Here is a 57,671-nt window from a genome sequence, read left to right on the forward strand (position 1 = left end):
TTAAGAATTACATCTAAAGTTTCTTTTTGCATATTAACATCTACTGACTTAGAGGTTAATTGTTCATCACCTTTTACAGCATAATTATAATCTAAGCCACCTATCACTTTAGTTGCTGCTTCCACTTGGAAACGATGGTAAAAATATAATGGTACAAAAACATCTTCTAAAACCGAATAAGGTTCGTAACTCTTAATATTATCCTCAGAAAAATTAGATATGGCTTGTTGGCGTAATGCTAAAACTGCATTCAATTCCTCAGCAGGCGTCTTTCCATTATCCCATAAATGTGCTAAAGCATGGGCACCACCAGCAGCCCTAGCATCAGAATCGGTTATAAATCGTAAACCATCATCTTGTGCTTTCTTTAAAATTTTATTTAAAGCTTTTTGTTCGTCAGTCTTCTTATCAAATTCAGAATAGCTGTAGGCTACAGTGACTTTATCCCAATCTCCAATTCCTGTAGCGTATGCATTACTAAAATCAATGTATCCGTTGGTTACAGAAATTTGTGGATGCGGATAATCCATTACTGATGCTCTATCGTTAGTACTTGCGGCAAAATTGTGAGCAAAACCAATAGTATGACCAACCTCGTGCGCACTTAATTGTCTAATTCTGGCTAGAGCCATTTCTAACATAGGTTTGTAATTATCATCACGCTCAGCGAATGGTTCGTTCATTAAAGCCTGCGCAATCATAAAATCTTGTCTTATCCTTAAACTTCCCAAACTTACATGCCCTTTAATAATTTCACCTGTTCTTGGATCTACTACACTACCTCCATAACTCCAACCTCTAGTACTGCGATGCACCCATTGAATAACATTGTAACGACAATCCATTGGGTCTGCATTTTTAGGCAACATTTTTACTTGAAAAGCATCCTTATAACCAATGGCCTCATAAGCCTCATTCCACCATCTTGCTCCTTCTAATAAAGCGGAACGAACTGGTTCTGGCGTACCCGGATCTAAATAGTAAATAATTGGCTCTTTAGCTTCACTCGTTTTACGATTTGGATATTTCTTCTCTAAACGATGACGAATAATAAAACGCTTTTTAATGTCTTCTTGTATTGGTGTGGCATAATCTAAATAAGACATAGAAATTGCACCACTGCGTGTATCAAAAACTCGCGGTTTGTATTTGCTATCTGGTAATTTAATAAATGAATGATGTTGCACCACAGTTACCAAAGAAGCCGTTGGAGTTACACTGCGTAAGTTTCTACCTGTTGGTTGCCCTTTAAAAGTTAATAAAGCTTCAAACTCTACATTTTTAGGAAATGCTTTTGTACGCTCTAAAGCCAATGCACTTTTGGAAGCATCAATTTTATAAGTACCTTCTTTACCTCCTTTTAATCTATTGGCAACACCATGCGCATCTTGCATTAAAAAAGGCGTGAAATCGACAATATATTCTCCTTCTTTTTTAGACAAAATCTTAAAACCAAATAAAACGGATTTTGCAAAAGCTTGTTCTATACTCTTTTTCTCAAGTTCGTTATCTGTATTTGCTCTATACTTTAAGTTTGGCTGAATAAGTAACAACTTATTACCAGCTTTTTTGAAATAAACTAAGCGTTCATTACCTAGCTGCCCTCGATCTAAACCAATATCATTACTACCAACACCAGAGGCTAAAGAATTTACATATAGAAAATCCTTATTAAGATTTTTAACTTTTAGGTAGATTTTATCGGTACTTTCTTCATAATAAAAGTCAAAAAAACCTTCATAAGATTTAAGGTCTTTTTTATCTAAGACTTGCGCCTGAAGTTGAATACTAATGCATACAAAACAAAAAAGGTTAGCTAATTTTTTCATGGCTGATATATTGAATGATAAAACTACGGAATTTCTAAAAAACCATTTCAAAATTATGGCACTTTAAATCAGCAACCTATATTTGCAGAAATTACTATTATTTATGATAACATCAGATCAAATAAAAGATCTTAATTCCCGTCTAGACGCACTTAGACAGTATCTTTGACTTAGATGCTAAGCTTATAGAAATTGCCAACGAAGAAGAGCAAACATTCAACCCAAACTTTTGGAACGACTCTAAAGCTGCAGAGCTTGTAATGAAATCTATTAGAGAAAAGAAGAGTTGGGTTAATGATTTTAATGCCGCAAAAACATTATTTGAAGATTTAGAAGTTATTTACGAATTCTACAAAGAAGACGAAGCTACAATGGAAAATGTTGAGACTCGTTTTGAAGCAGCTGTGAATGCTATTGAAAAATTAGAGTTTAAAAATATGCTCTCTGAGGAAGGTGATAGTTTAGGTGCTATTTTAGAAATTAATTCTGGAGCTGGTGGAACAGAAGCAGACGATTGGGCAAATATGCTACTGCGTATGTATTTAATGTATGCCGAAAAGAATAACTTTAAAATAAAAGAATTAGATCGTCAAGATGGAACCGTTGCGGGTATAAAAAGTGTAACCTTAGAAATTGAAGGTGATTTTGCATTCGGCTGGCTCAAAGGTGAAAACGGAGTGCACCGTTTAGTGCGTATTTCCCCTTTTGATAGTAATGCCAAGCGACATACAAGTTTTGCTTCTGTTTATGTTTACCCGCTTGTCGATGATTCTATTGAGATAGAAATTAATCCAGCAGATATTGAAATTACTACAGCACGTTCTAGTGGTGCTGGTGGACAAAATGTAAATAAGGTTGAAACTAAAGTACAGCTCGTACACAAACCTACTGGTATACAAATTCAGTGTTCTGAAACGCGATCGCAACACGATAACAGAGCAAGAGCTATGTTGATGCTAAAATCGCAATTGTACGAAATAGAATTGCAGAAACAAATGGCACAACGTGAAGATATTGAAGCCGGTAAGATGAAAAATGAATGGGGAAGCCAAATTAGAAACTACGTAATGCATCCTTATAAATTGGTTAAGGATGTGCGCACAGCCCACGAAACTGGCAATGTAGATGCAGTAATGGATGGAGATATAGAGCCTTTCTTAAAAGCTTATTTAATGATGATGGGACAAAAAGAAGACTCTTCGGCATTATAATTGCAATCAATTAAAACGTACTGAACAAAATTCAGCATAAAATGATAAAGATTTACCACAATCCAAGATGCTCAAAATCTAGAGAAGGTTTAGCAATTTTAGAAGAATCTAAAAAGGATTTTGAAGTTATTAAATACTTAGAAAACACCTTTACAATTAAGGATTTAAAAGCTCTAATTTCTAAATTAGGGATAAAACCCATAAATTTGGTACGCAGAAACGAAGCAATTTGGAAATCTGAGTATAAGGATAAAACGCTTACAGATGAGCAAATTATCGAAGCTATGGTAGCTAATCCTAAGTTAATTGAACGACCAATTGTGGTTAACAATGATAAAGCAGTGATTGGAAGACCACCACAAAACATTATAAATATTATTTAAAAATGAAAAAGTCAATTTTAATTGTTTTCGCAATATTGTTAGGCTTAAATGTGTATAGTCAAATAGGAAGAAATATGAATGATCGTATTCCTAGAACCACTAGAGAGCCTACAGAAAAAGATATTGCTAAACGCGACAGAATGGTAAAAGAGCGTAAAGATAAATTTATAGCTAATTTTTTAACCACACTTGAAGCGGATGACTTTCAAAAAGAAATCATAAAACAATATTTAAACAGTTTTTCAGATGCCAAAATTGCCATTTTTAAAACAAAGTTTGAACATACTTTAGATAGAGAAGCAGCAATCAAAAAACTTGAAGAAACACATTTTGTTGAGTTGAAAGAATTAATTTCAGAAGGCGACATGGACAAAATAAAAGTAATGATTACTGGTGGGTTTGATGAAAAAGAAGTTGAAAAGGAAAACAAAAAGAAGAAAAAAAGAAAGAAGAAAAAGAAATCAAAAAAAGATGAAGGTTAATACTTTACAACCTTTAATATTCTGTACATATTATCTAAATTTTTCTTTAACATAAGATTAACTTTGACTGATTAAACTAAACATATTTTTACGGGTCTTAAATAAAACCATAAAAATATATACTATGCAATTAAAAATGCTCGCGCAATTTTTAGTCTTTTTTTCATTTTCATTAGTTATTGCCCAAAAAGAAATCAAAGTAGAAGGAACCGTTGTAGAAGATGGTACAAACATTCCTCTAGAATACGCAACAATCACCTTTAAATCTAAACCAGACAATAAAATCGTCACAGGAGGTATTACAGACTCTGAAGGTAAATTTAGTGTAGAAGTGCCAACCGGAACCTATACTATTTCTGTAGAATACATCTCTTACAAAACCAAAACTTATACAGACAAAACTATTTCTAAAGATATTAACCTAGGAACTGTAAGTTTAGCAGTTGATATGGAGTCTTTAGGTGAAGTTACCATTATTGCAGAGCGTACAACTGTAGAAATAAAGCTCGACAAAAAAATATATAATGTTGGTAAAGACCTAACCGTTAGAGGTGGAACAGTAAGCGATGTTTTAGACAATGTCCCTTCCGTTTCTGTAGATGTTGAAGGTAACGTTGCGCTTCGTGGAAACGATGATGTTAGAATTTTAATTAATGGTAAACCTTCTGGTTTAGTAGGATTAAACTCAACTGAGGCTTTACGTCAGTTACCTGCAGATGCGATTGAGCGTGTAGAAGTTATTACATCACCATCGGCACGATACGATGCCGAAGGAACAGCCGGAATATTAAATATAATTCTTAGACGAAGTAAGCTCGAAGGCATGAATGGTGCCATAACAGTAAATGCAGGTCATCCAACACAAGCAGGTATTTCTGGAAATATTAATTACAGAACTGGTGACGTTAATTTTTTCAATACTACTAGTTATAATTATAGAGAGATTCCTGGTAATTCTTATACTAATACAGAGTATCTAACAAGCAACAATTCTTTAATAGAAAATCGTGATTTTGATCGTATTAGAAAAGGCCTAACTACAAATTTTGGTGTAGAATGGTATATAAATGATTCTGCATCATTAACAACTTCTATTCAGTATAGAGATAGTGATAACGAACAAGAAACAACAAATATCTTAAGAGAGTTTGACACTAATAACACTTTATTAAACACTACAACACGTTTTGATCCTGAATTTGAGGAAGACAAAACGATACAATACTCTGTAAATTTTGATAAGCAATTTAATGGAGATTCTAATCATAAATTTACAGCTAACTTTCAATATGAAGATAGTTCAGAACTAGAACAATCTCTTATTAATCAAGATAATGTCGATGTAGAAGATGTAACAACCGACGAAACTCAAGAACGTATTTTTTTACAAGCAGATTACGTGAAACCTATTGGTGAAGTTAGCCAGTTAGAATTAGGTTACCAAGGTCGTTTTACTACTTTAGACACTGATTATGCTGTTGCTTTTAATGATGGAACAGGAAACTTTGACTTAGATGAAGATTTAAGTAACAACCTTGTATATAAAGAATATGTAAATGCATTTTACACACAATTTGGAAGCAAAATAAAAGAGAAATTTAGCTATCTTCTTGGTTTACGAATGGAAGAATCTCGTATAACTGTCGATCAAGTAACAAGTGGAGATTTTAATAAGAAAAACTATCTCGGCTTTTTCCCAACCATTAATCTTGCATACGAGTTAAATGAAGATGAAAACCTAACCTTAGGATATAACCGACGAATTAGAAGACCACGTTCACGTTTTATTAACCCCTTCCCTTCTCGTAGTTCTGCTACTAACCTATTTCAAGGAAATCCGGATATAGATCCTAGTTATTCTAATACGATAGATTTAGGCTATTATAATAAATTTGGAAAACTCTCTTTAAATACATCTCTATACGTAACAAATTCTACTGATGTTTTTGTTTTTATTACTGAAGACACTGGTGAAACTGCTATCGTTGGAGGAACTGAAGTGCCAGTAATCAGAAGAACTCCTATAAACCTTGCGTCTAACGATAGATATGGATTTGAATTTACATTAACTTATAGACCTACAAGAAAATGGAATATGAATGGTAATTTCAACTTATTCCGTTCTAAAACTGAAGGCTTTTATGAAGGTACAGACTTTGGTGCAGAAAACACGAGTTGGTTTATTCGATTCAATAATAAATACACTTTACCAGGAAACGTAGATTGGCAAACAAGAATGGATTATAGAGGTCCAAGTGAAGATGCTCAAAATAAAAACAAAGGAATCTTCTCTATGAATTTAGCATTCAGTAAAGACTTATTTAACGACAAAGCCTCTGTAGCACTCAATGTTAGTGATGTCTTTAATTCTAGAAAGCGAATTACGGAAACCACTACTCCAACTTTTAATTCGGAAAGCGAATTCCAATGGAGACAAAGAACTTTTAACTTATCGTTTACCTATAGATTTAACCAACAACCTAAACGCGAACGTTCTGGTGATCGTGGTGGTGACGGAAATGGTGGTGGTGACGACTTCGATTTTGAAGGATAGTTGACATTATAACTATGATTAATAAAAAAAGCAGCGTTTAAGCTGCTTTTTTTATTAATCATTTTCTTCATTATTATCGCATTCGGCTAGTTGTTTCATATAATCGGATGTCAATTCTTTAATAACATCAATAACTGTAATTTTTATATCATCTATAGATTTAGACTTTAGCTTTTCTTTTTCTATTGATGCTTTTAAAGTTTTTACACTACAATCACAAGCTTGCAATGCAGAATTAAAAGTTTTTACATTATCCGAAACTGTTAATTCCATTTTTAAAATTAGCCCCTCTTTTTTTAGGTCTAGCTCTTCTTGTTTCTTTTTCGCTATTTTTTCTTCTAATTCTGCTTGTTTTCGTTTTAATTCTAGCTGTTGCTGCTCTAATTGATTTTGTTCATCTTCAATAGACGATAATTCGTTCACTTCACTATTTGTAGCAGGTGTGTCTTCAATAATGCTTTCATCAACATTGGTTAAACTAGATGTACATACATCTAATTTTTCAATAGTAGATTCTGCTAGGAGTTTGCCTTTATTAGCATAATAATATGCATCGTCTAATTTTTCTGCGGTTTTAGATTTGGCTAGATAATTAATTGCATCGTATACTAAATCATCAACACCTTCACAATCACAATTTTGTAAGGATACTTGCACACGCTCAAAGGCTTCTTTTGATCTTTCTGCAAAATGTTTTGCATGGGTAACATTATTCGCCTCTAGAGCAGAATCTGCATGAGACAAAGCATATACGATGTTAGAATAAGCTTCAGAGCAGTTAGCTTGAGCAGATAAATTTAAATAGGAGACACAAAGAAATAGTAGAAAAATGTAGGCTTTTTTCATTTTGATTTGGGTTTAGTTTAACAAGTAGGTGTGCTAAAATTAATTAAATTTTTAAATTTTGCACTATTTTTTGAAACTTATTAGTTTTTAAAAAAATCCTTTTGCTTATTAAAAGTGATCTCATCAAAGCTCGAAACAACCATATTAGCCAGACTATAATCTTGGCCAGATGAGTGCTCACTTCTAAAAGCTGTGCAGAATATACCAGCGCCATTAGCGGCTTTAATACCATTTGTTGAATCTTCAATGACCATACATTCCGATTTTTCAAAACCAGTAGATTCAGCAGCTTTAATAAAGATTTCTGGATGTGGCTTAGATTTTTCTAAATCAGCTCCACTAAACTTAGCGCTGAAGTATTGATTGAGATCAAAGCGCTCAAAAATTTGGTTAATGCCATGCATTGACGCAGATGAAGCAACTACCAATGTGACTCCATTAGCATAATAGTCTTTGATTAAATCTAAAACACCATCAATTAAAGCTAGTTCATCATCATGCGTAAATAAATATTTATAGTGTTTACGCTTTAGACGCATTAAGTATTCTGGTGTTTCTCTCAATGTAAAGTGATCCACTAAACGTTTGCATATATTTATAGTTGATTGCCCTGTAAAGGATTCATATAAAGCTGCATCTACTTTTATATTAACATCATCAAACATTTGGTGGTAAGCTTTACGATGCAATGGTTCTGTATCTACAATAACACCATCCATGTCGAATAAAACAGCTTTGAGCATATTTTTCTTAGTTTAGCTGCGAAGATAATAAAGTGTCATTTCGAGTACAACGAGAAATCTAAATATTAATTTTAACATAACATGCCAAAAAAAGGACGCGAAAAAAACACAGCTAACAAAGCCAAACATAGTAAACTTATTGCTCAGAAAAAGAATAAGATAAAAACTAAGGAAGCTGAACGTAAAGCACGTTTAAAGGCAATTGTTGAAAAGTCAAAAACCAAAAAATAAACTCCAAATCCCAAAAGTTAACGTTACTTTTTGGAATTTGGAATTTTTCTATTTTGGAATTTTCAATTTATACAACATTACTAATAATTTCCTCAACAACTTCAGGATTCAATAACGTACTGGTATCACCTAATTGATCTGTTTCATTACAAGCTATTTTTCTTAAAATTCTTCGCATTATTTTACCGCTTCGGGTTTTTGGTAATCCTACGGTAAATTGAATTTTGTCGAGTTTAGCTATGGGTCCTATTCGGTCTGTTATAAGTTGATTGATTTCTTTTCTAAGATTATCATGGTTTCTGCTTTCTCCTGAATCCTTCAGAGTTATATAACCATACAATGCATTGCCTTTAACATCATGCGGAAAACCAACAATAGCAGATTCTGCAACTGCTTGGTGCTCATTAATAGCATCTTCAATTGGTGCTGTACCTAAATTATGGCCAGACACAATAATAACATCATCCACTCTACCGGTAATTCTGTAATAACCAACTTCGTCTCGCAAAGCGCCATCACCTGTAAAATACATATTTTCAAATACTGAAAAATAGGTATCTTTATAACGCTGATGATTCCCCCAAATCGTTCTAGCTATACTTGGCCAAGGATATTTAATACATAGTCGACCTTCTACTTGGTTGCCCTTAAGCTCATCACCATTTTCATCCATAATAGCAGGTTGAATACCTATAAATGGTAATGTTGCATATGTTGGTTTTGTTGGTGTTACATAAGGTATAGGTGTAATCATAATACCACCTGTTTCTGTTTGCCACCAAGAATCTATGATCGGACTTTTGCGCTTACCAACATTATCATTATACCAATGCCAAGCTTCTTCGTTTATTGGCTCTCCTACACTTCCTAAAACTTTTAATGATGATAAATCATATTTTTCAACCAATTCCACTCCTTGTTTTGCCAAAGCTCTAATGGCTGTAGGTGCAGTGTAAAACTGATTGACTTTATGTTTTTCTATGATTTGCCAAAAACGTCCGAAATCAGGATAGCTTGGCACGCCTTCGTACATTAAAGTAGTTGCACCATTTGCTAAAGGCCCATAAACTATATAACTATGTCCTGTTATCCACCCAATATCAGCGGTACACCAATACACATCTTGTTCTCTATACTGAAATACATTTTTAAAAGTATAAGCTGTATAAACCATATAGCCAGCTGTTGTATGCACCATACCCTTAGGTTTACCTGTTGAACCCGATGTATATAATATAAATAATGGATCTTCTGCATCCATAATTTCTGGAACACAATCATGATATGCTTCATCTAGCAGAGGCTGTAACCACTTATCGCGACCATCCTTCATATTAATATCTGTATTGATACGTTTTGCGACCAAAACAGTATCTACACAATCACATTCTTCTAATGCATCGTCTACAATCCCTTTTAAATCTATTGTTTTTGCCCCACGATAAGACCCATCTGATGTAATTACCATGTTACAATCGCTATCATTAATACGTGTTGATAATGCTGTTGCTGAGAAACCTGCAAAAACAACAGAATGAATGGCACCTATGCGAGCACATGCTAATACAGAAATTGCTAATTCTGGAATCATAGGTAAGTATATACAAACCCTATCACCCTTTCCTATGCCATTTTCTTTTAAAACGTTAGCAAACCTACATACTTTTTCGTGTAACTGTCTGTAACTAATATGTTGCGCTTCTTCGTCTGGACTATTAGGCTCAAAAATAATTGCAGTTTTATCACCTTGCGCTCTAAGATGTCGGTCTAAGCAATTCTCGGTGATATTTAATTTGGCGTCTTCAAACCATTTAATTTCAGGCTTTTTAAAATCCCAACTTAAAACATTCGTCCATTTTTTTCTCCAAACAAAATGCTCTTCTGCTATTTCTTCCCAAAATTGCTCTGGATTTCTTATTGATTTTCTATATACTTGAAAGTATTCTTCAAACTGTTTTATGTGGTAATTACTCATTTTTTTGCTTAGTTATTTTCAGTTTAAAAAGGTAGTTATTTTGAATTAAAAAAAGAAGATTCTGCTTCAGTTAATAAACGAGAATGAATCAAAAATCGAAGACCTAAAGGTATTTCTAAAGAAAAACTTGCACCACGACCTTCTGTAACATCTACGGTTAGGTGCGTATGTTTCCAATATTCAAATTGATCTTGGTTCATATAAAAGTTAACACCTTCAACTTCACCTAAAAGAATATCACTTTCATCTAAATACATATCATCTTTTTCAAATATCATTGGGGCAGAACCATCACAGCAACCGCCACTTTGATGAAAAATTAAATCACCATGTTTAGCTTTTAGTTGTTTCACAACTTTTGCTGCTCTTTCTGTAATATCTACTCGTGTCATAATTTAAATATATTAAAAAGGCTGAACTATTTACACCAATAATTCAGCCTAACTGCTAATAATAAATTCTTAAAAGAACCCTAACTTATTCTTATCGTAAGAAATTAGCATGTTTTTTGTTTGTCTGTAATGGCTCATCATCATTAGATGATTTTCTCTACCAAATCCAGATTTTTTATAGCCTCCAAAAGGTGCATGTGCAGGATAAGCATGGTAACAGTTAACCCAAACGCGACCTGCTTTTATTGCTCTTGGTATTTGATAGAGTTGATGAGCATCTCTTGTCCAAACACCTGCTCCTAAACCATATAAAGTATCGTTTGCAATTTCTAGTGCTTCAGCTTCATCTTTAAATTTAGTGACACATGCTACTGGTCCAAAAATTTCTTCTTGAAACACTCTCATCTTATTATGACCTTCTAATAAAGTTGGTTTTATGTAATAACCATTAGCTAAATCGCCATCTAATTTATTTGCCGATCCTCCAGTTAAAACTTTTGCTCCTTCTTCTTTACCAATTTTAAAATAGGACTGAATTTTTTCATATTGGTCGTTTGATGCTTGCGCTCCCACCATACAACTACTATCGTAAGGACTTGTTTGCACTATAGCTTCAGTTCTTGCTATAACGCGCTCCATAAATTTATCATATATATCTTCTTGTACTAAAATTCTTGACGGACAAGTACAAACTTCACCTTGATTAAAAGCAAATAAAACAGCACCTTCAATTGCTTTATCTAAAAACGCATCATCCTCATCCATAACACTATTAAAGAAAATATTTGGAGATTTACCACCTAATTCCATTGTCACCGGATTAAGGTTCTTTGAGGCATATTGCATAATGAGTTGACCAGTTGTTGTTTCACCAGTAAAGGCAACTTTATCTACTTTAGAACTCGATGCTAACGGTTTACCAGCTTCTGGTCCAAATCCATGGACAATATTAATAACACCTGGAGGGAAAACATCTGCAATTTTTTCCATTAATAAGGTCGCTGTAGATGGTGTTTGTTCTGCTGGCTTTAGCACCACACAATTACCTGTTGCAAGTGCTGGAGGTAATTTCCACGATAGCATTAATAAAGGAAAATTCCACGGTATAATTTGTCCGACCACACCAAGCGGTTCTTTAATATTCATGGATAAAGTGTTCTGGTCTAGTTCAGTTGCACTACCCTCTTCTGCTCTAATACATGCCGCAAAATAACGCCAATGATCTACACTTAATGGTATATCTGCATTAAGTGTCTCTCTAATAGGCTTACCATTATCACAAGTTTCAACTAGTGCAAACTCTTCTAAATTAGCCTCAATAATATCTGCAACTTTATTTAATAATGTTGCACGTTCTGTTGCAGATGTATTTCCCCAAGCTTCTTTTGCTGCGTTTGCTGCATCAACTGCATTTTCTACATCTTCCTTTTGAGATCGAGGATACTTTGCAATAATACTTCCATCAACTGGCGATGTGTTATCAAAATAATCTCCACCTACTGGAGGTACAAATTTTCCGTTTATAAAATTGGAATATTTTTCTTTAAATTGTGGCTTAGAATAACTCATAATAAATTGCTATTTATTTAATTAATTAGTATAAATTTTATGCATTAGATAATTTTGATAAAGTTATTTTATCGAATCCCGAATTAATTGAACATATTTATTATACTTTTGAACATATCTCTTATATTAAATTTTTAATATTATTTTTTTGTAATATTGAGTATGAATGGATTATTAAGCAATCATAAAAGCAATAGAAAACTTACTACATTAGTTGAAAATAGAACAACTTATAGTGCTGAGTATGCTGAACTTAATATTTATGAAACTCATGCCTTTGCTGAACAAGTATCCTTAACTTTCGATTTTCCTATTATAGCAAGTATGCTTACAGGTAAAAAAATAATGCATATCGATGGTTTTGATGCTTTTGATTTTTTTCCTGGTGAATCTGTTGTAATGCCAACCAATAAAGAAATGGTTATTGATTTTCCCTTAGCAACAAAAGATCAACCAACGCAATGCCTAGCCTTAGGAATAGATGCTTTTAAAATTGAAGAAGTGGTTGAAAAATTTAACCATAATGTTGCTATAGAATATGAAAACAACAATTGGGATTTAGACCAAAACGCATCACATCTCATTAACAATGTTGATGTTAATCATTTAATTGAACGTTTAACGCATACCTTCACTAATAGCAATAAGTCTAAGGATGTTTTACTCGATTTAATGATACAAGAATTGATTGTTAGATTATTACAAACCAAAGCAAAATCTTTAATTGTAAATGACACTCATATTTTTAATGATACTAGAATCGGTACAGTTATTAAGTACATAAAGGACAACTTAACCAATAAAGATATTTCTGTAGATTTATTAGCAAAGAAAGCTTACATGAGCACTTCTCATTTCCATAAGCAGTTTAAAAACACATTAGGAATCTCACCTATTGATTATATAAATTCTGAAAAAATTAAGTTTTCCAAAAAGTTAATTAAAGAATGTAAAAACTTGAGAATGTCTGAAATTGCCTATAAATCTGGTTTCAATAATACCAGTTATTTCAATAGACAATTTAAAAAAATGGAAATGATAACTCCTCAACAATTTAAAGCTTCACTTGCTTAAAGCTTAGCTCTAAATTTAATGCTGAACAGCTTCACCTGCTCCACTAGGAATTCTTATATGCTCAACTATATCCTGAACCTCTTGAGGTGGCGCTTTTGTGAACTTCATTATGGTTATCGATACAATGAAATTAAGTAGCATCGCTATAGTACCAAAACCTTCTGGTGAAATTCCGAACCACCATTGACTTTTATCTGGTAATACGTCGTCAAACCAACCTAGCTTATATTTCATCATATATAGTAGCATACTCACTATTCCAACAATCATTCCGGCAATAGCACCTTCTTTATTCATACGCTTATAAAAAATGCCTAAAATAATTGCTGGGAAGAACGATGCAGCTGCTAAACCAAATGCCAAAGCGACAACAGCAGCGACAAATCCTGGAGGATTAATACCAAAATAACCTGCAACACATACTGCACCAACAGCAGACAAACGTGCAGCCACTAATTCTCCCTTTTCAGAAATTGAAGGTTTTAAAATTTTCTTGATTAAATCGTGAGATACAGATGAAGAAATCACCAACAACAATCCAGCTGCTGTTGATAATGCTGCAGCTAATCCACCTGCTGCAACCAAAGCAATAACCCAATTGGGCAATTTAGCAATTTCAGGATTGGCTAATACCATTATATCTCTATCTACTGTCAATTCATTTTTAGCTTCATCAGCAACATAACTGATTAGTCCATCATTATTCTTGTCTTCGAACTTTATTAAACCTGTTGTTTCCCATTTCTTAAACCATTCTGGCACATTGGCATAAGATTGGTTAGAAACCGTTTCAATCATATTTGTTCTAGCAAAAGCTGCAACTGCAGGTGCAGTGGTATATAAAATAACGATAAGTAGCAAGGCTATTCCTGCAGATTTTCTGGCATCCTTTACACGCTTCACCGTAAAAAATCTAACAATAACATGAGGCAAACCTGCTGTACCAACCATTAATGCCAAGGTTATTGCAAATACATCAATGGTAGATTTAGAACCTTCGGTATACTCAGAAAAACCAAGTTCTGTACTTAAACCATCTAGTTTATCTAATAAATAAGTGCCCGAACCATCACTCAACTCAGCACCAAAACCTAATTGTGGAATTGGATTGCCTGTCATTTGAATTGAAATAAAAATAGCAGGTACCATAAAGGCAAATATTAAAACGCAATATTGTGCTACCTGCGTGTATGTAATGCCTTTCATTCCGCCAAGAACTGCATAAAAAAGTACAATTAACATTCCTATAATAACACCTGTATTGATATCAACTTCGAGAAATCGAGAAAATACGATACCAACTCCACGCATTTGACCTGCGACATAAGTAAAGGACACTAGCAATGCACAAAACACAGCAACGATTCTTGCCGTTTTAGAATAATAACGATCACCTATAAAATCTGGAACTGTAAACTTTCCAAACTTACGTAAGTATGGAGCTAACAATAATGCGAGTAATACATAGCCACCAGTCCATCCCATTAGATAAACGGCTCCATCATAACCAGCAAAAGAAATAATACCAGCCATAGAAATAAACGATGCAGCACTCATCCAATCTGCAGCCGTTGCCATACCATTAGCTAATGGTGACACTCCACCACCAGCAACGTAAAAATCTTTGGTTGAGCCTGCTCTAGACCAAATGGCAATACCAATATAAATCGTGAAAGTAATTCCGACTAAAATGTAGGTCCATGTTTGCACATCTAACTGTGCTAAAAAGAATATTTTATTCATCATAGCCATATTTTTTGTCTAGATTATTCATCAACTTTACATAAACAAATATGAGAATTACAAACACATACATAGAGCCTTGTTGTGCAAACCAGAACCCTAATTTAAAACCACCTATTTTAATGGCATTTAATTCTTCTTTAAGCAATATACCTGCACCATAAGAGACTAAAAACCATATAGCTAATAAAATTAGAACATACTTTATATTCTCTCGCCAATAGGCTTTTGCGTTATTAGTTGTCATTTTTACTAAGTTTTTGTCGTTTTGAGTAAGCTTTTAATTCTTTAATAACTTTAGGTGCTAAAATTATGGTTGCAAACATTGTAGGTATTGCCATTAAAGCAAATACACCATCAATAAGATTAATCATCATGCTTAAGCTTGTTGTAGCACCAATTAATATACTTAAGATATAGAAGTAATTGTAATAATGTTTTTTGTCTGCTCCAAATAGGAATGACATACATTTTGTACCGTAATACGAATATGAAAACAACGAACTCATACTAAATACGGCAATACATACTAGTAATGCATATTTACCATAATTTGGCATCACATCTGCAAAAGCCGAAGCTGTAAGACTCACACCATTATTAGATGTTGTTTCCCAAACACCTGTAACTAAAATAGCCAAAGCTGTTAGAGTACAAACTACAAGTGTATCTATTGCAGGTCCTAACATAGCCACTAAACCTTCTCTTATAGGCTCGTCTGTTTTTGCTGCTCCATGTGCCATTGGGGCAGTACCAATACCTGCTTCGTTTGAAAATGCTCCACGCTTTATACCATGTAAAATAAGAGCTCCTAAAACTCCACCTAAAAAGGTGTCATCTTTTGGATAATAATTAGCTGCAAAAGCATCTGTAAAAATGAGTTTTAAATAATAAGGTAACACATCGCTATGCGCAAACAGAATAATAATCACTAAAATAAAATATAACACTACCATACTTGGCACTAAACGCGATGCAACATTACTTATACGTTTAATGCCGCCAAGAATAACTAAGGCTGTTATACTCACTAAAAGAATTCCTATAATAAGATTACTATACAACCCAACTTCTACTCCATTAGGAATTAATAAAATATCATTTAAAGCTTGTGTTAGTTGATTGACGTTAAACACTGGTAATGCACCTATAAGGCCACAAAAACTAAAAAATATAGCTAAAGGTTTCCAAGATTTCCCTAATCCTTCAGTTATAAAATACATAGGTCCACCCTGTATTTCGCCAGCACTATCTTTTCCACGATAAAGAATGGCAAGCGTACAGGTGAAAAATTTAGTAGACATACCTATTACGGCACTCACCCACATCCAAAATACAGCACCAGGACCACCAATGGATATGGCCACGGCAACACCAGCAATATTGCCCATACCAACGGTTGAAGATAATGCAGTCATCAATGCTTGAAAATGTGAGATCTGACCAGGATCATTTGGATCGTCGTATTTACCTCTCAATACACTTATAGCATGGCCAATATGTCTAAATGGTAAAAACTGAGAACGAATTAATAAATATAAGCCACCTCCAATTAATAATATGAGTAAGGGTAAACCCCAAGCAAGATTTGAAAAATCACTGAGTAGTTGGTTGAGTGTATCCATAGATTATAAATGTACTAAACCAAATAAACTTATGGTAGGATGTTTACAAATAATTTAAGATGTATTAATTTATAATTCTAATCAACTCAGCTATGCACTTAGTTAAGTAACATAATTATAACCACTATATTTCAACACTTTAAAAATTTATTTAGCGTCAAAATAAGTTTTAAAAAGCATTACATCTACAAAACTCTCTATTGTTTAGGAATACATCTACTTATAAACAAAAAAAGACGAAAACGGTCTAGTTTTCGCCTTTGGGATTCTTAAATTCTAACTGATATTTTTCTAGGAATTTTTTCTGTCTGTCAATCATTTGTTGCCTCATCTTATCGATATTCATAAAATCTTTTCCAAAAGGACTTCCAAAAAAATCATTGTTAAAGAAGCGATTACTAAACAATGAATCTTTAGAAAAAACATCTTCAAATCCATCATTTTCAAACTTTGAGAAATTTGTAAAAAATCTTGACTTAAAAGATTGCATTACACTATCCCTTTGCATGGATGAAAGGTGATCATACTTGCCACTAGATGACCAAGAATAAATACTATCGTATCTAATTAAATTGCCTTCTTCATCAAATTCTTTATCAACTTTCCAAGATCCTTTTGGTTTTTCAACAACATTTTTTTCGGGTTCTTTAGCTTTTTTTTCATTCGCTTGTTTTTCTTGGCCTTTACAGCCGATACTTAAAAAAAATAACATTAATAATAAAATATACTTTTTCATTATCTTGAAATTTAAATTATACATCTAAAGAGTTTATATCTTATATAAACCTCCAGGTTCAGTCACTTTAATCAATCTGTTTTGGTGAAAAACTTCAGAAATTCGTTCACCATTTTTGTACCAAATACACTCTAAATAATTATTATTATCTACCAATCCAAAAAATGAATCTTTCTTTGTAATATATTTTAATACTTCCATTTTTGGTGCTAACGCTTTTCCTTTTAATTTAACCCAATCACCAGATTTAAATTTTCTAGTCATAATAAACTGAATTAAATAATTACACGAAATTATTAAAATGAGGTTGAAAGCATCAACCTCATTCTAAACAATAGCCTATAAAATAATAATACGATTATGAAATTTTAATGGTTCTTGGTGGCTTTTGCTTAGCCTCTTCTTTTTTAGGTAAAAGAATGCCTAAAATTCCATCTTTATACGTTGCATTAATCTGATCTTCATTTACACTTTCCGGTAAACTAAAAGTTCTTTTAAACGAAGAATAACCAAACTCTCTGCGCGTAAAATTGCCTTCTTGTTGTTCATTCTCTTTTTTCATTTCGGTAGAAATAGATAAGACTTGATTTTCGAGATCGACTTGAAAATCTGATTTTTTTAAACCAGGAATAGCCATTTCTACCAAAAAAGCATCAGCAGTTTCTTTAATATTTACTTTAGGTAAAGTAATTCCTGTATTAAAATTTGAAGTAAATACTGATGGTAGATCTCTGTTAAAAATATCATCCAACCAATTAGAAAAAAGAGGGAAGTTTGAATTTGAATTAGTGTTTGTCAAACTTCCGTTTTTAGGAACATTAACTAAATTGCTCATAATTACAAAATTTTAAATTAAACATTATTTCAAATTTGAAATCAATTGACTTCACTATACCTGTAACAAAAAAAATACCAGTTTAAATTAATCGCAAACTTATGTGGATATTTCATAAAAATCACAAGGTGAAATGTCAATTATTCAGCGTAATTGTCATTTTTTCATTTAAATAAATGTCAAATTGACATTTTTCAACACAATAAACTACACAAATGAATATCAAGCTGTTAGCAACAAATGAATCAGTATAAAATAAAAATTATATTCTTTACAGATGAGCATAAACAACATTATTCCACTAGCAACTCCGCTACAAACGCTTCAAATTCTTGTTTAAATTCAACATACTTTTCACCAGTAGCAGGTCCATTAAAACCTGTATGAATTTTACGTACTTTTCCTGATTTATCTATAAATATTGAAGTTGGATAAGACAATACATGGTTGAGCATTGGCAACTTTTCTTGTGCTTTTGCTTTATCTGAAGTTCCGTATTGTGCTAATAAAACTGGATATTCAATATTTAGTTTTTCTTTTAATCTAGTGATGCTTTTAAACGCTTTTTCCTCTGTTTTAGCATACTCAAAAGCTAAGGCTACAATTTCTAAGTCCTTTTTTTTATTTATGCTATAGAATTTGGTGTAGTATTTACTTTCATCTAAACAATTTGGGCACCAAGTCCCCATAATCTGTACTATAACCACCTTATTTTTAAATCGTTCATCATTTAAAGACACTAGATTTCCTTCTATATCTGGAAAAGAAAAGGCTAACCTATCATATCCTTCTTTTAAAAAAGTGAGAACGTTTGCACTAGGTAATTCGTAAATTTCATTTCGTTTAGCAACAAAAGGTTCTTTAAAGTGGTTACCTGAGTAAAATGTTCCTTCTAAAGTAGAATCAGATACTTTTGCTGTGAACAAAAAAGCATGCGCGCCATCGAAAGTTGAGAGCTTCATAATGTCCCCTTTCATAACACCTTCAAGATAACGATAATCACCTGTTGTTGTTCTAAAGGTTCCTGTAACCTTGTTTCCTTCTTGTTTAAAAATACCTTTAGCTATATATTCATCACCTTCAATTCCTTTGCTAAAAACTGTCTCCCAAATACCATCAACACGCTTCGACGGTTTTTTAGATTTAGGAAACCTAGTTTTATTACCAAACTCTGCTGTAAACGGTACAATTCTGTCTAAGCTTTCTTTAATAAAGCTGCCCTTTAGGTTATCACCTTCAAATGTAGCAGCAATGTAACCTTCAAACACTGGTGCTTTAATAAAAATAGAATCGTTTCTGTACTCAACTTCATTTACTTCAATCACTTCTTCAGCATTAAAAATTTTAAGTTCTGTAGGTGAAACAACTTCAAAAATAAAAGGTAATTGTTCATTGTCTTGCACATTTAAAACTGCTCTGTAAGTTCCTGCTTTTAATTCCTGTTGTTTGGTTTCTTTCTCGCAAGAAACTATTAAAATTATTGCTATCAATCCTATTAAAAATCGCATAATAAATAAGGGTTTTTATAAAGTTCGAAATAACAACAAATACCTTACATAAAAAAGGCTAAATCAAATTTCACTGCATACTAGGAATTACTATCTTTGCACCTTGATTAAAATAACCACATGAAAATATCATACAACTGGCTTAAACAGTTTATAAATATAGATTGGGATGCTGAGAAAACAGGTGAATTATTAACCGATCTTGGCTTAGAAATTGAAGGTATAGAACAATACGAATCTGTAAAAGGCGGTTTAAAAGGTATTGTTGTTGGAGAGGTTTTAACCTGCGAACAACATCCTAACGCAGACCGATTAAAAGTAACCACCGTAAATATTGGTACAGATTCACCTGTGCAAATTGTTTGTGGTGCACCAAATGTTGCTGCCGGACAAAAAGTACCTGTTGCTACTATAGGAACAACTTTATACACTACTGAAGGAGAAGCTTGGAAAATTAAAAAAGGAAAGATACGTGGAGAAGAAAGTCATGGAATGATTTGCGCTGAGGACGAGCTTGGACTTGGCGAATCGCATGATGGTATTATGATACTCGACGAAAAAATAAAAGTGGGATCGCCTGCTTCTCTTGTTTTTAAGGTTGAAAATGATCAGGTTTTTGAAATTGGCTTAACACCAAACCGAGCAGATGCTATGAGTCATTACGGTGTTGCGCGCGATCTTAAAGCGGGTCTATTACAAAAAGAAGTGGCTTTAGAGTTAATTACTCCTTCTGTAAGTTCTTACCATGTAGATGCACGATCACTTAAGATTGATGTTGATGTGCAAGACAAAGAAAAAGCTCCACGTTATTGTGGTGTTACCATCTCTGGTGTAAAAGTTGAAGCTTCACCAAGTTGGTTACAACATCGTTTAAAGTCCATAGGCTTATCTCCTATAAATAATATTGTAGATGCTACTAACTATGTATTGCATGAGTTAGGGCAACCGCTTCATGCATTTGACGCTCATAAAATTTCTGGTAATAAGATTGAAGTTAAAACCTGTAAAGCAGGTACAAAATTTACAACTTTAGATGGCGTTGTGCGCGAATTGCATGAAGACGATTTAATGATTTGCGATGCTGAAAAACCAATGTGTATTGCTGGTGTTTTTGGTGGCATTGATTCTGGTGTTACAGAAAGTACATCAAATATATTTTTAGAAAGTGCTTATTTTGATCCGGTTAGTATTCGTAAAACAGCTAAACGTCATGGTCTAAATACAGATGCGTCTTTTAGATTTGAAAGAGGTATAGATCCTAATATTACAGAATATGCCTTAAAGCGCGCGGCACTATTAATTACCGATATTGCTGGAGGTGAAATTTCGAGTGATATCTCTGATGCTTACCAAAATAAAATCAAGGATTTTGAGGTTCGTCTAAGTTTTGAAAATGCAAAAAAACTTATTGGTGAAGAAATTCCGAAGGAAACTATAAAAAGTATACTTAGCTCATTAGAGATTAAAGTTAATAATGTAACCGAAGCTGGCTTGGGTCTTACAGTACCAGCATACAGAAATGATGTACAGCGCGAAGCGGATATTATTGAAGAAATCTTAAGAGTTTACGGTTATAACAATATACGAACAACCGAAAAGTTAAATGCTTCTATTTCTAATTCATCTAGATTTGAAGATTATAAACTTCAAAACATTATTGGTAATCAATTAGCGTCTCAAGGGTTCTATGAGATTATGGCAAATTCATTAACTTCACCTAAATATGTGGAATTAAGTGATCAATTAAACCCTGAGCATAATGTAAAAATGCTAAATCCTTTGAGTAACGATTTAGAAGTGATGCGTCAGTCTTTATTGTTTTCTGGATTAGAAGCTGTGTCTCATAACATTAATAGAAAGCGTGAAAATTTAAAATTATTTGAGTTTGGTAAAACCTATCATCAATACGCAGATGCTAGAGAAGAAAATAAACATCTTTCACTATTTGCTACAGGAAATAAAACTGAAGAACGATGGAATTCTGCATCAAGTCCAAGTGATTTCTTTTACTTAAAAGGAACTATTGAAACGGTTTTACAACGTTTAGGATTAAATAAGCTTAAATCTGCACCTACCAAAACAGATGTATTTAGTGAAGGTGTAAGTTTATCTTTAGGTAAAAAGAAACTCGTTGATTTTGGTTTAGTAAAAAAATCTATTTTAAAACATTTTGGCATTTCTCAAAATGTATTATTCGCAGATTTTAACTGGGACAATGTCTTAGAAATGGCTCAACACAACAAAATTAAGTTTAGTGAAATACCTAAATACCCAGAAGTGCGACGAGATTTTGCTTTACTCCTAGATAACAATGTTACTTTTGATGATATTAACACCATAGCCAAGCAAACTGAAAAGCAATTGCTAAAAAATGTGAATTTGTTTGATGTCTATGAAGGTAAAAATTTACCTACTGGCAAAAAAAGTTATGCCGTCAGTTTTACGCTTCAAGATGAAAATAGAACATTGACAGATAAGCAGATTGATAAAATTATGTCTAAACTTCAGTCTAATTTTGAGACGAAGCTTGGGGCAGAGTTGCGATAATAAATACTCATATATTATAAAAGCCCTTAAAAATTTTTAAGGGCTTTTACATTTTAAAAAACAAAGATAAATTCATGTAAAGTATTATGCTTTATTTAATAAGATTGCGCTTAAAAGTTATTATTTTTAACACAACAAAATTTATATTAAAATGGCAAACGTAACATTAGGTGGAACACCTGTAGAAACAATAGGAAATTTACCAACAGTTGGTAGTAAAGCACCAAACTTTAATTTAACTGGAACAGATTTATCGGAAAAATCTAACGACGATTATAAAAACACTAGATTGGTTTTAAATATATTTCCTAGTGTAGATACTGGGACTTGTGCTCAATCTATTAGAACATTCAACGAAAAGGCTAGTCAATTAGAAAATACAAATGTATTGTGTATTTCTAAAGATTTACCATTTGCCATGGCTCGTTTTTGTGGTGCAGAAGGTATAGAAAATGTAGAAAGTCTTTCAGATTACAAAACTGGTGACTTTGGTAAAAACTATGGTTTAGCTTTTACAACTGGAGCTTTTGAAACACTTTTGTCGCGTTGTATTGTAGTTATTGATACAGATGGTACTGTTTTGCATACAGAACAAGTTTCTGAAATTGCAGACGAACCTAATTACCAAGCTGCTTTAGACGCGTTAAAATAATTACGGTAAATACTCAGCTCTAGTCTAGCATAATTTCTATGCAAAAAAAAGAATCTTTCATTGTAAACAGACTTAAAAGTGTTGGTTATGCTTTTAAAGGCATGTTGATACTCATAAAAACCGAAGCGAGCATAAAAATTCAAGTCTTTATAGCTATAGCAGTTACAATTGCTGGTTTTTATTTTGAAATTTCTAAAACCGAATGGATAGCACAATTGGCAATGATTGGTTTAGTGATGAGTATAGAGGGCATAAACACAGCGATTGAATATATTGCAGACTTCATTCACCCAGAGTATCATAAAAAAATCGGATTAATTAAAGACATATCAGCAGGTGCTGTTTTTATAGCATCTATAGTTGCAGTAATTGTTGCAGGTATTATATACATTCCTAAGTTTCTTTAATACCAAAACCAATAGGATAAACGTTACATATTTGTATTTTTGTTCAACTCTAAATTTGCAACTCCTTAAAGCATAAAAATGAAACATATATTGTTAATGTTTATCTATATTCTTTTTATGTGTAGTTGTAATACTAATGATAAGAAAATCGCTGATACAGAATTAAAAAAAACTTCTATTGATACGATTATGCAACATTCAACTAGAGCAATAGTAAAAAGCAACCTCAATATTACTAAAGATTTTGTTCTAGGTAAGTTTGATTATAGAAGTGATTCTTCATTTGTAAAAGTAGATTCTGAGCATTCAACAAAGTCTTTATTTCTAAAAAAAGAAACTTACAAAGCCTTTTTAGATATGGTTGATTCTGCTAAGTCATCTGGAATTGAATTAAAAATAATTTCAGGCACACGAAACTTTGATGAGCAAAAAGCTATTTGGGAACGCAAATGGAAAAAGTACGAAAATCTTGAACCTTTGCAACGTGCACTAAAAATATTAGAGTATAGTTCTATGCCTAGTTCATCGAGACATCATTGGGGAACAGACATGGATATTAATAGTTTAAATAATTCGTATTTTAACACCGGAAAAGGGTTAAAAGAATATGAGTGGCTAACTACATATGCCAATAACTTTGGTTTCTATCAGGTGTATACTGAAAAAGATCAAGGCAGAACTGGCTATAATTTAGAAAAATGGCATTGGTCCTTTTTACCGTTAGCAAGCCATTATTTAGAATTTTATAACCAAAAAATTGTTAATGAGGATATTAATGCATTTAATGGTTTTGAACAAGCTGAAAAAGTGAATATTATTAAGGATTATGTTAATGGTATTTCTAAAGAAGCAAAAGATTACAAATAACTAAAAATTGATTTCCTATAATTTGGAATACGTTACCGAAATAAATTCGGCATAAAATGGCAAAAAAAACAACTAAAAAGAAAACAACCACCAAAAAGGCAAAACCAAAAGCTAAACCAAAAAAGCTTTCGTTTAAATTATCGAGCCAACAAAAACTTATTTTTGGCAGCTTGTTGATTATACTTGGTGTACTTCTTTTTATATCATTTTTATCTTTTGTGTTTACTGGTAAAGAAGACCAAAGCGTCCTCAGTACTTTCCCAGAGCGCTCAGAAGAATACAAAAATTGGGCAAGTCAACTTGGCGCTTGGGTCAGCGAGTTATTTATTACAAAAGGTTTCGGCATACCTTCTTTTATTTTTTCTGGCTTATTGTTCTTATCTGGTGTTTATGTTACCTTAAATTTAAAGAAAGCCAAACTAAGAAAACATTGGATATGGGGAACACTTATCGTTATTTGGTTATCTATTTTATTCGGCTTTTTCACACATAAATATGACCTTCTTGGAGGAACTATTGGTTATGAAATGAATCATTTCTTTCAAGATTACATAGGTAAAATTGGTACTGCTCTACTTCTATTATTTGGTCTTATCGCCTATCTCGCCATAAGATTTAAGCTTACAGGAGATACGTTTGTAACTATTTTTAATAGAGCAAAAAGCAATATTAAAGACGATTTAAAATCTGAAACATCAGAGACAGAACCAACTGTCGTTTTTGATAACAGTCTCACCGAAGAAGCTGAAGCAATTAAAAGTGCTTTCGAAATTCCTTTGGATCAACCAGAACCTACTATCAGTAACCATTCAAAACCTGATACTAAAGTTGAAAATCTAAAAATGGAGGTCGCTGAAAAACCAATTGAAGAAACAGTTGAAGAGCCAGCATTGAAAATTGAAGTTGAAACGGTTGAAGAAGAAAAGTCTGAATCAGATAATTTATCTGATAAATTGGTTGAAGATTTCGGACAGTTTGATCCTACACTAGAATTATCAAAATACCAGTTCCCTCCTTTAGATTTATTAAAAAAATACGATAACGAGGGCATATCAATAGACCAAGAAGAACTTGAAGAAAACAAAAATAGAATTGTTGAAACCTTAAGTAATTATAAAATAGGTATCAGTAGCATTAAAGCTACAATCGGACCAACTGTTACACTATACGAAATTGTACCAGAAGCTGGTATTAGAATTTCTAAAATAAAAAACTTAGAAGATGATATTGCCTTATCGCTTGCTGCATTAGGTATTAGAATCATTGCACCTATTCCTGGAAAAGGTACAATTGGTATAGAAGTACCAAATAAAAACTCAACTATAGTATCGATGCGTTCGGTAATTGCGTCGCAGAAGTTTCAAAAATCCGAAATGCAATTACCTATAGCCTTTGGTAAAACTATTAGTAATGAAACCTTTGTTGTAGATTTAGCTAAAATGCCACACATGCTTATGGCTGGTGCTACAGGCCAAGGTAAATCCGTTGGTTTAAATGCGGTATTAACTTCGCTACTATATAAAAAACATCCGGCGGAAGTAAAATTTGTATTGGTAGATCCTAAGAAAGTAGAATTAACACTGTTTAATAAAATAGAACGTCACTATTTAGCGAAACTACCAGACAGTGAAGATGCTATTATTACAGATAACACTAAGGTTATTAATACATTAAACTCGCTTTGTATTGAAATGGATAACCGATACGAAATGCTAAAAAATGCATTTTGTAGAAATATTGCTGAGTATAATGCCAAATTTAAAGCTAGAAAACTAAACCCTAATGATGGGCATGCTTTTCTACCATATATTGTTTTAGTCGTTGATGAATTCGCGGATTTAATAATGACAGCGGGTAAAGAAGTAGAAACACCTATTGCACGTTTAGCACAATTAGCTCGTGCTATTGGAATTCACTTAATTATTGCCACTCAGCGTCCATCTGTAAATGTAATTACAGGTATAATAAAAGCAAATTTCCCAGCGCGAATTGCATTTAGAGTAACTAGTAAAATAGATTCGCGAACCATTTTAGATGGTTCTGGGGCAGACCAGTTAATAGGTCGAGGAGATATGTTATATACACAAGGTAATGACTTAATAAGAATTCAGTGTGCATTTGTGGATACACCAGAAGTAGAAAAAATTACGGAATTTATTGGCTCTCAAAAGGCCTATCCAGATGCGCATTTATTGCCAGAATATGTTGGTGAAGAAGGTGGCACAAATCTTGATATAGATATTTCAGACAGAGATAAGTTGTTTAGAGATGCAGCAGAAATCATTGTTACAGCACAACAAGGTTCAGCTTCATTATTACAACGAAAACTAAAACTTGGCTATAATAGAGCTGGTAGAATTATTGATCAATTAGAAGCGGCAGGTATCGTTGGTTCATTTGAAGGTAGTAAAGCAAGACAAGTATTAGTGCCAGATTTAGTAGCTCTGAATCAATTATTAGATAACGAAAAACAATAAAAGATTATAATTAAAATAAGATGAAAAAATTAATCGTATTAGCATTTGTAACATTAGGATTTACGGCGTTTGCTCAAAATAGTGACAAAGCTGAAGCATTACTAAATGAAGTAAGTACAAAAATTAAAGCGTACAAAAACATTAGTTTAGATTTTAAGTACGAACTGAACAACCTAAGTGAAAACATTAAACAAGAAACACGAGGTGATGTTGTCATTGAAGGAGAAAAGTATAAACTAAACATATTAGGTGTTACTCGTATATACGATGGTAAAACACTATATACTATTAGTCCAGAAGACGAGGAAGTAACGATTTCTTCAGACAACACCGAGGATGAAGGAACGATTACACCTAGCAAGATGTTATCATTTTATGAAGACGGTTACACATATAAAATGGATATCATTCAAAATGTAAAAGGCAGAAAAATTCAGTATGTAAAATTGAGTCCAATAGATACTAATTCTGAAATTAAGCAAGTATTATTAGGCATAGATGCCACGACTAAGCATATTTACAATCTTATAGAAGTTGGTAAAAACGGAACAAAAACCACATTAACCGTTAATTCTTTTAAAACAAATGAGCCTATCTCAAAAACCTTATTTACTTTTGACGAAAGTAAGTATAGTGATTACTTTATCAACAAAATTGATTAGGTTTAAATGAAAATATTAGATAGGTACATACTTATCACATTCTTAAAGACGTTTTTTAGCGTCTTTATTATATTTATGTTCATCTTTGTTTTACAAGGAGTATGGCTCTACATAGCCGAACTTGCTGGTAAAGATTTAGACTTATCAGTAACCATAAAATTTATATTGTATTACATGCCAAAGCTTATTCCTTTGGTTGTGCCTTTAACTGTTTTATTATCTTCAATCATGGTATTTGGCAACTTTGCCGAAAACTATGAATTCGCTGCAATGAAATCAACAGGTATTTCATTACAACGTGCCATGCGAAGTCTAAGTGTTTTTATTGTTGCATTAGGTATTGGTTGTTTCTTTTTTGCAAACAATGTAATTCCTTGGGGAGAATATAATTTTTACAATCTTAGGCGAAACATTGCCAAGAAAAAACCTGCCCTTGCTATTGCTGAAGGTCAGTTTAACGAAATTGGTAATATAAATATTAAAGTAGAAGAAAAAAGTGGTGATAATGGTCAGTTTTTAAAAAATGTAATTATTCACCAAAAAACCAGTACACGTAACGCAAACTATACAGTAATAGCATCAGAAAAAGGAGAGTTAAAAAGTAGTCCAGATTCTAACATCCTTCAACTCGAATTAGTAAACGGAAATCGTTATCAAGAAGTTGTTAATAAAGATATGCGTAAAAATCAAAATAAGCCACATGCAAAAAGTTATTTTGATAAGTACATAATCAATGTAGATTTAGAAATATTAAGTTCTGATGACTTAGATGAAAAAAATAATACAGATAGATGGACGATGCTAGATGTTAATCAGTTAGTAAAACGAATTGACACCTTAGAAAATAATAGAAAGGATGATTATTTAAATTTAGCTAAAACCCTTTATAATAGAACTAACTTTTCCGTTTTAAATCTAAATATTAACACTACAAAACCCGATTCATTATATGCTGGTAATATTCTAGATTTATTTAGTAATAATAAAAAAATTCAGATTGTAAACTTAGCCATTAATTCTGCTAATAGAGCACAACAAGTTTTAGATGGTAATAAAAAATCATTTGAAAAAAAGGACATATTAATTAACAAACATATTATTGTTTTGCACGATAAATTTGTTTTGGCTTTTGCTTGTATTATCCTCTTTTTTGTTGGAGCACCACTTGGAGCTTTAATTAGAAAAGGTGGACTTGGGTTACCAATGGTAATAGCCATTGTTTTATTTTTAACTTATTATTTCTTCGGAATTTTTGCTAAAAACAGTGCAGAGAAAGGTAGTTTTAGTCCAATTATAGGCTCATGGCTTTCTACAGCGATTATGCTTCCTTTAAGTATCTATTTAACCACAAGAGCAACAAATGATAAAGGTGTTTTTCAGTTTGATGCAATAATAGTTCCATTAAAACAACTATTTAGACCTAAGAGTAACGTTCAACTCTCAGAAACAGACACAAAATCGTACAATTATTACAAAAAGTATTCAGTAGAAGAGTTAGTAGCGATTATAAAAAAACAAGATGAGTTTGATTTAGATAAAAAGCCAAAAGAAATAGCGCTTCATAATTTGCTGAATCGAAACATCCCTTTAGAAAATTTAAAATCTGAAGGCTTAGATATACCAGATAAGCTTGTAAAAGCTAAATCATTACTTAAAGATTATAACGACTATTCTAAAACAAGTTTAATTAGTTTTTGTATTGGAGGTATATTATTAGGGCTTCACTTTGTGTTTAAAAATAACAAACTGCCAGAGCTTGCAGAAGCGTCCTTAAGTCTCAGTATTATCGCCTATATCTTTTTAGCTATTTATGTTGTAGTAGACGCAGTAATGTATTCAAAGTTTTACAAAACGATTAATAAAAAGGACAAGAGTAGCAATCCTTTTTTAGTATTAATAACGCTTCCACTCTACCCTTTTAAATATATTATTAAAAGAAATAAGATTGCTCAAGACTTCTATCAGAGTTGTCTTCGAAATATAAAATAAACGTACCTTTGTATAGTAAAGTAGTACTATGAAACCCAACACCGTGAATACAAAAACAAGTCTAAACACTATAGAAGAAGCTATTGAAGATATTCGACAAGGCAAAGTTATAATTGTTGTTGATGATGAAAACCGAGAAAATGAAGGTGATTTTTTAGCTGCAGCCGAAAAAGTTACGCCCGAAATGATTAATTTCATGGCAACGCATGGTCGTGGATTAATTTGTGCACCTCTAACTGAACATCGATGTGAAGAATTAGAGCTTAACATGATGGTTAGAAACAATACTGACCCAATGGAAACGGCTTTTACAATTTCTGTGGATCTAAGAGGAAATGGTGTAAGTACTGGAATTTCCGCAAGTGATAGATCTAAAACTGTTAAAGCTTTAGTCAATAACAACACAAAACCATTTGAATTAGCTAGACCTGGACATATCTTTCCTTTAGTAGCTAAAGAAGGTGGTGTATTAAGGAGAACTGGCCATACAGAAGCTGCCATAGATTTTGCGCGTTTAGCAGGTTATGAACCAGCTGGTGTTATTGTAGAAATTATGAACGAAGATGGTTCAATGGCACGTTTACCACAACTTTTTGAGGTGGCGAAGAAGTTTGGTTTAAAAATCGTATCTATTGAAGATTTAGTGGCTTATCGTATGGAGCACGACTCTTTAATAGATAAGAAAGAAGATTTTAATATCGAAACACGTTTTGGTAAGTTTAGACTAAGAGCCTATCAACAAACAACTAACGATCAAGTACATATCGCTTTAACTAAGGGTTCGTGGAAGTCTGATGAATCTATATTAACTCGTGTTAATAACACATTAGTTAATAATGATATTCTAGGTACATTAACTAATAATGCAGATCAAAAATTAGATGACATGTTCAATGTTATTAATAAAGAAGGTAAAGGAGCAATTATATTTATTAATCAGCAACCTGAGTCTATAAATTTATTGACACGTCTATCTATTTTAAAAGAAAGCCAAGTTGAAGGTCGACTAGTTAAAGCACCTAGTTTGGGAATGGATTCTAAAGATTTCGGTATTGGAGCTCAAATATTACACGATCTTAAAATTAGTAAACTAAAGCTTATCTCAAATAGTCTCCAAACCAAACGTGTGGGTATGATTGGGTATGGCTTAGAGATTGTTGATTATGTGGAGTATTAGTCCGTTACTTCAAAAATCTTAAATAGCCCTTTACTTCTTGACATAGGCACCTCAGATATAAGTGCATATTTACCTGGTGTTAAATCCGCATAGAAATAGCCAGAACTACCAGCTGGCATATCATTAACACCTCCTAAAAAGGTTATACCATTAGGAACAGGAGTAATTAATCCTTTCGGATCTGACCAATCCATCCAAGCTTCAAGTTCATCTTCGTTAGCATTATCTTCTAGTTTTACCAGGTTAACATCATGCCATATAAAATTCTCATGTGGTTTTTGGTCTTTTACAAATACAGAAAAAATTTGATTCCCTTTAGTTATTACTTTATCATAGGTAATCCCTTCTTCACCTGATAGAATAATATTCACTGTCGGTTCAGGAGGTGAGTTTCCACTATCCTTTTTAAGTACAATTATTGGTTTTGCCATTCCCATTAAAGTATGAAACATCCCATTTGGCATTTTCACATAACATTCCATAATGTAATAGCCAGGATCTAATTTAATTGTTGTAATAGCTTTGCGTTTCGGGGCAATAAGCCCTGTTCCACCAGAAAAGACAATATCAAAATACCATTTAGGAAGTTTATTAAATTCAGCAAATCCTTCTTCAGATTTCCCTTTATTAATCAAATCCATTCCTTCAGCAAAAACAGGTGCGACATCGGTTAATGTGTTTTCAATAGTTTTTCCATCAGGATATTTATCTAGTAGAAAGAAATGCGTTTCGTTTGAAAGGTTTTCATATTTAAACGTATTCCAACCTGATGGAATGGTATCTACCGATTGAAAATTCATTCCTATTGATACCACATCGATAACATTTTCAGGCATTTTGAAAACTTCCTCGGCTTCTTTTAAAACTTCATCGATGATCTTTGGTTTTTTTTCAGTTTTGCAATTAAAAAACATAGTTAACGCTAGCAGTGCTAAACACATAGGTTGATTTATAGTTTTCATAATTTATAGTTTAAATTACTGATCTCAGACTAGTTGATTATTATTTTTTGAGTAAAATCTCCTCGATTAGTTTCTACTTTGAGCACATAAATTCCTGCTTGATAAGCACTAACATCAATTTGATTCCTATTTTGCTCAGATGTATATAATTTTTTTCCAAAAAGATCATATATAATTGTATTTCTAAGCATATTTGCTGTTGAAATATGTAAGGTCTCTGAAACTGGGTTTAGATACACCACAAATTTGTTTTCTTCAAAATTATTAGTAGATAATTTATTTCTATTTAAAACCACCAAAGAGGTGGTTACAGGTAATCTTCCATTTTGAGAATTAAAATCAACTGTTTTTGTAAATGTCAAGTTTTGTGGATTGAATTCGAATACTGTTCCTAAATTATATGTACCACCTTCAGAAGTCACTCCATAAAGTTTATTATTGAGAAGTGTTAGACTCCCAAGTGGATTAGCACCTGTTAGAGTATCATTAAAATCGAAAACCTTAGTAAAAGTGTTCGTCTGAATATCAAACTTAAAAATAACACCATCACCATTTGCTCCTCCTTCAGAAGTCATTCCGTAAAGCGTATTAGTATCAAACTGAAGTAAATTACCATAAGGTCGAGAACCATTTACTCCATCATATTCAAATTCATGTAGCTTGTTAAAACCTGTTGTAAAATCGTATTCAAAAACCACACCTCCTCCTTGCAGTCCGCCATCAGAAGTCATTCCATAGAGTTTTCCATTTAAGGCTTCAATTAAACCTCCATTTGGAAATGCACCGCTTTCTAAATTAAAATCGTGAATTTTAGTATATTGATCGGTATTTATATCATATTCAAAAATAGTACCTGCAGGTGCATCGATTTCCATAAAGACACCTTCACCACCAACAGAGGTCATTCCGTAAATTTTATTATTAGAAGCTTGTAATAAATCACCCAAAGGCGTACCTCCTAGCTCATCACTAAAATTATGTTTTTTAGAATATGTATTTGAAGATAAATCAAACTCAAAAAACACACCTAAATTATTATTTCCACCTCGATATGCTGTACCATATAATTTTCCGTTTGAGGCTTCTAATAAGCTGGCTCTTGGCGCAATACCAAGTTCATTATTATTAACCTCATCAAAGCTATACAATCTTGTATAAAGGTTATTTACTGGATTGAATTCAAAAATTGCACCTGTATCGTTAATTCCACCACGATATGTTAGTCCGTAAAATTTTTGTTGATTTCCAGAAAAAATCAAGCTACCATCTGGTCCACCACCATCTTCTGAACTATTAAATTTAAAAATAGGATTATACGAGTTAGTCGTTACATCAAAACTGTAAAACATACCATTAGTTGTGTCAACATTGCCATATACAGTTTTGTTAGTTATACCATATAGTTTACCATCTGATGCTTCCAAAAGGCTTCCATAAGGATAATGACCTGAAGTGTAATTAAAACCATAAAGCACACTAGATATATTGCTCATAGGATCATATTCAAACAAAGAGCCAATGTCACTAGCACCTCCATACCTAGTAACACCATAAAGTTTGTTATTGGATGCTAATGTAAGATTAGAACTAGGTACATAACCTAAATTGTTAGCATCCCCAAAATCGACCAAAGTTGTAAATGTGCTCGTTGTGATATTGTATTTAAAAAGGATACCATAACCATTCAAACCACCGTCGTCAGTTGTACCAAAGAGTTCTAAGGAATTATTAGGACCTTCAATTAATGTACCTAAAGGATATTTTCCTGAGGTCTCAGTAGATCCAAAATTATACAAACTTGTTAGTGCGTTGGTAATAAAATCATATTGAAATAATACACCAAAACCATAATCACCACCTCCACTAGTGAGACCATATAACTTTGCATCACTGGCTTCAAACAAAGATCCGTAAGGTATTGCACCTGGATTTAATACATCATCGTCAAAATCTATTTTTTTGGTATATGTATTTGTGTTGATGTCAAATTCGAAAATTACGCCATTTCCATAATCTCCTCCAACAGAAGTCATTCCATATAGTTTTCCATTAGAAGCATATGTAAGTTCTCCTTCTGGTGCTCTACCATTTGAATCATTAAAATCATGAATCTTTGTAAAAACATCTTGCATGTAATCATATTCAAAAATGACTCCATCACCATGAATCCCTCCTTCTCTAGTCATACCATAAAGTTTGTTATTAACTTCAATGAGCGATCCTTCAGGACGATGTCCGTTTGCTGAATATGAAGCTCCAAACTCGTCAACCCCAAATTTAAACTTGGTTTCATATACATTAGTTACAGGATCATACTCATATAAAACTCCACTTGCGTTATCACTGTCATAGTATAGACCACTTAAATAATGCCCAGAATAAGGTGCTAAACCATAAAACTTTCCGTTGGAAGCTTCTATAACTCCACTTTTAATTTCAACACCATCCGTTTTAAAAAAATCATATTGGAGTTCTAGATTTTCAGCATTTTCATCGGTTTTAAAGATGGTTCCTATATCAGATTTTCCTCCTCTAAAGGTCATTCCCCACAATTCAAAACCTTCTTGAGATAGAATCATATTAGGCAATAAAATTATTATTAATGCCAGTACTTTATTGAGTATTTTTATTTTCATAATAGTTATTTGAATTATAATAGAACTTCTCTCAGCCAAAAATTGCTGTTCTTTAAGTGTTACTTGTGTTTTCTGTTTTTTTTCTATTTATTCAGTAGGCAAATGGTATTCAAACGTTGCGTTCACTGTATGATGCAGCTCTTGTGGATCTGTAGTTGGACTCGTAAACGCTTTGTAAATTGCGCCACCAATCAGAGTACCTTTTACATATTTTAAAACCGTAAGTCCTTCAATTTCTACTGTTTCTAACTCTAGAATTTGTACAGTAATTGATTGAGATAGTAAATCTGTTAATACATCATTATCCATATCATTATCACTGTCGTAAAATGCATCATCAAAAGCAAAAATCGTATAGTAATCTGGTAAATCTGTAATGATTCCTGTATTGGTTGTTTGTATTTCTCCTACAGGATGCGAACCCACACTTGCAGGCGCTTGAATAGTAACTTGTTTAAAATTATCATTTAAGCCAAATCCAGAAGAAAATGTTAAATTCAAAATACCTTGAAATCCAACTGGATTAATAGCTCCTGCTATAATTACGTTTGAAAGATTTGTTTCATTGTTTGCTGGAATTCTAAAGTCTATACCATTTATTGCATTTCCTATTACATCGTAAGAAATAAAAGACGTATCGGATTGCGGGTTCTGTTCTTCAGAATTATTAGTATCATCACTCGCGCATGAAGTAAAGTTTATAAAGATGGTAATAGTTATTATGGCATATATTACTTTTAATACAATTTTTGTTTTCATGATTATTTAAAGATTTTGATTAATAGCTTATTCTCTGAAATAAAAATAAAGGTGTATTTCCCTTTTTTTAAATGCTCTATATTTAAATAAATATGCTGGCTGTCGGCTTGTTTTTTTTATCACTTTTACTCATTTGTAATTGATTTTATTATTTAACTCTACTATCAATTAAATGAGAATTTTATTGTTAAATAAAACTTTCTGAAACAAAAATATGCTGTAATTAAGAAGGTGGCTTTCAATTATGTAACAAAGCCTTCAAATTATGTAACACGTGCTTTTAAGGACTGTGTTTATTGAGATGAGCGATACTCATCTGGTGAAGTATTGTAATGTTTTTTAAAACATGTACTGAAATAAGATGGTGAATTAAAACCAACCTCATAAGTAATTTCAGAGATTGATGCATCTGATTTTTTAAGAAGTGGTAGTGATAATTTTAATCGTTCTTTAGTAATGAATTCTGTAGTTGATAATCCCGTTAAGGCTTTCATCTTTCTGTGAAGTTGCATACGACTCATTAGCATTTTTTTGCTAAGCATTTCGGCACTAAACTCGCTTTTAGAAATATTTTCATTTAATACTATATAGAGTTTCTCTAAAAACTGCTGCTCTACGCTAGTTACCGCAAGATCTTTTAATTTAAAATCCTTACTATAGCGCTTTTGAAGTTGTGCTCTTATTTTTAACAGATTTTCAATTTGTGCCATCAACTTCCCTCTATTAAATGGCTTGGTTACATAAGCATCTGCGCCTACTTGTAACCCTTCTATCTCATGTTCATTATCACTTTTGGCGGTTAATAATATAATAGGGATATGACAAGTTCTTTCGTCTTGCTTTAAAGTATTGCAAAGTCCTATTCCATTTTCTATAGGCATCATCACGTCGCTAATAATTAAATCTGGAATAGTTACTAATGCTTTTTCAATTCCTTGCTGACCATTTACTGCTTCGATAATTTTATAGCTATCTTGCAAAAATGATTTTACATAAAGCCTAATATCTTCATCATCTTCTACTAAAAGAACTATATGTTTATTTTTTGATTTTACTTTTTGAGATGCTAAAGAATTTTCTACATCAACGTCTTTCTCTATATTTTCAACTTTCTGAATAGATGTGGAACCAATTTCTGAAGATTTATAATACGCACGTGCAATAGGTAAATTGACAGTAAACTGAATTTCGTTTGTGTTTAGCATATGTGCAACTATGTTTCCATGAGATAAAATGGTCAGTTCTTTCACCAAAGCTAATCCGATACCTGCTCCATCATTAGTCTTATCCCCTTGATAATATCTTTTAAATAGTTTTTGCAGATCTTCATTTGAATAGTGTACACCATTATTAGTAACGCTCATAACTAAATGGTCCTCTTGAATATGAGCTTCAAAATGTACAAAACCATTTTCTGGTGCATATTTCATTGCATTTGATAATAGGTTTACCACTATTTTTTCCACTACATCTTTATCAAACCAAACGTTTTCGGTTTTGTCAATACTGTAGGTAAAATCAATTTGTTTGTTTTGTGCCTTAAACTTAAAAGGTGTAACGAGTTGCTTTAATAAGAGTTCGAGATTATCATGAGATACTGAAAGCTTTAAATTACCAGTTTCTAGCTTAGAAATATCTAGTATTTGATTGACTAAATTCAATAATCTTCCAGCATTTCTCTTTACCATAGCTAATTCTTCTCTATCCTCGTCTTTTAGATAAGATTTTGAAAGTTGATTTTCTATTGGGTCTGAAATAAGGGTTAATGGTGTTCTGAATTCATGAGAAATATTAGTAAATAAACGATTTTTAAATTCGTCTAGTTTTTTGAGTCTTTCGGCCTCTTTATGTTCAAACTCTAATTCGTTTTTAATTTGCAAACGCCATTGTAGATATTTATAGAATAGATATAAGGCGGTAATAATTAATAATCCATAGATAATATATGCCAAATTAGTAGCGTACCATGGCTTATTAATTCTAAAACTGTAAATGGCTGGTGTTTCGTTCCAAACATCATCATAGTTACTTGAGATAACATGAAACTCATATTCATTGGGTGGTAAATTGGTATAACGAACAAAATTGTTGTGTTTAGCGTCTTGCCAGTTATCATCATAATTTACAAGCTTATACCTGAAATTATTTTTGCTTGGAGAGGAAAAGTGCAGGCTATTGAAAGTGAAGTTTATCGTATTTTCAGTATGCTTAAAACGCTTTGGTTTAAAAACGGATTGAGGCTCTTCATTGACTTCTACCCTAGTAATAATTGTGCTAGTTAATGAAGTGTTCTGTTTAATATTATTTGGATTAAACCAATTAACCCCTTTAGTACCTCCAAAATAAAATAGATTACGTTTTGAATCTTTCACCGCTGATCTTGTTACAAAATAAGGAGACTGCAACCCATCAAACTTATCATAATTTTCTGCTTCTAAATTTTTAGTATTGAATTTTATAATACCTTGATTTGAGCTTAACCAAAGATTATCGGCTTCTGGCAAAATTGCACATATAGTAGCACTTGTTATTCCAAAGGATTTGTCATATGATATTGTTTCTCTTGTTTTAGAGTTGAATTTAATTAACCCATTGGTATTGGTAGCAATCCAGATTATGTCTTCTGAATCTATATAAAGATATCTAGCTAAACCATCAAATTCATTAAATCTTTGAATTTTATCTGTCTCTGGATTAATTCTACAAAGCCCTTTGTATTTAGTACCGATCCATATACAATTCTTACTATCTTCAGCAATTGAATAAATTAAATCACTCGATATAGAATTAACATTCTTGGAATTGTACCTATATTGTTTTACGATACCTAATTCTTCATCAAATTGAATTAAACCACTATCTGAAGTAGATAGCCACACCCTATCTTTGGAATCTTGAAATATATTGTAAATGTAGCCAACATCTAATCTAGGATTAGAACTACTATTGAAAGTAGATATGCGCCCATCAGGTTTTAAAATTTGGATTTCGGGAGTTTCATTTGCTATCCATAAATCTTTTCCAATAAATTTTAAATAGGCAATTTTGTTAGAACTTAAATCTGAATTCTGTTTGTTATAAACCTTAAATTTAGTCTTAGTACTATCTGCATGTACTATACCATAATTATGTGTACCCATCCATAAACTGCCATCATAATCAATATCCAAACTTTTAATTAGACTTAGATTTATGTTTATTGGTAACCGTTCATTATTAAGTAGGTTAAATTTTTGAAGTTTTTCATCGTATAGACATATACCACCTCCATCAGTTCCTATCCATATATTGTTAGTTCGATCTTCATAAATTGCAGTGATACAATCATAAGGAATGGAATTAGGGTTTTGTTTATTTTGTTTAAAATTTAAAATAGTTTGATTATTAAAATCAACCAAATACACACCTTGACCATAGCTTCCTATCCATAAACGATCTTTACTATCAAAAAACAGATTATGCACATATATATCTTCTAACAAGGGATAATTTGGAAATCCTTTAAAAATTTCAAATTTATCCGTAGTACTATTGTATTTGAAAACCTGATCGAAATAAGTACCGACAAAAACCCCATGTTTCTCAGAAGCAGCAACTACTGTCGTATGAATCTGATCCTCTATAGGTAATACATATTTTATATACTTTTTATCTGAAGAAATTTTATAAACTCCTGAAGTTGTAGCTGCCCAAAGATGGTTTTGCATATCTGCAAATTCGTTGACATTAGCAGGAAAATCCTTCTTGTTAAGTATTTGTAAAGTGTCATTAGTTTTAGCATTTATTTTGAATATGCCATTGTCGGATGTTCCTACATAAAAATTAAGGTTTAGGTCTTGATATATTACTTTCGGTAAGGGTATATTGCCCACAGCTTTAAAAGAGTTTTGCTTAGAATTTAATTTCTCTATGCTTCTTTCGCCAGTAATGATCCACGTGTTTAGTTCACGATCGGTATATAATTTTTTATCATAAATAATAATATCACTTTCACTTACAAAATTTTTAGGAAAAAATTCAATGGTTTTACCGTCATACTTACTTAAACCATTAACACCTGCTATCCAAATATAGCCTATGCTGTCTTGTACAATTCCAAGCGCTCCAGATGGCATATCTTCATTTTCGTCTGAGAGTTGTTTAAAGCTAAATGAGTTATCTGCTTGCGAGTATCCTAATAAAATATTTAAAATAAAAAATATAGTAAATAAACGCATATAAGTAATTGATAATTATAGATATAATTTAACAATAAATTTACTAAAACAACTATACTTATGTGAAATTTGAGAATTTTGTGTAATTATAGTACAGCTTTCACTAACATAACCATCTTCTCAGCGCGTTCTCTTACCTCATCTTCCGTCCACGATAGTTTAATCAAGCAAGAAATGTTACGGGCTATCCAATGATCGGATTGCTCATAGGATTTGGTTTTTAGATACTCTAAACCATCTTTTACTTCCTTTGAAATTGGAAACAAAGATTTCAACTCTTTAAGATGATCCCATTTTCTTATGTAATGCCAATTGTTATGGTAGTAATTCCAACACACATCAACGCCATTTGCTTTAAATGCTTCTGCAACCTTTTGACCAGATACAGCATTTGGCATAAAGAAGTTTAAAAAAGCATAGCTTTCTTCACCGCCTTCAGGCACAGTTCTAAATGTAACTCCAGGCAATTTAGCCAATGCGTTTCTTAAAATTGTATAGTTACGTTTTTGAATTTTAATAAATTCTGGTAATCGTCTCACTTGCGCCAAACCAACAGCAGCATGTAATTCTGAAATTCTAAAATTATATCCTAAAAAAGGATGTGTTTCTGCACCTCTGTCATTACCAATATGATCGTGACCATGATCGCTGTAATGATCTGCCTTGATATAATAGTCTTTATTATTGGTTACGACTGCTCCGCCTTCGCCACAAGTAATTGTTTTTACAAAATCAAATGAAAAACAACCCAGATCAGCAATGCTTCCTAATGGTTTTCCTTTATATGATCCACCAATGGCTTGGCATGCATCTTCAATAAATATTAAATTATGTGTCTGACAAACCGTTCTTAATGTATCCATATCTGCCATACTTCCACACATTTGTACAACCATAACTGCCTTAGTTTTTGGTGTTATTGCAGCGTCAACAGCTTTTGGGTCTAAGGTTAAGGTATCGTCAATATCTACCATTATTGGGATAGCTCCTAGCATCATTATGGCTTCAAAACTTGCAACAAATGTAAAAGTTGGCATTATCACCTCATCACCTGCTCCTACTCCTGCAGAAGCCAATGCAACAGAAACAGCAGCTGTGCCGCTAGATACTAACTGTACATAATTAGATTGAAATGTTTTTGCTAATTCGGTTTCTAGTTCTTTAGCTTTCCAGTGGCCATTTCTCATACCATCAAAACCATACCGCATTAACACTCCATTTTCTAGTACATCGTTAACTTCTTTACGTTCTAAATCACTAAATAATTCGAATCCTGGCATATAATTGGGAGAAAATTAAAATTGAATTTACTTTTGAAACTATACTCTTTTGAGTTTTTTATCAATTATATCAAAACCTATAATTCTATAATGGTTTCTGATAATTGTTTCCTTACTTTTTTAAAGTCTGCAAACATGTCGTCTTTAGCTCTATAACCAACTGGCAATAACAACACCGATTTTAAACCATGTGCTTCTAGACCTAAAGCTTTATCTAAATCAGCTGGCATAAAACCTTCCATCGGACAACTATCAATCTCTTCAATGGCACAAACCGTCATCAAATTGCCTAAAGCAATATAGGCTTGTTTTGTTGCCCAACCTATTTTCTTGTCTAATGGCATACCTTCAATAGTAGATTTCATCTGCGCTTTAAAAGGATCTAAAATATTGTCTGGTGTATTCCTAATAGCTTTAATTGTATCAAAATGCTTATTTACATCTTCTTCGTCTATAATTGTCTGAATGCAAAGTACCAATAAATGAGACGAATCTACCACTTGTCGTTGTCCATAAGATACTTTTACTAAATGCTCTCTAATCTGCTTATCTCCTACAACGACTAGCTTTAATGTTTGAAGTCCATATGATAATGCTGTAAGATTAAATGCCTCCTTTAGAGTCAATAGTTTTTCATCAGAAAGTTGCTTTGTAGTATCAAACTTTTTGGTGGCATAACGCCATTGTAACTTTTCAATTATCGACATAATAACTTTTTTTCAAAAATAAACAATAAATATACTTATATGATAAGAATTAAATAGGCTTTATGGGTAAAATAAAAATTATTGCTTATTTTTTCAGTTAGTTTCATTTTTAATTGAAAATAGATAAATATTACAACACAATGCATTTTATCGTATTTTTTTGTAGTTTTGTCGATATTATTAAATTTTAACATATCTTAAATCTTGTAAGTTTTAGATAAGACCAACATAAAATATGAATAAAAACTATATTTTAATTTTTGCACTTATATTTTTCTTAAATGCTTATACACAAGATTTTAGTGCTATATGGAATACTGCTCATACCGAAAACAATTCTACGTTAGACAACCAAATAGAAATCCCTACAAACCCAGCATATACCTATAATTATAATGTAGATTGGGGTGATGGTATCACCGATTCTAATGTTACTGGCAACATTACTCATACTTATGCTTCTTCAGGTAGCTACACAATTAATATTTCAGGAACATTTCCTCAGATATATTTTAACAATACAGGAGATAAATTAAAAATTGAAGAAATTCTTAGTTGGGGAACAATACAATGGCTCAGTATGGAAAATTCATTTTGGGGTTGTACCAATTTAAATTTCGATGCTATTGATGCTCCAGATTTATCACAAGTAACGAGTTTACAGAACATGTTTAGAGAATGTTCTTCATTTAATGGTATTGTAAATAACTGGAGCACTAATACAATTACCAATATATCTGGAACGTTTGCTTATGCTATAATTTTTAATAGGCCTTTAGACAATTGGAATGTAAGCTCCGTTACTGATATGTCAGAAACGTTCTTACAAGCCAGAATTTTTAATGAACCTTTAGATAGCTGGAACACTTCTTCTGTTACAGATATGAGTGACATGTTTAACGCTACTTACGACTTTAATCAAAATATAAATAATTGGAGTGTTAATCAAGTAACTAACATGGAACGCATGTTTGCCAATGCAATTAATTACAATTCTCCAGTAAATAACTGGAACGTAGCAAATGTTACTACCATGCGTGAAATGTTTGAAGATGCAAGAATTTTTAATCAACCTTTAGATAATTGGGATGTAAGTAACGTAACTGATATGTCTGGTATGTTTGATGATGCCGAAGATTTTAATCAACCCATAGAAATTTGGAACGTGGCAAACGTTACAACCATGGAGAATATGTTTAAAGAGGCAACAGATTTTAACCAACCACTTAATAACTGGGACGTTGGTAACGTAACTACAATGAGTTACATGTTTGAGAGAACAACCACATTTAATCAACCATTAAATAATTGGGATGTTAGTAGTGTTACGGATATGAAAAACATGTTCGATGGTATTTTTGGTTTAACTCCATTCAATCAACCATTAGATAATTGGAATACTGCCAATGTAACAAACATGAGTTATATGTTTAGACGATGTGACTTTAATCAACCAATAGAAAATTGGGATGTAAGCAACGTCATTAACATGTCTGGAATGTTTAATTATTCACCAAATTTTAATCAACCATTAGAAAATTGGGATGTTTCTAGCGTTACAAACATGTCTAGTATGTTTAATGCTGCTATACAATTTAATCAACCATTAAACAATTGGACTACAACAGCACTTACTAATATAAGTACAATATTTTTTAATACACCTCTTTTTAACCAACCGCTAGATAATTGGGACGTAAGTAATGTTACTAATATGAATAACGCGTTTAATGGTGCTGCAACTTTTAATCAAAACCTTGGAACTTGGAATATTACTAATGTCACTAACATGACTAACATGTTAAGTAACTCTAACCTTACTTTAGAAAATTACGACAATACTCTCATAGGTTGGGCAGCTCAAAGTGTACAAAATAATGTCTCATTAGGAGCTCTTTCGCTTACTTATTGCGACAGTTTAAATGAAAGACAAGACCTTATCGATAATCATAACTGGACTATTACTGGAGACAGTGTGGATTGCTCTTATGTAATTTGTACAAATATAGTTTCTCCAATAGATGGAGACCTTAACGTACCAGCAAACTCAAACATAATTTGGGATCCTGCACCAAATGCAACAGGTTATTACGTAAGCATACGTCGAGAAGATGATATGGGTAATGTATTACAGGTAATTTTTGACAATGAAGATGTTGGTAACGTGGTAAGTGTCACTTTTACTAACGAGTTTCTACCTGGTGATAATGTATATGTGACAGTAATACCTTATAATGAAGAAGGGCCAGCTGTTGGATGTGAAGAAATATATTTTAAAACGGTCGAAAGCTGGGTTAATAGTCCTGATGCCTTTAAACTAACTTACGATACACAACTTCAATTTAGCAATCAAACAACACCAATTAACCAACTTAAACTTCAAACAAGATCTGGAATAATTTATAATTTCTCTATTGATTGGGGAGATGGGCAATATGATAATAATGTTACTGGTGATATTACGCATACCTATTTAAATCCAGGTATATATACAATCAGTATTATAGGAGATTTTCCGGCACCAAGACACGAAGAATTTAATAGCGATTCATACAAATTGTTATCTATTGATCAATGGGGAACACAGGTATGGGAAAGTATGCAAGGAGCATTTGCTGGTTGTACCAATATGGAATACATGGCTACAGACATACCCAATCTTTCTAATGTTACGGATATGAGCAGAATGTTTATTGTCTGTAGAAATTTTGATGGTAATATCAATAATTGGGATGTTAGCAATGTTACTAATATGTATGGAATGTTTGGAGTTGCAGAAATTTTCAATCAACCGCTCAATACTTGGGACGTAAGTAATGTCACTAATATGTCATTAATGTTTTTCAGAACCGATTTGTTTGACCAAAATATTGATAATTGGAATACAGCCAATGTTACAAATATGTATAGAATGTTTGAAGATGCAGAAGCTTTTAACCAAACAATAGATAGCTGGGATGTTGGTAATGTTACTACTATGGAAAGTATGTTTAAGCGTGCCACTGCTTTTAATCAATCTTTAAATAACTGGAATGTTAGTAGTGTTGAAAGCATGGAAGATATGTTTGAGTCTGCTACAGCTTATAATAGTGATATAAGCAATTGGGATGTTAGCAATGTAACTACCATGCAAAGTATGTTTAGTTCTGCTAGTGCTTTTAATCAACCCATATCTCTATGGGACGTTAGTAATGTGCTTAACATGAGTCAAATGTTTACAAGTGCTACAAACTTTAATCAACCTATAAATAATTGGAATGTTAGTAGTGTTGTTACTACCAGTTATATGTTTTCTTCTGCAACTTCTTTTAATCAACCTTTAGATCTTTGGGATGTATCCTCAGTAACTAATATGTCCGGAATGTTTAGAAGTGCGTCATCATTTAATCAAAATATTAATAATTGGAATGTTACTAATGTTATAACTACCGCTAATATGTTCGAAAATGCTATTGTATTTAACGAACCTTTAGATCAATGGGATGTTAACTCGGTAGTAAACATGAGTTCTATGTTTAAAGGTGCAACCATTTTTAATCAACCCATAGATAATTGGGACGTAAGTGCGGTTGCAACGATGTCTTCTATGTTTGAAAATGCTACAAGCTTTAATCAACCATTAAACTCGTGGGATGTTAGTTCTGTAACCCTTACCGACGCTATGTTTAAAGGTGCAACCGTTTTTAATAATCCAATAAACAATTGGGATGTAGCCTCTGTAACAAATATGTTGTCTATGTTCGAAGATGCTATTGCATTCGATCAACCATTAAATAATTGGGATACAGGAGAGGTTCTTAACATGCAACAAATGTTTAAAGGAGCTACTTTATTCAATCAAGATATTGATGCTTGGGATGTATCTTTTGTTACTACAATGGAAGAAATGTTTAGAAATGCCACAACCTATAACCAAACTATGAATAGTTGGAATGTGGCTTCTGTTGCAACAATGGAAGGAATGTTTGAAGATGCAATAGCATTTAATAGTGAAATAAATAGCTGGAATGTGCGAGGTGTATTAACAATGAAAAATATGTTTTATGGAGCATCTGCATTTAATCAAACATTAAACAACTGGCGTGTTACAGGTGTACAAAGCATGGAAAACATGTTTAGAGATGCCATCTCATATAACCAATCTATGGATGCTTGGAATATTGGTACAACAAACATGCGAAGTATGTTTAGAGATGCTTCTTCATTTAATCAAAACCTAGTCGATTGGGATATTAGTAATATTACAAATGCTACTAATATGCTAGATGACACAGCATTAACTAGAGAAAACTACGATGCTACATTAATTGCTTGGTCAGAACTCACATTAACTCCTGGACTTACATTAGGTGCAGACTCATTGCTTTACTGTGATGCATTGCAACAACGACAGTCTATTATAGATAATTTTGGTTGGACAATAATTGGAGACATTTTAGATTGTCCAATTCCAGAATGTACCCAATTAGTTTTACCATTAAATGGAGCAACAGATGTCCCCGTAAATACCAATTTAACTTGGGAAGATGTACTTTTTGCAAATGGTTATAAATTAGAAATTACTATACAACCTAGTGGCACTGTTATTAATGAAACCTTAGGTGATGTAACCGTGTATGAATTTGATACGGATTTTACTGGTGGTGAAACCGTTTATGTAACCATTATTCCTTTTAACGATAATGGAGATGCTATAGGACCTTGTACTGAAGAAAGCTTTACAATATCAAGTGATCCTGCAACCATTCCAGATTGTACAAATCTTACTTTACCATTAAATGGTGATACTGAAGTTGAAGTTAATACAGATATTAGCTGGTCACCTATTACCAATGCTAACGGCTATAATCTAAATGTCGTTACTAATCCTGGTGGAATTATAATTGTGAACAATGAAGATGTAGGAAACGTAACAACGTACGATTTTACAACAGACCTACCAGAAGAAACTCAGATTGACGTTACAATAACACCATATAATGATGAAGGTAACTCTAACAATTGTACAACAGAAAGCTTTACCACACAAACCATTCCTCGTGCACCACTATGTACAACTATAAGTAGCCCTGTTAATAATGAAATAGATGTTGCTATAGATACCAATATTACTTGGAATGCAGTTGCTGATGCAACGGGTTATTTAATTAGTATAGGTACAACAAGTGGTGGAATTGAAGTGGCTAATAGTATCGATGTTGGTAATATGACCACTTATAATATTCCTAATGACCTTCAAAATAGTAGAACATATTACGTTACTATTATTCCATATAATGCTACTGGTGATGCAACAGGTTGTAATGAAGAAATCTTCACAACCGAAGACCCAATCTCAACAAGTCCGGTTTGTACAAATCTATCGAGTCCTGTTAATGGAGCCACAAATATTGCATTAGATTTAAATCAAATCACTTGGGATATTGCTACCAACGCAACGTCATATAGAATAACAATATCTGGTACAGCAAATAATGATATTACCAATTTTGAAACCACCGACACCTTCTACAATTTCGCTAATACTTTTGTAAATGGTGAAGTTGTATCTGTTACAATTATTCCGTTTAATGCTACTGAAAGTGCTACAGGATGTACTACTGAAAGTTTCACAATAATCCCTGAAACGCCTAATTGTACTACTTTGTCTAGTCCTTTAGATGGAGCAACGAATATTGCTACAGACTTAAACCAAATTACTTGGAATACTATTGCAAATGCAACAAGCTACAAAGTAACTATTACTGGAACAGCCAATAATAATGTCACAGATTTTGAAACAACAGATACCTTCTACAATTTCGCCAATACATTTATAAATGACGAAGTGGTAACTGTAACTATAGTACCAATTAACCAAACTATTGAAACTACTGGTTGTACTTCTGAGAGCTTTACTATAATTCCTGAAACACCAAGTTGTACAGCACTTGCAAGTCCTTTAGATGGAGCAACGAATATTGCTACAGACTTAAACCAAATTACATGGAATTCAATAGCAAATGCAACAAGTTACATAGTAACAATAACAGGTACAACGAACAACGATATTACTGATTTCGAAACAACCGACACCTTCTACAATTTCACAAATACATTTGTAAATAGTGAAGTCGTCTCCGTTACTATTATTCCAATAGACGGACCTGTTGAAGCTGCTGGTTGTACTACTGAAAGTTTCACAATAATCCCAGAAACGCCAACTTGTACTAACTTGTCTAGTCCTTTAGATGGTGAAACTAATGTTGCTGTAGATTTAAACCAAATCTCTTGGAATGCTGTTGCAAATGCAACGAGCTATAAAGTAACTATTACTGGAACAGCAAATAATAATATCACAGATTTTGAAACAACAGATACCTTCTACAATTTCGCCAATACATTTATAAATGACGAAGTGGTAACTGTAACTATTATTCCAGATAATCAAGGTGTTGAAGCTTCTGGTTGTACTTCTGAGAGTTTTACAATAATTCCAGAAATACCAGATTGTACAACACTTACGAGTCCTTTAGATGGAGCAACAAATATTGCTACAGACTTAAACCAAATTACATGGAATGCTGTAACTAATGCAACAAGCTATAGAATAACAATATCTGGTACAGCCAACAACGATATTACCAATTTTGAAACAACAGATACCTTTTACAATTTCACAAATACATTTGTAAATAGTGAAGTTGTCTCCGTTACTATTATTCCAATAGACGGAACTGTTGAAGCTGCTGGTTGTACTTTTGAAAGTTTCACAATAATCCCTGAAACACCAACTTGTACTAACTTGTCTAGTCCTTTATATGGTGAAACTAATGTTGCTGTAGATTTAAACCAGATCACTTGGAATGCTGTTGCAAATGCAACAAGCTACAAAGTAACTATTACAGGAACAGCCAATAATAATGTTACAGATTTTGAAACAACAGATACCTTCTACAATTTCGCCAATACATTTATAAATGACGAAGTGGTAACTGTAACTATCGTTCCAGTTAATCAAGGTGTTGAAGCTTCTGGTTGTACTTCTGAGAGTTTTACAATAATTCCTGAAACACCAGATTGTACAACGCTTGCAAGCCCTTTAGATGGCGCTACAGATATTGAAACAGATTTAAATGAAATCACTTGGAATTCAATAGCAAATGCAACTAGTTATAAAATAACAATATCTGGTACAGCAAACAACGATATTACTGATTTTGAAACAACAGACACCTTCTACAATTTCACCAATTTATTTTTAAACAATGAGATTGTAACTGTAAAAATTATTCCTTTAAATGGAATCGTTGAGGCAGTTGGTTGCGCTTCAGAAATATTCGAAATTGTAAAAACACCAATCTGTACAGAACTTCTTAGTCCATACGATGGTGAAACAGATGTAGCTATAGAAACTGACTTAACATGGGAATCTATTTCAAACGCTGAAGGCTATATTTTATCTGTAGGCACAGTATCTGGTGGTACAGATATTGTAAATAATTTAAATGTAGGTTTCACAACATCTTATAGTTTCAATGATGATTTACAAAGTATAACAACGTATTACGTTTCCATCATTCCTTATAACATAAACGGAGAAGCTGAAAATTGTTCAGAAAGTCAATTTACTACTTTATTAGTTCCAAAAAATGATGTGAAATACGGATTTTCACCAAATGGAGATGGTACTAACGATTTCTGGCACATTGAAGGCATAGAAGATCATCCAAATAACACAGTAAGTATTTATAATCGATGGGGAGATTTAGTTTTTCAGATTGATGATTATAATAATACATCTAATGTCTTTAGAGGAGTTGCAAATAAAAAGACAAAAATGGGTGCAGGTAAACTACCAGATGGCACCTATTTCTTTCAATTTTCAATTAGCGGAGAGCATAATTTTAAAACATTAGAAGGTTACGTTGTTATAAAAAGATAATTAGATGAATTTTAGAAGAAAATTAATAATTACAGCTACAATCATTGGATTAACAACGTTTTTGTTAAATACTGTAGCTGCGCAGCAAACACCTTTGTTTTCAGAGTATAATTACAATCCATTTATTATAAATCCTGCTTATGCCGGACTTACACCAAATACGGAATTTTCCATTAGCAATTCTGGGCATTTTAACGCATTTGAAGGTAGCCCAAAAAGTTTTGCATTTAGTGGACATGGCTCTACGAACAGAAAAAAAGTAGGTCTTGGTCTTGGACTTATTAGTGATCAAATCGGAGTAAGTACATCAACTAGCTTCTTTGCTGCTTACTCTTATAAAATATTCTTTGATTTTGATAGTGATCGTCCTTATTGGCAAAACTATACGCCTGGCGTGTTGTCTTTTGGAATTTCTGGGGGATTGCAGCGATATTCGGAAAATCTAACAGAACTTGGAATTGTAAATGACGATGTATTTGCAGAAGATATCAATGCTATGGTCCCAACTATTGGCTTCGGTTTTCTTTTTAATCATAGCTCTTTCTATGTTGGATTTTCGTCTCCAAATGTTTTAGGCGATGCTTTAGTTTCAGATAAAAGTTTTAATATCACCAATACATATTATGGCTATTTTGGATATCGCTTTTTTAACAATCGCTTTAAGGATTTAATAATTAAACCAAATATTTTATTAAAACATCAGCAAGGTGCACCATTACAAGCAGATATTAATATCGCTGTAAGTGTTAGAAACAAATTTGAAGTCGGAGCTGGTTATAGAACTAGCAATTCTTATAACGTGTTAGCAGGCCTCTATTTGTTTAATAACTTCAGAGTTATTTATAACTATAATATCGCCACAAATAATTCACCATTAGGAAATACTCATGGCTTTATCTTAAGTTATCAAATGAAAAATGGATATAGCAATGATTAGGCTCGCTCTAAAGCTTGTCATTTATATCAAATAAACTTTTAAGAAAATCTTGTAAATTTTTCAATTAGAATTTCAATAACTTTAGCATACACAAAATGACTAAATGAATATTGCAATTTTAATCCTCGCAGCAGGTAGCTCATCTCGTATGGGAGTTGCTAAACAGTTATTGCCTGCTGGTGACACGACACTCCTTGGAATTGCCATTAATAATGCACTACAAACTAAAGTCAGAAACATCTATTGTGTCCTAGGTGCTAAAGCAGATGAAATTCAAAATTCTATAAAAGTCAAAGACATTGAATTTATTATTAACTCTGACTATAAAACAGGTCTAAGTTCTAGTATTAAAAAAGGAATTAATCATTTACAATCTCAAAATTATGATGCTATTTTAATGACGTTAGGAGATCAACCTTATGTTGATTTTAACATTTTGAATGAAATGATTAACGTCTTCAAAACTCAACCTCATAAAATAATAGCCTCAGGATATGGTGAGAAAGTTGGTATACCTGTAATTATTCCAAAACACTATTATCAAGAATTTTTGAAATTAACAGGAGATAAAGGTGCTAAACAATTCTTAAATAATAACACAGAACAAATCGTGGTTTTTAATAATGAGCATTTAATGGATATTGATACTAAAGAAGACTATGAAAGTTACTTAAAATCAATTATTTAAAATAAAAACTTTAACTTTAGAGTAATTAAATAAAGACTATGGCAAGCTATAATTTAAAAATAAACGGAAAAAATGTGAACGTCGTTGCAGACACAGACACTCCTCTACTCTGGGTACTCAGAGACGAACTCAATTTAGTAGGTACAAAATTTGGTTGCGGCATTGGGCAATGTGGTGCATGTACAGTACATATTGATGGCGTGGCAACACGTAGTTGTCTATTACCAGCTTCGCGATTAGAAGATTCTGAAATTACAACAATTGAAGGCTTAGCAAATGATAAAATGCATCCTGTACAAGAAGCTTGGAAAGAGCTAGATGTGCCGCAGTGTGGTTATTGCCAAGCCGGACAAATAATGACAGCAACTTCGTTTTTAAAGCAAAATCCTAATCCAGATAATGAATCTATTAGAAATGCTATGCATGGAAATCTTTGTCGTTGTGCAAGCTATAATAGAATTGAAAAAGCAGTTGCCTTAGCTGCTAAAAAAATGTCTTAAGTTGATATACTATGAAAAAAAACAACAAAATAACATTTAGCAGACGTAATTTTATAAGAACATCTGCTCTTGCCAGCGGAGGACTTTTAATTGGCTTTAATTTTTTAAACTCGTGTAAAGAAGCCGCCGTTCCACCAGTTGATGTTTCGCAACTCAACTTCAATGATTTTAATGCATTTATAAAAATCGCTAACAATGGATATGTCACGATATTTTCTCCAAACCCTGAAATTGGTCAAGGAGTAAAAACATCCATGCCAATGCTTATCGCCGAAGAATTAGATGTACCATGGGATCATGTTTCTGTAGAACAAGGCGCTCTAGATACAGAAAATTTTCAGAGACAAGTTGCGGGTGGTAGCCAGTCTATTCGTTTTGGTTGGGAAGCATTAAGACAAACAGGTGCTACTGCAAAACAAATGCTGGTAAATGCTGCTGCTGCTAAATGGGGAGTTGATGCGTCAACTTGTAAAGCTTCAGATGGCATTATAAAAAATGCTAACGGTGACAAATTAGGTTATGGTGATGTTGTTAATGAAGCTGCTGTATTAGAAGTTCCCGAAAATGTAACTTTAAAAGAACCTAAAGACTTTAAAATAATAGGTAAAGATGCTATCAATGTAGATATAGATAAAATCGTAACAGGAAAACCATTATTTGGTTTAGATTATACTGTTGAAGGAATGAAATACGTATCGGTTGCACGTCCACCAGCATTTGGTCAAAAGATAAATTCCTTTGACGCTACTGAAGCAAAAGCCGTTAATGGAGTTTATGACGTTGTACAACTTGGAGATAAAATTGCTGTCTTAGCATCTAATACTTGGGCTGCAATGAAAGGAAAAAAAGCCTTGAAAGTTGAATGGAAAAATGATGGCACTCTAGAAAGTACAGCTAAACATGATAAGGAATTAAACAAAATCTTAGGCGGCAATAATTTAGATGTACGTCGTGAAGATGGAAACGTAAAAAAAGCATTTGCCGAAGCAGATAAAGTTATTGAACGCACCTACGAATCACCATTTCTACCGCATAATTGTATGGAACCAATGAATTTCTATGCAAACGTTACTGATGATAAGGTACATCTAGTAGGACCAATACAAACACCAGCTGGTACAGCTAGTAGAATTGCAAAACTCATAGAAAGAAACCCAGAGGAAATTCATTTAGAAATGACTCGAATGGGAGGCGGTTTTGGTAGACGACTCTACGGAGATTTTGCATTAGAAGCTGCCGAAATTTCTAATATTACCAAACAACCTGTTAAAGTTGTATTTTCTAGAGAAGATGATATGGCTGCAGGTATCTATAGACCAGCTATAAAATACAGAATTAAAGCGTCAATTAAAGATGGAAAAGTAACAGGTTATAACCTACGCGAAGCGGCAATCAACTCTAATATGTATGGATTAATTCCTAATTTCTTTCCTGCTGGCGCCATTGAAAATTATAAAGTTGAATCTGGAAATTATAGAAGTAATATTACAACAGGAGCATGGCGTGCGCCCTACACTAACTTTTTAGCTTTTGCAGAACAAAGTTTCTTCGATGAGTTAGCAACAGAATTAAATATTGACCCAATACAATTAAGATTAGATTTATTAGCAAATGTAGAAGATGGAAAAGATCCTTCTATTGAGTATTCTGCAAAAAGAATGATAGACACCATTAAACTCGCTAAAGCAAAAAGTAATTGGGGAAAAAGCAATAATGGAACTCATCAAGGATTTTCTGCCTATTACAGTCATAACACACATGTGGCTGAAGTGGTCGATATAATTATGAAAGATGGTATGCCATCTGTTGAAAAAGTAACAGTTGCGGTTGATTGTGGAATTGTTGTAAATCCTACAGGAGCTAAAAACCAAATTGAAGGTGGTGTTATTGATGGAATTGGCCATGCTATGTATGGAGATTTTTCTTTTGAAAATGGAAAACCTCAAGATGTCAATTTTAATACCTATCGCTTAATTAGAATGAAAGAAACTCCTATAGTTGAAACTTATTTTGTTAAAAACGAGTTATCACCTACTGGTTTAGGAGAACCAGGACTTCCTCCTGCAGGTGGCGCTTTGGCAAATGCTATCAAAGCTGCAACTGGTGAGATTTTAACAAAGCAACCTTTTTTAAAATCCTTAAAGAATCTAGAAACTAATTTAAAAACCTAGAGTTTAAAATATATTCTAATAAAAGAGCCAAGTATAAATTACTTGGCTCTTTTATTGGTTTTAATATTACACACCACCATTCAGAATATTTATTGACATGTACTAACCACATCTAAATCTTGATTAATATCATGTTTAAGCATTTTTTTTTGATTTAAATTTATAATCTACAATAAAATAAGATGAGAAACATATTACTACTTACCGATTTTTCGAAAAATGCATTAAACGCCATACATTATGCAATCAACCTTTATGGAAGCAAATGTAAATATTACATTCTTCATGTAAAGCGTTCAACTTCATATACTACAGATGATATCTTAACCGCTGGAAATGAAAGTATTTACGATTCAATCTTTAAAAACGATAAAAATGAATTAGAAAGTGTAGTAACAGATTTAAAAAACAAGTTTCAACCAACAACATTGAATATTGAAACTATTATGGATTTCGATGTGTTAACAGATGCTGTTAATCAGGTTGTGAAATCAAAAAATATAGATTTAGTTGTTATGGGAACAAATGGCGCTACTGGTGCCAAAGAGGTTATATTTGGAAGCAATACCATTAACGTTATACGAAAGGTTAATTGCGATACACTCGTTATCCCTGAGAATTTTGAGTATAGAAAAATAAAAGAAATTGTTTTGCCTCTAGATGCTTTAGACTCTGTTATCGGCCAACCTTTTTCTCGAATTCTTGAATTTGTAAAAAGTTACGAGAGTAAATTACACCTTTTAAGAATTAACCAAAATGGAAGTATTCCTAACTCACAACTTAGCGATAAAGAAGGTATAAATACACTTTCTAAAGAAATGTCGTATAGTTATAACATTATAAATAATATCCCTATGCATTACGCTGTGAGTGGATTTATTCAAACACAAAACATAGATTTAATGATACTTATAGAGCAAAAAGAATTAATGTTCGAGCGATTTTTTATGGGATCTACAACTACCAAAATTGGTAATAACCTCACTGTTCCTCTTATGGTATTCCACAGCTAAAAAGCTAGAATAGACTAACTTGTGAAGAAATCTGTTAATCCATTAAGATTTTATTCAATCTTGGCTATAATTTGTTCTTCCTCCAATACTTCAACAGCTAATTTAACATAATCCTTAACTGTCTTTTTAATGGCTCTAGGATCTGCTATATTAATGTACCCTTTCCAAATAAGCTGCCTTGCTTTTGTTGGGCAAATACAATAAATTGAGGTTTCTGCATTATAGATAGTGTATTTTTCAATGTTATTGGGATTATAATAACTCTCTTCATACATTAAATAATCATCCTTAAATTGTCTATAGGTTTGCTCATAGGATTTAAAATTTAATAAGTAGCGACTCTTATTTTCAATACCGATTATTTTCGTTAGGATAATTGTGTCGTAACCTTCTTTTGTGAGTTTACTTTCTAAATTTTCTAACTCAGCCTCAGTTAATATTTCTGTTTGAGAAGTAGTATCTAGAATAATATGACCCATCATTACTTCATTGCCTCTAAGTTCTAACTCCTTCTTTAAGGCCATCTCAAATTCTTGCTTAGCCACTTCATCTGAAGTTAAGCCAACCACTAAAACTTTATATGGGTCGTAAATACCAATATCTGGATTCTTCCAACTATCCACTAATCTTGCTGAAGAACAACTTGTTAAGATTACAGAAAATATAAGTAGTGTGATTTTTTTCATGGGTTTATTTTAACTTATTTTCTATCTAGTAATCTCCTATTCTTTTCATCCTTTTTAATCGTCTTAATAATATCAAAAAGTTGCTTTTTTAGCATTATATAATCTTTTTTGAATTGATTTACCTCCACGATTATGCCTCTATGTTCTTTTTTGTAGGCCTCTTCTTGCTTAGGCTGGTCTATGCCATCTAACATTATTTCTAATTCATTTTCATGCACTTTTAAAGCTTCAATTAAAAGATTGTTCTTTTTTTGTGATCTATTTATGGCATCAATGATTTCTTTATTGTGCGAAAATTTTTCTGGATCAATCATCTGTAAGGTGTATGATTTTATAAGATCCTCGAAAAACAAATGTTCATCTCTTATAAACCTTAACTCAGATAACCAATCTTGAGAATGTTTGTGCATTTCCTCTGCACTTAACCACTCTATATAGCGCGCTTGTGTTTGTATCGTTTTCATAATATCTATTTTAAATAAAAAAGCAGAAAGTAGTCCTTAACACTACCATCTGCTTTTGTAATTGTTAAAGAACTTCAATAACCTTTTTAGTTGTTTCTTTAACTTCTTCTTTTTTCTGAAGATTTAGCTTTAGAATACCGTTTTCATAACTTGCCATAACATCCTGATCCGTATTTACAGTTTTTGGAAGTTTCAATGATCTTTTAAACGAATTGTAACTAAATTCTCTGCGAGTGTAGTCCTCTTTTTTTTCTTCAGATTCTTTCTGTTTTTCACCGCATACTTTTAGCATATTGTCCTCAATGGTGACCTCAAAATCCTTTTTAGAAAATCCTGGTGCTGCAAATTCAATTTCAAAATCATCCTCATGTTCTTTTACGTTCATTGCAGGCATTAAACTGTCTTCTTCAAAAAAGTCATCGTTAAAAAAATCATCACTGCTTAAAAAGCTTTTTAAGCTATCATTATTCCAGGAAGGGAATAATCTGTTTCTGTTGTTAAATTTAATAAGTGACATAATTTTAAATTTATTTGATTAAACATTTTATCTATTATAAAATTAAATCACTGAACAAGAATATAAAATGATAAATATCAGCTTAATAGCATAATTTTAAATTGAATTTAAAACTTTTTTAAACTACCTAGTAAGCAGCTGTTTTTGGGCTAATTCTTAAACTTTATATATTACTATTGTCATAGTTTTTATACTATTTCTTTATACACATCTGCTAATTTAGGGATTGTAGCATTCCAATTAAACTCATCTTTTAGTTTCACTCTAAATGCATCTAACGCTGTTGGTTCTCCATGAATTAGAAATACTTTTTCCGGACTATTTTTTATATCACTCAACCAATTCAATATATCTTGTTGATCTGCATGAGCAGATAAGCTTTCAACACTTTTTATTGTCGCTTTTACGGGATAATATTTACCAAAAAAGCGAATTTCGTGAGCACCTTCTAACAATTGTCTACCTCGAGTGCCTTCGGCCTGGTAACCTACTAATAAAACTGTTGTAGAAGGTTCGACTATCATTTGCTGTAAATAAGTTAAAACACGACCTCCAGTAACCATACCACTGCCTGCAATAATAATTTTTGATCGCCTATCGTCAATGGTTTCCCATGTCTCCTTATAAGATTGAATAATATTTACATGATTACACATAGCGCTATAATCTTCCATAGATAATTTATGCCATTTAGGGTATCGTTTAAAAACATCCAAAACATTATTACCCATAGGGCTATCTACAAAAATTGGAATATTTGGAATTTTATTTTTCTTATAGAGTTGCCACAGTATAAACATTAAGGTTTGTAAGCGCTCAACAGCAAAACTTGGAATTATAAGATTCCCCTTTTTGTTTATAGTTTCTAAAATGATTTCTGATAATAAATCTTCAATGTTTTCTTTAGGATGCAACTTATTACCATAAGTACTTTCCACAAATAAAAAATCTGCCCACTCTGGTCTTTTAGGATCATTTAATAAATAATCGTTTTGTCTACCAATATCTCCAGAGAATACAAATCGTTTTCCATTAATATCTATTTCAATGAAGGTGGCACCAATAATATGTCCATTATATTGAAAACGATAAGATATATGATCTGATAGCTGAATCCATTTATCTTCTAATTCTACTTCGAACATTTTTATGGTATTCTCTGCCTCTGAAACTGAATAAAAAGGAACTGCAGGACTATGTTTTGTATACCGTTCTTTGTTGGCTTTTTCAGCCTCTTCTTCATGGATTTTTGCACTATCTCTTAAGATAATTTCTGCTATAGCTAAAGTTGGAGCTGTACCAATTATTTTACCAGAAAACCCTTGTTTTATTAAGCGAGGCAAATAACCTACATGATCTAAATGACCATGAGTAAGCAAAACAATATCTATAGATTTTACATCTATTGGAAGGTTATCCCAGTTTAACATTCTAAGGTCTTTTAAACCTTGAAACATACCACAATCAACGAGTATATTTTTTTCTGAAGTCTCTATTAAAAACTTTGAACCTGTTACTACACCTGCAGCACCTAAGAAGTTGATTTTTACAAAATAGTCCATATTTTTTGTTTTAAGCAGTACATAGTTGAGAAACCTCATTTAGAATCTTCCCCTTTCTAGTTTCAGAAATTCCTAAATGATCTAAGAAAAATTTGTCGTTCAACAATTCTCTACACAAAACTACATCTCTACTT

The 57,671-nt window shown here is 32.5% G+C and carries 44 protein-coding genes (2 of these 44 cut by a window edge); 20 read left to right on the forward strand and 24 right to left on the reverse strand.

What is annotated here, in order from left to right; translation table 11 throughout:
* On the reverse strand, nt 1-1,829 hold the 5' portion of the coding sequence (locus H8K90_RS09470; protein ID WP_186845719.1) for a zinc-dependent metalloprotease. The gene continues 574 nt to the left of window position 1, outside the view; only the first 1,829 of its 2,403 coding nucleotides appear in the window; the start codon lies at nt 1,827-1,829; its stop codon lies beyond the left edge, outside the window.
* 103 nt (nt 1,830-1,932) lie between these two features.
* Here H8K90_RS09470 and prfB point away from each other — a divergent pair.
* The 4 genes from prfB to H8K90_RS09490 all read left to right on the forward strand — a co-directional run bounded on the left by prfB (nt 1,933) and on the right by H8K90_RS09490 (nt 6,459).
* Nucleotides 1,933-3,040 (forward strand): peptide chain release factor 2 gene (gene prfB, locus H8K90_RS09475; RefSeq protein ID WP_186845720.1). Its coding sequence is split into 2 segments (ribosomal slippage): nt 1,933-1,995 and nt 1,997-3,040, totalling 1,107 coding nucleotides; the frame shifts between segments, so codons are not numbered across the junction.
* Between the two features lie 41 nt (nt 3,041-3,081).
* Nucleotides 3,082-3,423 (forward strand): arsenate reductase (glutaredoxin), encoded by a 342-nt coding sequence (arsC, locus tag H8K90_RS09480; RefSeq protein ID WP_186845721.1) that lies wholly within the window; start codon nt 3,082-3,084, stop codon nt 3,421-3,423.
* 2 nt (nt 3,424-3,425) lie between these two features.
* The gene (locus tag H8K90_RS09485) at nt 3,426-3,905 is read left to right on the forward strand and encodes a hypothetical protein (RefSeq protein ID WP_186845722.1); all 480 of its coding nucleotides are present in this window, start codon (nt 3,426-3,428) and stop codon (nt 3,903-3,905) included.
* Nucleotides 3,906-4,029: 124 nt separating this feature from the next.
* On the forward strand, nt 4,030-6,459 hold the full coding sequence (locus H8K90_RS09490) for a TonB-dependent receptor domain-containing protein (protein WP_186845723.1): 2,430 nt from the start codon (nt 4,030-4,032) through the stop codon (nt 6,457-6,459).
* Nucleotides 6,460-6,513: 54 nt separating this feature from the next.
* Here the strand turns inward: H8K90_RS09490 and H8K90_RS09495 are convergent, their stop codons facing one another.
* Together H8K90_RS09495 and H8K90_RS09500 are read right to left on the reverse strand one after the other, a co-directional pair.
* On the reverse strand, nt 6,514-7,305 hold the full coding sequence (locus H8K90_RS09495; protein WP_186845724.1) for a hypothetical protein: 792 nt from the start codon (nt 7,303-7,305) through the stop codon (nt 6,514-6,516).
* An 80-nt stretch (nt 7,306-7,385) separates the two neighbouring features.
* The gene (locus H8K90_RS09500) at nt 7,386-8,048 is read right to left on the reverse strand and encodes an HAD family hydrolase (protein WP_186845725.1); all 663 of its coding nucleotides are present in this window, start codon (nt 8,046-8,048) and stop codon (nt 7,386-7,388) included.
* 81 nt (nt 8,049-8,129) lie between these two features.
* On the opposite strand from H8K90_RS09500, the gene H8K90_RS09505 reads away from it, so the two are divergent.
* Complete coding sequence (locus tag H8K90_RS09505) at nt 8,130-8,279, forward strand: hypothetical protein (protein ID WP_186845726.1); 150 nt, start codon at nt 8,130-8,132, stop codon at nt 8,277-8,279.
* Nucleotides 8,280-8,346: 67 nt separating this feature from the next.
* Here H8K90_RS09505 and acs read toward each other — a convergent pair whose 3' ends face one another.
* From acs to H8K90_RS09520, 3 genes are all read right to left on the reverse strand, one after another.
* The gene (gene acs, locus H8K90_RS09510; RefSeq protein ID WP_186845727.1) at nt 8,347-10,254 is read right to left on the reverse strand and encodes an acetate--CoA ligase; all 1,908 of its coding nucleotides are present in this window, start codon (nt 10,252-10,254) and stop codon (nt 8,347-8,349) included.
* A 35-nt stretch (nt 10,255-10,289) separates the two neighbouring features.
* Nucleotides 10,290-10,646 carry a DUF779 domain-containing protein gene (locus H8K90_RS09515; RefSeq protein WP_186845728.1) on the reverse strand — a complete coding sequence of 119 codons (357 nt, stop codon included), beginning with the start codon at nt 10,644-10,646 and terminating at the stop codon, nt 10,290-10,292.
* Nucleotides 10,647-10,715: 69 nt separating this feature from the next.
* Nucleotides 10,716-12,215: an aldehyde dehydrogenase family protein gene (locus H8K90_RS09520; protein ID WP_186845729.1), complete on the reverse strand. Its 1,500-nt coding sequence runs from the start codon at nt 12,213-12,215 to the stop codon at nt 10,716-10,718.
* A gap of 162 nt (nt 12,216-12,377) precedes the next feature.
* On the opposite strand from H8K90_RS09520, the gene H8K90_RS09525 reads away from it, so the two are divergent.
* Nucleotides 12,378-13,289, forward strand: coding sequence for an AraC family transcriptional regulator (locus tag H8K90_RS09525; RefSeq protein ID WP_186845730.1), 912 nt, complete (start codon nt 12,378-12,380; stop codon nt 13,287-13,289).
* Nucleotides 13,290-13,304: 15 nt separating this feature from the next.
* Here the strand turns inward: H8K90_RS09525 and H8K90_RS09530 are convergent, their stop codons facing one another.
* From H8K90_RS09530 to H8K90_RS09560, 7 genes are all read right to left on the reverse strand, one after another.
* A complete protein-coding gene (locus H8K90_RS09530; RefSeq protein WP_390622207.1) occupies nt 13,305-15,032 on the reverse strand; it encodes a sodium:solute symporter family protein in 1,728 nt (575 codons plus the stop codon).
* Nucleotides 15,025-15,279, reverse strand: coding sequence for a DUF4212 domain-containing protein (locus H8K90_RS09535; RefSeq protein WP_186845732.1), 255 nt, complete (start codon nt 15,277-15,279; stop codon nt 15,025-15,027). Before H8K90_RS09535 ends, H8K90_RS09530 begins: the two co-directional genes overlap by 8 nt.
* Nucleotides 15,269-16,657: an alanine/glycine:cation symporter family protein gene (locus H8K90_RS09540; protein WP_186845733.1), complete on the reverse strand. Its 1,389-nt coding sequence runs from the start codon at nt 16,655-16,657 to the stop codon at nt 15,269-15,271. The genes H8K90_RS09535 and H8K90_RS09540 overlap by 11 nt, the downstream gene beginning before the upstream one ends.
* 247 nt (nt 16,658-16,904) lie before the next feature.
* On the reverse strand, nt 16,905-17,393 hold the full coding sequence (locus H8K90_RS09545) for a hypothetical protein (protein WP_186845734.1): 489 nt from the start codon (nt 17,391-17,393) through the stop codon (nt 16,905-16,907).
* Nucleotides 17,394-17,426: 33 nt separating this feature from the next.
* Complete coding sequence (locus H8K90_RS09550) at nt 17,427-17,657, reverse strand: hypothetical protein (RefSeq protein ID WP_186845735.1); 231 nt, start codon at nt 17,655-17,657, stop codon at nt 17,427-17,429.
* Between the two features lie 94 nt (nt 17,658-17,751).
* Nucleotides 17,752-18,228 carry an Hsp20/alpha crystallin family protein gene (locus tag H8K90_RS09555; protein WP_186845736.1) on the reverse strand — a complete coding sequence of 159 codons (477 nt, stop codon included), beginning with the start codon at nt 18,226-18,228 and terminating at the stop codon, nt 17,752-17,754.
* A gap of 293 nt (nt 18,229-18,521) precedes the next feature.
* A complete protein-coding gene (locus H8K90_RS09560; RefSeq protein ID WP_186845737.1) occupies nt 18,522-19,736 on the reverse strand; it encodes a peroxiredoxin family protein in 1,215 nt (404 codons plus the stop codon).
* 120 nt (nt 19,737-19,856) lie between these two features.
* On the opposite strand from H8K90_RS09560, the gene pheT reads away from it, so the two are divergent.
* The 8 genes from pheT (at nt 19,857) to ribB (ending at nt 30,514) form a co-directional block, all read left to right on the forward strand.
* Nucleotides 19,857-22,283 (forward strand): phenylalanine--tRNA ligase subunit beta, encoded by a 2,427-nt coding sequence (gene pheT / locus H8K90_RS09565; RefSeq protein WP_186845738.1) that lies wholly within the window; start codon nt 19,857-19,859, stop codon nt 22,281-22,283.
* Between the two features lie 151 nt (nt 22,284-22,434).
* Nucleotides 22,435-22,935 (forward strand): thiol peroxidase, encoded by a 501-nt coding sequence (gene tpx / locus H8K90_RS09570; RefSeq protein WP_186845739.1) that lies wholly within the window; start codon nt 22,435-22,437, stop codon nt 22,933-22,935.
* A gap of 38 nt (nt 22,936-22,973) precedes the next feature.
* Nucleotides 22,974-23,342 carry a diacylglycerol kinase gene (locus H8K90_RS09575; protein ID WP_186845740.1) on the forward strand — a complete coding sequence of 123 codons (369 nt, stop codon included), beginning with the start codon at nt 22,974-22,976 and terminating at the stop codon, nt 23,340-23,342.
* A gap of 78 nt (nt 23,343-23,420) precedes the next feature.
* Entirely contained in the window at nt 23,421-24,209 is a 789-nt protein-coding gene (locus H8K90_RS09580; protein ID WP_186845741.1) for a M15 family metallopeptidase, read from the forward strand.
* Between the two features lie 56 nt (nt 24,210-24,265).
* The gene (locus tag H8K90_RS09585) at nt 24,266-26,686 is read left to right on the forward strand and encodes a DNA translocase FtsK (protein WP_186845742.1); all 2,421 of its coding nucleotides are present in this window, start codon (nt 24,266-24,268) and stop codon (nt 26,684-26,686) included.
* A 20-nt stretch (nt 26,687-26,706) separates the two neighbouring features.
* A complete protein-coding gene (locus H8K90_RS09590; protein ID WP_186845743.1) occupies nt 26,707-27,348 on the forward strand; it encodes a LolA family protein in 642 nt (213 codons plus the stop codon).
* 6 nt (nt 27,349-27,354) lie between these two features.
* Nucleotides 27,355-29,337: an LptF/LptG family permease gene (locus tag H8K90_RS09595; RefSeq protein ID WP_186845744.1), complete on the forward strand. Its 1,983-nt coding sequence runs from the start codon at nt 27,355-27,357 to the stop codon at nt 29,335-29,337.
* 28 nt (nt 29,338-29,365) lie between these two features.
* Nucleotides 29,366-30,514 (forward strand): 3,4-dihydroxy-2-butanone-4-phosphate synthase, encoded by a 1,149-nt coding sequence (ribB, locus tag H8K90_RS09600; RefSeq protein WP_186845745.1) that lies wholly within the window; start codon nt 29,366-29,368, stop codon nt 30,512-30,514.
* On the opposite strand, the gene H8K90_RS09605 is transcribed toward ribB, so the two are convergent.
* The 6 genes from H8K90_RS09605 to H8K90_RS09630 form a co-directional block, all read right to left on the reverse strand.
* Nucleotides 30,511-31,476, reverse strand: coding sequence for a hypothetical protein (locus H8K90_RS09605; RefSeq protein WP_186845746.1), 966 nt, complete (start codon nt 31,474-31,476; stop codon nt 30,511-30,513). The two genes, ribB and H8K90_RS09605, sit on opposite strands and share 4 nt — an antisense overlap.
* A gap of 29 nt (nt 31,477-31,505) precedes the next feature.
* On the reverse strand, nt 31,506-34,112 hold the full coding sequence (locus tag H8K90_RS09610; RefSeq protein WP_186845747.1) for a choice-of-anchor tandem repeat GloVer-containing protein: 2,607 nt from the start codon (nt 34,110-34,112) through the stop codon (nt 31,506-31,508).
* A gap of 87 nt (nt 34,113-34,199) precedes the next feature.
* On the reverse strand, nt 34,200-34,871 hold the full coding sequence (locus H8K90_RS09615; protein WP_186845748.1) for a hypothetical protein: 672 nt from the start codon (nt 34,869-34,871) through the stop codon (nt 34,200-34,202).
* A 293-nt stretch (nt 34,872-35,164) separates the two neighbouring features.
* Complete coding sequence (locus H8K90_RS09620; protein WP_186845749.1) at nt 35,165-39,088, reverse strand: hybrid sensor histidine kinase/response regulator transcription factor; 3,924 nt, start codon at nt 39,086-39,088, stop codon at nt 35,165-35,167.
* 86 nt (nt 39,089-39,174) lie between these two features.
* Nucleotides 39,175-40,368 carry a DegT/DnrJ/EryC1/StrS family aminotransferase gene (locus tag H8K90_RS09625; protein ID WP_186845750.1) on the reverse strand — a complete coding sequence of 398 codons (1,194 nt, stop codon included), beginning with the start codon at nt 40,366-40,368 and terminating at the stop codon, nt 39,175-39,177.
* A gap of 77 nt (nt 40,369-40,445) precedes the next feature.
* Complete coding sequence (locus H8K90_RS09630; RefSeq protein ID WP_186845751.1) at nt 40,446-41,075, reverse strand: NAD(P)H-dependent oxidoreductase; 630 nt, start codon at nt 41,073-41,075, stop codon at nt 40,446-40,448.
* A gap of 235 nt (nt 41,076-41,310) precedes the next feature.
* On the opposite strand from H8K90_RS09630, the gene H8K90_RS09635 reads away from it, so the two are divergent.
* The 6 genes from H8K90_RS09635 to H8K90_RS09660 all read left to right on the forward strand — a co-directional run bounded on the left by H8K90_RS09635 (nt 41,311) and on the right by H8K90_RS09660 (nt 54,308).
* Nucleotides 41,311-48,999, forward strand: a complete 7,689-nt coding sequence (locus H8K90_RS09635) for a BspA family leucine-rich repeat surface protein (RefSeq protein WP_186845752.1) — start codon at nt 41,311-41,313, stop codon at nt 48,997-48,999.
* A gap of 4 nt (nt 49,000-49,003) precedes the next feature.
* The gene (locus H8K90_RS09640; protein ID WP_186845753.1) at nt 49,004-49,936 is read left to right on the forward strand and encodes a PorP/SprF family type IX secretion system membrane protein; all 933 of its coding nucleotides are present in this window, start codon (nt 49,004-49,006) and stop codon (nt 49,934-49,936) included.
* Nucleotides 49,937-50,039: 103 nt separating this feature from the next.
* Nucleotides 50,040-50,624: a nucleotidyltransferase family protein gene (locus H8K90_RS09645; protein WP_186845754.1), complete on the forward strand. Its 585-nt coding sequence runs from the start codon at nt 50,040-50,042 to the stop codon at nt 50,622-50,624.
* Nucleotides 50,625-50,662: 38 nt separating this feature from the next.
* Nucleotides 50,663-51,124 (forward strand): (2Fe-2S)-binding protein, encoded by a 462-nt coding sequence (locus H8K90_RS09650; RefSeq protein WP_186845755.1) that lies wholly within the window; start codon nt 50,663-50,665, stop codon nt 51,122-51,124.
* 11 nt (nt 51,125-51,135) lie between these two features.
* The gene (locus H8K90_RS09655) at nt 51,136-53,295 is read left to right on the forward strand and encodes a xanthine dehydrogenase family protein molybdopterin-binding subunit (protein ID WP_186845756.1); all 2,160 of its coding nucleotides are present in this window, start codon (nt 51,136-51,138) and stop codon (nt 53,293-53,295) included.
* Between the two features lie 182 nt (nt 53,296-53,477).
* Nucleotides 53,478-54,308, forward strand: a complete 831-nt coding sequence (locus tag H8K90_RS09660; protein ID WP_186845757.1) for a universal stress protein — start codon at nt 53,478-53,480, stop codon at nt 54,306-54,308.
* 50 nt (nt 54,309-54,358) lie between these two features.
* Here the strand turns inward: H8K90_RS09660 and H8K90_RS09665 are convergent, their stop codons facing one another.
* From H8K90_RS09665 to H8K90_RS09685, 5 genes are all read right to left on the reverse strand, one after another.
* Entirely contained in the window at nt 54,359-54,994 is a 636-nt protein-coding gene (locus tag H8K90_RS09665) for a hypothetical protein (protein ID WP_186845758.1), read from the reverse strand.
* A 14-nt stretch (nt 54,995-55,008) separates the two neighbouring features.
* On the reverse strand, nt 55,009-55,458 hold the full coding sequence (locus H8K90_RS09670; RefSeq protein ID WP_186845759.1) for a hypothetical protein: 450 nt from the start codon (nt 55,456-55,458) through the stop codon (nt 55,009-55,011).
* Between the two features lie 64 nt (nt 55,459-55,522).
* Nucleotides 55,523-55,975, reverse strand: coding sequence for an Hsp20/alpha crystallin family protein (locus H8K90_RS09675; RefSeq protein ID WP_186845760.1), 453 nt, complete (start codon nt 55,973-55,975; stop codon nt 55,523-55,525).
* Between the two features lie 188 nt (nt 55,976-56,163).
* Nucleotides 56,164-57,537, reverse strand: a complete 1,374-nt coding sequence (locus H8K90_RS09680; RefSeq protein WP_186845761.1) for an MBL fold metallo-hydrolase RNA specificity domain-containing protein — start codon at nt 57,535-57,537, stop codon at nt 56,164-56,166.
* Between the two features lie 10 nt (nt 57,538-57,547).
* Nucleotides 57,548-57,671, reverse strand: partial view of an ATP cone domain-containing protein gene (locus H8K90_RS09685; protein ID WP_186845762.1) — the end only. Its footprint extends 719 nt past the window's final position; only the last 124 of its 843 coding nucleotides appear in the window; the start codon falls outside the window, past its right edge — the gene reads right to left on this strand; the stop codon is at nt 57,548-57,550.

This window comes from Winogradskyella echinorum (assembly GCF_014297365.1).
Taxonomy (GTDB): domain Bacteria; phylum Bacteroidota; class Bacteroidia; order Flavobacteriales; family Flavobacteriaceae; genus Winogradskyella; species Winogradskyella echinorum.

Coding starts and splice junctions, on each gene's coding strand:
- arsC (WP_186845721.1), top strand. CDS start 3,082: ATGATAAAGATTTACCACAATCCAAGATGCTCAAAATCTAGAGAAGGT.
- H8K90_RS09485 (WP_186845722.1), top strand. CDS start 3,426: ATGAAAAAGTCAATTTTAATTGTTTTCGCAATATTGTTAGGCTTAAAT.
- H8K90_RS09490 (WP_186845723.1), top strand. CDS start 4,030: ATGCAATTAAAAATGCTCGCGCAATTTTTAGTCTTTTTTTCATTTTCA.
- H8K90_RS09495 (WP_186845724.1), bottom strand. CDS start 7,305: ATGAAAAAAGCCTACATTTTTCTACTATTTCTTTGTGTCTCCTATTTA.
- H8K90_RS09500 (WP_186845725.1), bottom strand. CDS start 8,048: ATGCTCAAAGCTGTTTTATTCGACATGGATGGTGTTATTGTAGATACA.
- H8K90_RS09505 (WP_186845726.1), top strand. CDS start 8,130: ATGCCAAAAAAAGGACGCGAAAAAAACACAGCTAACAAAGCCAAACAT.
- acs (WP_186845727.1), bottom strand. CDS start 10,254: ATGAGTAATTACCACATAAAACAGTTTGAAGAATACTTTCAAGTATAT.
- H8K90_RS09515 (WP_186845728.1), bottom strand. CDS start 10,646: ATGACACGAGTAGATATTACAGAAAGAGCAGCAAAAGTTGTGAAACAA.
- H8K90_RS09520 (WP_186845729.1), bottom strand. CDS start 12,215: ATGAGTTATTCTAAGCCACAATTTAAAGAAAAATATTCCAATTTTATA.
- H8K90_RS09525 (WP_186845730.1), top strand. CDS start 12,378: ATGAATGGATTATTAAGCAATCATAAAAGCAATAGAAAACTTACTACA.
- H8K90_RS09530 (WP_390622207.1), bottom strand. CDS start 15,032: ATGAATAAAATATTCTTTTTAGCACAGTTAGATGTGCAAACATGGACC.
- H8K90_RS09535 (WP_186845732.1), bottom strand. CDS start 15,279: ATGACAACTAATAACGCAAAAGCCTATTGGCGAGAGAATATAAAGTAT.
- H8K90_RS09540 (WP_186845733.1), bottom strand. CDS start 16,657: ATGGATACACTCAACCAACTACTCAGTGATTTTTCAAATCTTGCTTGG.
- H8K90_RS09545 (WP_186845734.1), bottom strand. CDS start 17,393: ATGAAAAAGTATATTTTATTATTAATGTTATTTTTTTTAAGTATCGGC.
- H8K90_RS09550 (WP_186845735.1), bottom strand. CDS start 17,657: ATGACTAGAAAATTTAAATCTGGTGATTGGGTTAAATTAAAAGGAAAA.
- H8K90_RS09555 (WP_186845736.1), bottom strand. CDS start 18,228: ATGAGCAATTTAGTTAATGTTCCTAAAAACGGAAGTTTGACAAACACT.
- H8K90_RS09560 (WP_186845737.1), bottom strand. CDS start 19,736: ATGCGATTTTTAATAGGATTGATAGCAATAATTTTAATAGTTTCTTGC.
- pheT (WP_186845738.1), top strand. CDS start 19,857: ATGAAAATATCATACAACTGGCTTAAACAGTTTATAAATATAGATTGG.
- tpx (WP_186845739.1), top strand. CDS start 22,435: ATGGCAAACGTAACATTAGGTGGAACACCTGTAGAAACAATAGGAAAT.
- H8K90_RS09575 (WP_186845740.1), top strand. CDS start 22,974: ATGCAAAAAAAAGAATCTTTCATTGTAAACAGACTTAAAAGTGTTGGT.
- H8K90_RS09580 (WP_186845741.1), top strand. CDS start 23,421: ATGAAACATATATTGTTAATGTTTATCTATATTCTTTTTATGTGTAGT.
- H8K90_RS09585 (WP_186845742.1), top strand. CDS start 24,266: ATGGCAAAAAAAACAACTAAAAAGAAAACAACCACCAAAAAGGCAAAA.
- H8K90_RS09590 (WP_186845743.1), top strand. CDS start 26,707: ATGAAAAAATTAATCGTATTAGCATTTGTAACATTAGGATTTACGGCG.
- H8K90_RS09595 (WP_186845744.1), top strand. CDS start 27,355: ATGAAAATATTAGATAGGTACATACTTATCACATTCTTAAAGACGTTT.
- ribB (WP_186845745.1), top strand. CDS start 29,366: ATGAAACCCAACACCGTGAATACAAAAACAAGTCTAAACACTATAGAA.
- H8K90_RS09605 (WP_186845746.1), bottom strand. CDS start 31,476: ATGAAAACTATAAATCAACCTATGTGTTTAGCACTGCTAGCGTTAACT.
- H8K90_RS09610 (WP_186845747.1), bottom strand. CDS start 34,112: ATGAAAATAAAAATACTCAATAAAGTACTGGCATTAATAATAATTTTA.
- H8K90_RS09615 (WP_186845748.1), bottom strand. CDS start 34,871: ATGAAAACAAAAATTGTATTAAAAGTAATATATGCCATAATAACTATT.
- H8K90_RS09620 (WP_186845749.1), bottom strand. CDS start 39,088: ATGCGTTTATTTACTATATTTTTTATTTTAAATATTTTATTAGGATAC.
- H8K90_RS09625 (WP_186845750.1), bottom strand. CDS start 40,368: ATGCCAGGATTCGAATTATTTAGTGATTTAGAACGTAAAGAAGTTAAC.
- H8K90_RS09630 (WP_186845751.1), bottom strand. CDS start 41,075: ATGTCGATAATTGAAAAGTTACAATGGCGTTATGCCACCAAAAAGTTT.
- H8K90_RS09635 (WP_186845752.1), top strand. CDS start 41,311: ATGAATAAAAACTATATTTTAATTTTTGCACTTATATTTTTCTTAAAT.
- H8K90_RS09640 (WP_186845753.1), top strand. CDS start 49,004: ATGAATTTTAGAAGAAAATTAATAATTACAGCTACAATCATTGGATTA.
- H8K90_RS09645 (WP_186845754.1), top strand. CDS start 50,040: ATGAATATTGCAATTTTAATCCTCGCAGCAGGTAGCTCATCTCGTATG.
- H8K90_RS09650 (WP_186845755.1), top strand. CDS start 50,663: ATGGCAAGCTATAATTTAAAAATAAACGGAAAAAATGTGAACGTCGTT.
- H8K90_RS09655 (WP_186845756.1), top strand. CDS start 51,136: ATGAAAAAAAACAACAAAATAACATTTAGCAGACGTAATTTTATAAGA.
- H8K90_RS09660 (WP_186845757.1), top strand. CDS start 53,478: ATGAGAAACATATTACTACTTACCGATTTTTCGAAAAATGCATTAAAC.
- H8K90_RS09665 (WP_186845758.1), bottom strand. CDS start 54,994: ATGAAAAAAATCACACTACTTATATTTTCTGTAATCTTAACAAGTTGT.
- H8K90_RS09670 (WP_186845759.1), bottom strand. CDS start 55,458: ATGAAAACGATACAAACACAAGCGCGCTATATAGAGTGGTTAAGTGCA.
- H8K90_RS09675 (WP_186845760.1), bottom strand. CDS start 55,975: ATGTCACTTATTAAATTTAACAACAGAAACAGATTATTCCCTTCCTGG.
- H8K90_RS09680 (WP_186845761.1), bottom strand. CDS start 57,537: ATGGACTATTTTGTAAAAATCAACTTCTTAGGTGCTGCAGGTGTAGTA.